Origin of the sequence: Psychrobacter sp. S4(2024) (assembly GCF_036861305.1) — a bacterium.
In the GTDB taxonomy this organism is placed as follows: Bacteria; Pseudomonadota; Gammaproteobacteria; order Pseudomonadales; family Moraxellaceae; genus Psychrobacter; species Psychrobacter cryohalolentis.
The window spans coordinates 576,716-634,386 of record NZ_JAZAQR010000003.1 but is presented as its reverse complement, the minus strand read 5'-3'; the positions used below and the strand labels follow the sequence as shown (position 1 = coordinate 634,386).

The 57,671-nt window shown below is 43.1% G+C and carries 42 protein-coding genes, 1 tRNA gene and 1 pseudogene (2 of these 44 running past the window's edge); 28 read left to right on the top strand and 16 right to left on the bottom strand.

Translation table 11 applies throughout. From position 1 onward, the window contains the following. The 3 genes from VLA57_RS10505 to VLA57_RS10495 all read right to left on the bottom strand — a co-directional run. A protein-coding gene (locus VLA57_RS10505; protein ID WP_133104341.1) for an ArsA family ATPase crosses the window boundary here: on the bottom strand, positions 1-577 show its 5' portion. The gene continues 440 nt to the left of window position 1, outside the view; the window shows 577 of its 1,017 coding nt (coding positions 1-577); it begins with the start codon at positions 575-577; its stop codon lies beyond the left edge, outside the window. Positions 578-610: 33 nt separating this feature from the next. Next, on the bottom strand, positions 611-904 hold the full coding sequence (locus VLA57_RS10500) for a cory-CC-star protein (protein WP_011513629.1): 294 nt from the start codon (positions 902-904) through the stop codon (positions 611-613). 123 nt (positions 905-1,027) lie between these two features. Beyond that, the gene (locus VLA57_RS10495; protein ID WP_133104340.1) at positions 1,028-2,707 is read right to left on the bottom strand and encodes a carbon starvation CstA family protein; all 1,680 of its coding nucleotides are present in this window, start codon (positions 2,705-2,707) and stop codon (positions 1,028-1,030) included. Between the two features lie 308 nt (positions 2,708-3,015). Between VLA57_RS10495 and VLA57_RS10490 the strand changes: the two genes are divergently transcribed. Next, positions 3,016-3,684, top strand: coding sequence for a hypothetical protein (locus tag VLA57_RS10490; RefSeq protein WP_333954883.1), 669 nt, complete (start codon positions 3,016-3,018; stop codon positions 3,682-3,684). Positions 3,685-3,786: 102 nt separating this feature from the next. Continuing rightward, positions 3,787-4,350 (top strand): hypoxanthine-guanine phosphoribosyltransferase, encoded by a 564-nt coding sequence (locus tag VLA57_RS10485; protein WP_011513626.1) that lies wholly within the window; start codon positions 3,787-3,789, stop codon positions 4,348-4,350. Positions 4,351-4,468: 118 nt separating this feature from the next. Here the strand turns inward: VLA57_RS10485 and recD are convergent, their stop codons facing one another. The 3 genes from recD to VLA57_RS10470 all read right to left on the bottom strand — a co-directional run bounded on the left by recD (position 4,469) and on the right by VLA57_RS10470 (position 15,789). Next, positions 4,469-6,682 (bottom strand): exodeoxyribonuclease V subunit alpha, encoded by a 2,214-nt coding sequence (gene recD, locus VLA57_RS10480; protein WP_333954882.1) that lies wholly within the window; start codon positions 6,680-6,682, stop codon positions 4,469-4,471. Positions 6,683-6,758: 76 nt separating this feature from the next. Further along, on the bottom strand, positions 6,759-11,201 hold the full coding sequence (locus VLA57_RS10475; RefSeq protein ID WP_133104337.1) for a UvrD-helicase domain-containing protein: 4,443 nt from the start codon (positions 11,199-11,201) through the stop codon (positions 6,759-6,761). Positions 11,202-11,277: 76 nt separating this feature from the next. Beyond that, complete coding sequence (locus VLA57_RS10470; protein ID WP_133104336.1) at positions 11,278-15,789, bottom strand: exodeoxyribonuclease V subunit gamma; 4,512 nt, start codon at positions 15,787-15,789, stop codon at positions 11,278-11,280. Positions 15,790-16,166: 377 nt separating this feature from the next. Here VLA57_RS10470 and VLA57_RS10465 point away from each other — a divergent pair, with 377 nt between their 5' ends. The 3 genes from VLA57_RS10465 (at position 16,167) to VLA57_RS10455 (ending at position 17,692) form a co-directional block, all read left to right on the top strand. Beyond that, positions 16,167-16,697, top strand: a complete 531-nt coding sequence (locus VLA57_RS10465) for a hypothetical protein (protein WP_133104335.1) — start codon at positions 16,167-16,169, stop codon at positions 16,695-16,697. 37 nt (positions 16,698-16,734) lie between these two features. After that, positions 16,735-17,544: a hypothetical protein gene (locus VLA57_RS10460; protein ID WP_133104334.1), complete on the top strand. Its 810-nt coding sequence runs from the start codon at positions 16,735-16,737 to the stop codon at positions 17,542-17,544. 72 nt (positions 17,545-17,616) lie between these two features. Then, positions 17,617-17,692: transfer RNA gene (locus VLA57_RS10455), tRNA-Arg, on the top strand. A gap of 295 nt (positions 17,693-17,987) precedes the next feature. Here the strand turns inward: VLA57_RS10455 and VLA57_RS10450 are convergent. Next, positions 17,988-18,152: pseudogene (locus VLA57_RS10450) on the bottom strand (indolepyruvate ferredoxin oxidoreductase subunit alpha); the annotation flags it as partial. Positions 18,153-18,307: 155 nt separating this feature from the next. Between VLA57_RS10450 and VLA57_RS10445 the strand changes: the two are divergent. Continuing rightward, the gene (locus VLA57_RS10445; RefSeq protein WP_133104332.1) at positions 18,308-19,924 is read left to right on the top strand and encodes an NAD(P)/FAD-dependent oxidoreductase; all 1,617 of its coding nucleotides are present in this window, start codon (positions 18,308-18,310) and stop codon (positions 19,922-19,924) included. A gap of 338 nt (positions 19,925-20,262) precedes the next feature. On the opposite strand, the gene fecE is transcribed toward VLA57_RS10445, so the two are convergent. The 5 genes from fecE to VLA57_RS10420 form a co-directional block, all read right to left on the bottom strand. Continuing rightward, the gene (fecE, locus tag VLA57_RS10440) at positions 20,263-21,030 is read right to left on the bottom strand and encodes a Fe(3+) dicitrate ABC transporter ATP-binding protein FecE (RefSeq protein WP_133104331.1); all 768 of its coding nucleotides are present in this window, start codon (positions 21,028-21,030) and stop codon (positions 20,263-20,265) included. After that, complete coding sequence (locus VLA57_RS10435; RefSeq protein ID WP_333954880.1) at positions 21,030-22,061, bottom strand: FecCD family ABC transporter permease; 1,032 nt, start codon at positions 22,059-22,061, stop codon at positions 21,030-21,032. Before VLA57_RS10435 ends, fecE begins: the two co-directional genes overlap by 1 nt. Positions 22,062-22,250: 189 nt before the next feature. Beyond that, positions 22,251-23,327 carry a FecCD family ABC transporter permease gene (locus VLA57_RS10430; protein WP_133104330.1) on the bottom strand — a complete coding sequence of 359 codons (1,077 nt, stop codon included), beginning with the start codon at positions 23,325-23,327 and terminating at the stop codon, positions 22,251-22,253. A gap of 42 nt (positions 23,328-23,369) precedes the next feature. Then, the gene (locus tag VLA57_RS10425) at positions 23,370-24,443 is read right to left on the bottom strand and encodes an ABC transporter substrate-binding protein (RefSeq protein WP_133104329.1); all 1,074 of its coding nucleotides are present in this window, start codon (positions 24,441-24,443) and stop codon (positions 23,370-23,372) included. A gap of 73 nt (positions 24,444-24,516) precedes the next feature. After that, entirely contained in the window at positions 24,517-26,604 is a 2,088-nt protein-coding gene (locus tag VLA57_RS10420) for a TonB-dependent receptor (RefSeq protein WP_333954879.1), read from the bottom strand. Positions 26,605-26,827: 223 nt separating this feature from the next. On the opposite strand from VLA57_RS10420, the gene VLA57_RS10415 reads away from it, so the two are divergent. The 6 genes from VLA57_RS10415 (at position 26,828) to VLA57_RS10390 (ending at position 37,056) form a co-directional block, all read left to right on the top strand. Further along, positions 26,828-29,023, top strand: a complete 2,196-nt coding sequence (locus VLA57_RS10415) for a TonB-dependent receptor family protein (RefSeq protein ID WP_133104327.1) — start codon at positions 26,828-26,830, stop codon at positions 29,021-29,023. A gap of 294 nt (positions 29,024-29,317) precedes the next feature. Beyond that, positions 29,318-30,553: an ATP-grasp domain-containing protein gene (locus tag VLA57_RS10410; RefSeq protein ID WP_133104326.1), complete on the top strand. Its 1,236-nt coding sequence runs from the start codon at positions 29,318-29,320 to the stop codon at positions 30,551-30,553. Between the two features lie 76 nt (positions 30,554-30,629). Beyond that, positions 30,630-32,426: an IucA/IucC family protein gene (locus VLA57_RS10405; RefSeq protein ID WP_133104325.1), complete on the top strand. Its 1,797-nt coding sequence runs from the start codon at positions 30,630-30,632 to the stop codon at positions 32,424-32,426. Further along, complete coding sequence (locus tag VLA57_RS10400) at positions 32,426-33,691, top strand: MFS transporter (protein ID WP_133104324.1); 1,266 nt, start codon at positions 32,426-32,428, stop codon at positions 33,689-33,691. Before VLA57_RS10405 ends, VLA57_RS10400 begins: the two co-directional genes overlap by 1 nt. Before the next feature lie 52 nt (positions 33,692-33,743). Further along, positions 33,744-35,789, top strand: a complete 2,046-nt coding sequence (locus VLA57_RS10395) for an IucA/IucC family protein (RefSeq protein ID WP_133104323.1) — start codon at positions 33,744-33,746, stop codon at positions 35,787-35,789. 1 nt (position 35,790) lies between these two features. Then, the gene (locus VLA57_RS10390; RefSeq protein ID WP_133104322.1) at positions 35,791-37,056 is read left to right on the top strand and encodes a type III PLP-dependent enzyme; all 1,266 of its coding nucleotides are present in this window, start codon (positions 35,791-35,793) and stop codon (positions 37,054-37,056) included. Positions 37,057-37,847: 791 nt separating this feature from the next. Here VLA57_RS10390 and VLA57_RS10385 read toward each other — a convergent pair. Both VLA57_RS10385 and VLA57_RS10380 read right to left on the bottom strand, forming a co-directional pair. After that, positions 37,848-38,666 carry a DODA-type extradiol aromatic ring-opening family dioxygenase gene (locus VLA57_RS10385; protein ID WP_133104321.1) on the bottom strand — a complete coding sequence of 273 codons (819 nt, stop codon included), beginning with the start codon at positions 38,664-38,666 and terminating at the stop codon, positions 37,848-37,850. Between the two features lie 218 nt (positions 38,667-38,884). Then, entirely contained in the window at positions 38,885-39,337 is a 453-nt protein-coding gene (locus VLA57_RS10380; protein ID WP_133104320.1) for a DoxX family protein, read from the bottom strand. Positions 39,338-39,510: 173 nt separating this feature from the next. Between VLA57_RS10380 and VLA57_RS10375 the strand changes: the two genes are divergently transcribed. After that, on the top strand, positions 39,511-40,422 hold the full coding sequence (locus VLA57_RS10375) for a LysR family transcriptional regulator (RefSeq protein ID WP_133104319.1): 912 nt from the start codon (positions 39,511-39,513) through the stop codon (positions 40,420-40,422). Between the two features lie 96 nt (positions 40,423-40,518). On the opposite strand, the gene VLA57_RS10370 is transcribed toward VLA57_RS10375, so the two are convergent. Continuing rightward, on the bottom strand, positions 40,519-41,436 hold the full coding sequence (locus VLA57_RS10370) for a LysR family transcriptional regulator (RefSeq protein WP_133104318.1): 918 nt from the start codon (positions 41,434-41,436) through the stop codon (positions 40,519-40,521). A gap of 186 nt (positions 41,437-41,622) precedes the next feature. Between VLA57_RS10370 and VLA57_RS10365 the strand changes: the two genes are divergently transcribed. The 14 genes from VLA57_RS10365 to VLA57_RS10300 all read left to right on the top strand — a co-directional run bounded on the left by VLA57_RS10365 (position 41,623) and on the right by VLA57_RS10300 (position 56,207). Then, positions 41,623-42,795: a muconate/chloromuconate family cycloisomerase gene (locus VLA57_RS10365; protein WP_133104317.1), complete on the top strand. Its 1,173-nt coding sequence runs from the start codon at positions 41,623-41,625 to the stop codon at positions 42,793-42,795. 42 nt (positions 42,796-42,837) lie between these two features. Further along, positions 42,838-43,128, top strand: coding sequence for a muconolactone Delta-isomerase (gene catC / locus VLA57_RS10360; protein ID WP_011513602.1), 291 nt, complete (start codon positions 42,838-42,840; stop codon positions 43,126-43,128). Positions 43,129-43,227: 99 nt separating this feature from the next. Next, complete coding sequence (gene catA / locus VLA57_RS10355) at positions 43,228-44,151, top strand: catechol 1,2-dioxygenase (RefSeq protein WP_133104316.1); 924 nt, start codon at positions 43,228-43,230, stop codon at positions 44,149-44,151. Between the two features lie 128 nt (positions 44,152-44,279). Then, the gene (gene benA, locus VLA57_RS10350; protein ID WP_133104315.1) at positions 44,280-45,665 is read left to right on the top strand and encodes a benzoate 1,2-dioxygenase large subunit; all 1,386 of its coding nucleotides are present in this window, start codon (positions 44,280-44,282) and stop codon (positions 45,663-45,665) included. Between the two features lie 62 nt (positions 45,666-45,727). Further along, complete coding sequence (benB, locus tag VLA57_RS10345; protein ID WP_020443471.1) at positions 45,728-46,225, top strand: benzoate 1,2-dioxygenase small subunit; 498 nt, start codon at positions 45,728-45,730, stop codon at positions 46,223-46,225. A 65-nt stretch (positions 46,226-46,290) separates the two neighbouring features. Beyond that, positions 46,291-47,307, top strand: a complete 1,017-nt coding sequence (benC, locus tag VLA57_RS10340; RefSeq protein WP_333954876.1) for a benzoate 1,2-dioxygenase electron transfer component BenC — start codon at positions 46,291-46,293, stop codon at positions 47,305-47,307. A gap of 59 nt (positions 47,308-47,366) precedes the next feature. Continuing rightward, complete coding sequence (locus tag VLA57_RS10335) at positions 47,367-48,146, top strand: 1,6-dihydroxycyclohexa-2,4-diene-1-carboxylate dehydrogenase (RefSeq protein WP_133104313.1); 780 nt, start codon at positions 47,367-47,369, stop codon at positions 48,144-48,146. A gap of 75 nt (positions 48,147-48,221) precedes the next feature. Beyond that, positions 48,222-49,451, top strand: a complete 1,230-nt coding sequence (benE, locus tag VLA57_RS10330; RefSeq protein ID WP_133104312.1) for a benzoate/H(+) symporter BenE — start codon at positions 48,222-48,224, stop codon at positions 49,449-49,451. Between the two features lie 111 nt (positions 49,452-49,562). Further along, positions 49,563-50,285 (top strand): 3-oxoacid CoA-transferase subunit A, encoded by a 723-nt coding sequence (locus tag VLA57_RS10325; RefSeq protein WP_133104311.1) that lies wholly within the window; start codon positions 49,563-49,565, stop codon positions 50,283-50,285. A 26-nt stretch (positions 50,286-50,311) separates the two neighbouring features. Continuing rightward, positions 50,312-50,977 (top strand): 3-oxoacid CoA-transferase subunit B, encoded by a 666-nt coding sequence (locus tag VLA57_RS10320; protein WP_133104310.1) that lies wholly within the window; start codon positions 50,312-50,314, stop codon positions 50,975-50,977. Between the two features lie 17 nt (positions 50,978-50,994). Then, on the top strand, positions 50,995-52,233 hold the full coding sequence (gene pcaF / locus VLA57_RS10315) for a 3-oxoadipyl-CoA thiolase (protein WP_133104309.1): 1,239 nt from the start codon (positions 50,995-50,997) through the stop codon (positions 52,231-52,233). Between the two features lie 54 nt (positions 52,234-52,287). Further along, entirely contained in the window at positions 52,288-53,070 is a 783-nt protein-coding gene (gene pcaD / locus VLA57_RS10310; RefSeq protein WP_133104308.1) for a 3-oxoadipate enol-lactonase, read from the top strand. A 59-nt stretch (positions 53,071-53,129) separates the two neighbouring features. After that, positions 53,130-54,425, top strand: coding sequence for a M20 family metallopeptidase (locus VLA57_RS10305; RefSeq protein ID WP_133104307.1), 1,296 nt, complete (start codon positions 53,130-53,132; stop codon positions 54,423-54,425). A gap of 417 nt (positions 54,426-54,842) precedes the next feature. Continuing rightward, the gene (locus VLA57_RS10300) at positions 54,843-56,207 is read left to right on the top strand and encodes an aromatic acid/H+ symport family MFS transporter (protein WP_020443463.1); all 1,365 of its coding nucleotides are present in this window, start codon (positions 54,843-54,845) and stop codon (positions 56,205-56,207) included. Between the two features lie 30 nt (positions 56,208-56,237). Here VLA57_RS10300 and VLA57_RS10295 read toward each other — a convergent pair whose 3' ends face one another. Then, the gene (locus tag VLA57_RS10295) at positions 56,238-57,029 is read right to left on the bottom strand and encodes an aspartate dehydrogenase (RefSeq protein ID WP_133104306.1); all 792 of its coding nucleotides are present in this window, start codon (positions 57,027-57,029) and stop codon (positions 56,238-56,240) included. A gap of 611 nt (positions 57,030-57,640) precedes the next feature. Here VLA57_RS10295 and VLA57_RS10290 point away from each other — a divergent pair. After that, on the top strand, positions 57,641-57,671 hold the 5' end (the start) of the coding sequence (locus tag VLA57_RS10290) for an IS630 transposase-related protein (RefSeq protein WP_133104305.1). It continues 323 nt past the right edge of the window; the window shows 31 of its 354 coding nt (coding positions 1-31); it begins with the start codon at positions 57,641-57,643; the stop codon falls past the right edge of the window.

Here is a 57,671-nt window from a genome sequence, read left to right as displayed (position 1 = left end):
CCAAATGATTTGCCACTGAACGCAGTTTTGCCTGCCTTCGCTGCTGAGCGAGCAATCCATCCGTCCATGCCCCCATCATCTCAGGCAGCACTAATAAACGCAGTGTATGTCCCGTCGGTGCGGTATCAAAAATGACGTGCTCATAGCCGGCATCTGCTGCTTCGACTAGATGGTGACACATGGATTCGAGCATCGCGGCTTCTTGTGCACCAGGTGCTGATTTTGATAGCCGTAGATGCTCGCGAATTTTTGGCATCATATCTGGATTGGCATAAGAGGTAATGGTGCGTTCAACTTGGGCAAAATGCTCATCAACGATGATGTCAGGGTTTAGTTCAATAGCGTCCAAATAAGGGGTTACGACTGTTTTTTGATTTTTTAGCGGGACGTTTAACACATCGCCCAAGCTATGTGCCGGATCAGTCGAGACAATCAGCGTCTTTTTACCTTGATTGGCATAATAGCTGGCAAGTGCAGCGGCAGTGGTGGTTTTACCCACTCCGCCTTTGCCACCGATAAATATAATCGGCTGTGTCATTAATTGCTCTACAAATGCAGGCAATGGATGTAATGCCATACTTTTATCTCGTTTTAATTAATTCAAAGGAAACTAACAACAACCAACATGATCAAAGGGACATCTATCCATGCCCATGCGTGTATGCCATTCATGGAAATTTTCTAAAAACAAAGGCTGCAATTCTAGCGTATAGAAGCTTGCCGGATTATCGATGCCTAAGCTTTCCGCAAACATGAGTAGCATAAAAAAATCTTCCTCATCACGCGCGGCGCGTGCCATCGTCTGGCGATACGGCGCATGATAAAACTCGTTTAACCCAGCCGCAAACCGTTGCCACCATGGCTCAATATTTTTTATAGGTTTTGTGATATCTGCCTTTTCCATAATGACCCTTATTTTGCGTATGCTTATTATCTATCATGCCTATATGAGACAAAAAACGCCAGCAATTGCTGCTAGCGCTTTTATCGTAATTCAGTAAGTATTTAACTAGGCATTCAACATGGCTTAGAGGTTGCTTTTGCCTCTGTGTATCGACCATTCTTTACGGAGTACTGATAAACTCTCAAACGTCACTAAGATTGTGGCTATCAAGATAATGATATCCATAATAACAAGCAGCCAATTACCGTCATTGAAAAAGGTTTTTAGCTGAATCAATAATGCAAAAACCGTCATGACCAGTAAGAACGACAATGGTCCTAAGGTATACCATACTGGTCTGCCTTTACGTAATAAGATAACGGTGACAATCATCAAGGTTAGTGCAGCCATGAGCTGATTTGTCGTGCCAAATAACGGCCAAATAATCATACCACCAGCACCATCGATGCCACCAGCACCGAATGCTAATAATAGACAGCTACCAACAGCAAGCAATGTTGCCACCACACTCTTATTCAGCACGGGCAGTTTATAAATTTCACCAAATTCTTGGAAGATATAGCGTTGCAAACGTACTCCAGTATCCATCGTGGTACCAGCAAACAAGGCTGCCATTACCGTTAGCATCGTCTGCGATAAAACCATATCAATGCCGACGCCTGCATTCAGTATGGTTGCACCGCCATCAATAAAGGCACCAATAGAGCCATCGCCAAATTTTTGATAAACGGCTTGCCAGTCGCCAAGGGTTGCAAAGCCTGCTGTTGCCGCAAGTATCGCACCAAGTGCTAGCATGCCCTCACCCATGGCACCGAAGTAACCAACGAATCGTACATCTTCTTCTTTATCAATTTGCTTAGACGTCGTACCCGTCGCTACCAAACCATGAAAGCCTGAGATTGCACCACAAGCAATGGTCACAAATAATAAAGGCAACATAGATGGTGTGCCGATTGGCAATGCTGTGTTGATCGCTGGCGCGACAATATTCGGCGTCGCAATAAAGATGGCAGCGTACAATAAAATCAGACCGACAAATAACTGCAAGCCATTGATGTAATCGCGCGGCTGCAACAGCATCCAGACTGGTAACAAAGATGCGATTGCCGCATAGACAAACAAAATAATAATCCAAACAGCATTGTCAGGTAAGCCTAAGAATGTCTCAGGTAACACAATGGGGAACATAGGACCAAGATAGATAAGCCCATATAAAGCCGTAACCCCAATGATTGATACCCAAACCAGATTCATCTTATAGCGATAAATGCATTGACCGATGATAAACGCGACTATCAAAGCGCCCCAAACAGGCAGCACAGCGGATGGGGTTTTTATCATCATATTAGCAATAGCGACGCCGAATACCGCATTTACCATGAGTAATAATAAAAAGATGACAATCATCATCAAGCTGCGTACACGTGTACCCATGACCGTACCGGCAATCGAGCCAATCGATTGACCTCGATTGCGCATACTAGCCCAAATGGCAGACATGTCGTGGACACCCGCCATAAAAATAGTACCTAATACCACCCAAATGATAGCAGGTACCCAGCCCCAAATAACCGCAATGGCAGGACCAATAATCGGTGCTGCCCCTGCGACTGAAGTAAAATGGTGTCCCCACAACACATATTTATTAGTGGGAATATAATCTACCCCATCCTTCATGGTATGTGCTGGCGTGGGGATACTATTATCCAATGCCAAAATTTTAGTGGCGATAAATTTTGAGTAAAACAGATAACCGCAAAGCATAGCGGCAACAGCAAACAATAGCACGATTGCACTATTCATCTTATCTCTCCTTAGACAAGTAATGGGTAGCCTTATAAGTTCAAGCTTTTTAATTTAGAATATAAAAAATATGTTAAATTAGTCTTCGGCGGGTGACTCAGAGCATCTGACCATACGCAATTAAGCAGTTGATAGAAATTTTGTCATATCATCATCCATTAATACGGCTGAACTTTATAGTTAGCAGACGTCATCAGTCAGTATATGATATGGTGAATCTTTGGTTGGCAACCCATTTAAATACTAACCGATTTAACGAAGAATGTAACGCTAGTTAAACCTCGAAAACAACAAATAAAGGAAGCACAATGGCGCATTATTTTGGATTTGTACCTTCAGATAAATTAAAAGCATTAATCGTTGAAGCTGAGCAAATCGTTGCATCGAATGAGGAAGTACCATACTACCCATATCGCGATGCTTTAACACATCAGACTGCGCGTGATCTTATTGATAATTTATTGGTTGGTCTGGTTGACATTATCCCAAATCCTGAACGCCAAGTGTCCATGCGTAAAGTGGTTGTCACTGTTGAACGTGCGACCGATACCTTGCTTAATATTTTACTGGGTAAAGAAAATAACGAAGAAGTATTGCCAAGCTTCCATTTTCTAAGAGATCGAGCAACCTTTATCGATAATGACGGTCTAAAACGGGTGGGTTTTAAGCTCACAGAACAACATACTGCCATCATTCAAAAAGGTTTTGCAGCCATTACTCCTGAACATGTGGATACCAAGACATTTAAAACCGCACTTGAAACCATGAACGAAGAAACTTTAACTCACTTTATTAGCCGTTTTGCTGAAACCTTAAAATTGGGTATGATTAAACGCAAATCTGTACCTGTTGCCAAAGCAGCTATCGATAAAGGCATGAATATGGCACTTAATAAGTTGTTACCTGATTTGCCAGACAGCTCATTGAATCGCTTGGCGAACTATTACCGCCCTTTTATCGTAGAAAAGCCAGAATAAGTGCCAATATTTGATTAATTTTGCCTCAAAAGCCAGTTGGCATTGGGCATATTCACTAAAATTTGCTAAAATAAGCGGCACTTTTTACCAAAGGCACGTCCGATGACCCAAATCAGCAATCAAGAAATTGAAAAAACATTACGTAACTCAGAATGCCTAATCAGCAGTATAGAAGTTGCTGCCGCTTATGAGCGTTTAGCCGCACAGCTTAATCTTCACTATGCTGGTCTAAATCCGATTGTTATGGTCGTTATGAATGGCGGGCTTATCCCAGCCGGTCAATTACTGACTCACCTTACTTTTTATCATCGTATGCATTATATCCATGCATCACGCTATCGTGATAACGAAGGAACCAATGAGCTTGATTGGAAATTTAAGCCTGATGTTAACATTGAAGGCGAGCATGTCTTATTGATCGATGATATTTTTGATGAAGGCATCACCTTAAAAGCAGTGGTTGAAGAATTGAGCAAGGAAAAACCTTTATCGATTGAATCATGTGTTCTCCTTAATAAAGAGCATGATCGTAAAGTTAAAGGTTTCGATGTTGATTTCGTTGGTATTAATGTTGCAGATCGCTATGTTTATGGCTGTGGTATGGACTTCCATGGTTACTTACGCCATCTGCCTGGTATCTACGCTATTAAAGAAGACAAGATTTAATCAGTTTTTGGTTGACTTGATAGCATAGTAAAAAAGCGCCCGATGGGTGCTTTTTTATTGCTTATTGATAAGTATATGTATTTGAATGTTTTTTGATAATATAGGCGATAAATACTAACTAAAACTGCAATGCCAAACCCGTATGGCGCTCAGTCGGTGTCTGAATGGCTTTTTCGAAAGCATGTTTTGTACTATATATAGACACCTGTTTTTTAGCGCGGGTTACCGCCGTATAAATAAGCTCTTTGCTCAAAAGCCTTGCATGACTATTATCAAAAGTAATGGCCACATGATCAAACTCAGACCCCTGCGATTTATGAATGGTCATTGCATATGCTGTGGCTATAACGTCTTCATTTAGCAGATTGACAGCAATTCCCTGTGCTTTATTCTCAAAGAACACCTCAAGTCGGCTTCTTTCATCTCCTGTATGCAAGCAAAAACCAATATCGCCATTAAATAATCCAAGTTCATAGTTGTTTTGTAAAACCATAACGGGACGACCATGAAACCATGTATTTTGACCTAGCGGTAGCTTTAGTTCAGTAAGATGCCATTGAGTGATATGGTTATTAATGTAGTGATCACCCCACTCGCCATTATGACCAGCACTCAAGACTCTAAACTGATTAAACGTTTGCATTAATGAGGTAATTGTACTTTTTACTGATTCTGGCATGGATTTTTCTATTGGATCCTTTAGTAGTGATTTAACTTTATTTAGGTATTTATAGTAATTTAGAGTGAGGTCTGAGATAATCTTATAATTACTTAGGCTATTTTGTATCTTATTATCTATAGCTATCTCTGTTTGCAACGTATTTACATATTGAAAACTCAGTGCCTTGTCCTGTCTTAACAACTGCCAAATAGCTTGAGTATCTGCCTCTGTCTTATTAATTTGATTGGCAAGCTTGCCAATCCCTGAGTCTGCGCTAAATCGGCGACTCTCTGTTAGCTTTGCATGTATAGGTTGTAGCAATGGAATGCGGCATAAGTCAGCCAATACTGCCCCAGCATCTACTGCGGCTAGCTGGTTCGCATCTCCTAACAATATAAGCCTTGCGCCTGGTTTCACCGCACTCACAAGGTAATTAGCCAGTTCCACCCCCAACATAGACGCCTCATCGACAATGATAATATCTTCGCCGAGTGGATTATTTGCATTGTAACGTGGTCTACCTGTTCGACCAATGCCTAATAAGCGATGAATGGTCTTGGCTTCTTGCAGTTGTAGCTCTACATTCGATCCATCTAGAGCCGCTTGCAAAGACTCTTGCATTCGCTGGGCAGCCTTACCAGTCGGTGCTGCTAAGGCTAGGCTGGCACTGTCTGTACTGAACCGAATTTTTCCATGCTCATCACCCCCACTCTCTGCAGCTTGTTGCAGAGCAATTACTAATTGAGCAACCGTATAGGTCTTCCCTGTACCGGGACCACCAGTAATAATGCTAAAGGCATTGTTATTAGCGACATTAATAGCCATTACCTGCTGCTCATGTAGGTTTTCCGGTATCGCTATCTCTAAAGGGTTTATCTGTTGGTTCAAAATAGTATTAATGTGCTGTGCTAAGTTGAATTCTGCTTGCCAAGCTCGATGTAACCAAAAAGTGATCTTAATATTTTGTGTATCAGCTTCTGGTTCATTAATATGCTGATACACAATAGGTTGATTATTTTTGCTTAGGCTATTTTTATTATTCACGTTAGAATTAGCGTCAGCGAACAAAGTATGCTCATGAATAGACTGAATGAAGGAATTCAGATTCGTGTTTTTCACTATCTGATAAAGTGCAGCAACCGCATCAAAGCGTTTGCTGAGTATCTCTTTTTCACGATTGGTGAGTGCCAGCTGCGCCCATAGCTGAGCTCGCTTACTAAACATGATGTCTAGCAGGATAAATAATGATAACTCAGCTGTAGAATCATCCTCTTGCTGAGTAACTGTTTGAATGTCAATCAGTACTAGAATGGGCGTTGCTAACATCTCTAATAGTTGCTGCTGCCAGGCATATAGGGTGACCAGCTCGCCGTTGATTTGACCTTGTATTGGATGTTCATGCTCAGTTTCCTCAATGGTGAGTACAGTATGTCCCTCTTCTAAATGAGTGGCCAACATAACGAATAAAGCAGTAAATAAGCCATTTTGTTCCGTCTTATCGATTTGCTTACTATCAGCATTAGCCTTTGCCTCAGTGACGTTATACGCTAAGTGCGTTTGCTGACGGCGCAGCAATATATAATTACTGATGTTACTAGCCCAGCTTTCTTGTAAGCTAACAGCCGCTCTGCTCTTATTGTTATTATTGTTATTATTGTTATTATTACTCATAGTATGCTTGTCTCTATTTTTATCCAGTTAGTCGCTATCATGGTTGTTTTTTATTTAATTCGCTATTTATGGCCCACTAATCTGGCAGGCCAAACAACGCATCTAGGGCCTTAATGAACTCAATTGGAATGTCCCACGTGACTAATCCATAGCGGTCATTGGGCATTGAGTGTCTATTATCCTCTTTAGCATCTTGCGATAGATCAGCAGCTATTTGAGAATTTGAATCATACACGCCCCGTAAAAAGACATACTCGACAGCGCCAAGATACTTATCTTCATTACCTGCATAATCACTAATTCTCATTGCAAGGAAACGATGTAGCGCGACTTGATAAATCGCTGCCTGTAACCAATATCCTGCCTTTGACATTGCTTGCTTGAGTGTGCTTTCGTCATAATCGCTTAGGCTATTTCCTAAAAAATTACTTTTGTAATCGACAACGTAATACTTGCCAGCATGCTCATACACCAAATCGATTTCACCCCGCAGATAACGATACAAATGCGCTTTGTTTTGTGGAATAAGATTGACGTGTTTGTCCGCTTCATTCGGGAGATACTGCTGAAATAGGCTATTAATATCTTGCGCCTTAAAACGCTCTGATAGCCCCATATTGAACTCTAATTCAGCAAACCGCTGACTTGCATCAATAGAGCATAACGGTTGATTGGACGCTAATAACGGCGCCTGTAGCACCTCTTCAACCCAGTTAAGTAATGCCTCATGCTTTGTAGCATCTATTGAATCTAAGTCAGGTATACGACCATCTTCTTTATTCTTTGCTTGTAATAGTCTACTTTGCTGCTCAGCACTACTATAAACCAGAGGCAACTGATAACTACTAACGGCTCTATCAATCACCTGAGACCACTGCGATTTATTGTTGAAATCAATTTTTTCAAATATCTCATGCAAAAACGTACCGGCATTGGCGCCTTTGATAAAAGTAAAACGTATATCATCCTCTGATTTGAGGCTCAACTCACTAACTGGTTTAAAAAAACCACTATTACTGGACGATACTACCGACTCTGTCATATCAATGTCTATGGCATCATCCATACGTTCATCTACCACAGCCAGCGCCTGCGTAGATTCATCTAGCTGACGGGCTAAAGCCGTAAAACTGGTCTTGGCCCAACCATAAAAATAATTGGTTTTCATAACTTCTGCAAAAGGCGCGTACTCAATAGTCTCAGTTATAGATTTAGCAGTGGCAAGCGTTGCGTTACCTGCTAAGCCCAATGCATTAGCACCATTACTGTCATTATTATAGAACTCATTGACATTATGCCCTCTGAGCATACCTACGATGCCTTTGAGCCTATCAGGCAAATCAAACTTTGCCTCTGGTGATTCCAACCAATAGAACGCTGGCTTTAGCTCAAATCCTGTTTTGTTATTAGGATCTCGCAACACCACATAAAGCTGCTCGCTGGCACGCGTAAATGCCACATAGCCAAGCCGTCGCAGCTCATCAAAGCCTTCTTTCGTCTCGATTTCGGTATAACAATCTTCTGTGGTGGCAGAGCCTCTTACGGGTGAGAAGCGGCGCTGGTTGCCTGTTGATTGATTCTCTGCCGATTGCTGCATTAAAACCGACGGAGCTTGCTGGGCGTTGTATAGATACAGCCCAAACTTTTCATTATTGCCCGCCTTCCGACTAGCATCGCCCATACCCAATACATAGACAATGGGAAACTCAAGCCCTTTGGACTTGTGGATGGTCATAAGCTGCACGCCAGACTCTGTCGGTAGCGGGTATTGCTTAGCCCAATCGCTATTGGGAGCAGCATCTATATTTTGTCTAAACCAAGCCAATAGTTCGTGCTCACCCATGCCGATACCATACTGCGCCAAGACATCCATCATATGACGCAAATCCATAATGTGACGATCGCCTTCTGGATGAGTTGCCAGAGCTTGCCAAACGCCTTGCGGCTGCACGGGGTTTTTATCTAATAAGTAATGTAATGCTGACAAAACACCAAAGTGCTGCCAGTTTTGAGCCGCTTGTTTTAGGTAAGTAATAAAATCTTGATAGCTTTTTTTATTATTAACTGCTTTCGTACTAGCGCTACTTAAGTGGCTACCCTCTGTCACTCCTGACTCATGGTCAGTCATCATGGCTTTGACTTCTTTGATACTCAGGCCATACAGATGGCTAGTCAGTACCCGATTAATCATATCATGACGGTATGGGTATAGCATGGCACTCAGCAGCGCCGCCACATCCTCTGCCATTATGGTTTCAAAGATACTGACATCACTGGTGGTCAAGGTTGGTACATTAAGCTTAACCAGCTCATCCTCAACCCGTTTTAAGTCTTTTTTGGTACGTGCCAGCACACCAATATCACTAGGCTGAATCGGTTTGCCTTTTAAGGTCTGACCACTACTGAGCAAGGTCGCAATATGACGCGCGGTGATTTCAAACTCATCATAATCAAGCTCTTTATCTTTATCATAAGGTAGATGCAACAAGCTCACTGGTTGAGCAGAAAGTATCTCTGTCACTAAAGTACTGTTTTGAGTAATTGGCTCATTAAACCAAGACAGTTGGTTTTCTGGTTTAGAAGCTTTGATATGCTGATAATAAATACTGCTACCTAGCTGTGCTAATTTATTCTCAGCAGTCGTTATCGTTGGCATGCCAAACCAGCAATTTAGTGCATCAATTACACCAGCATTTGAGCGGCGGTTAATATCGAGCGTCCAAAGGCTACTTTTCTCAAACTGGGCTTTCATATAGTTGTAGTTGGCCACATCACCGCCACGAAACCCATAAATAGCCTGCTTGGGGTCTCCAACCAATAGCAAAAACTCATGGCTGGCTTTTTTAGTAGCTGACTTTGCATCATTATCAGCAACCTTGCCCTGTTTCTTTGGCAAATAAATACTTTCAATCATAATAGCTTGCTCACCATTGATATCTTGCGACTCATCAATCAGAGCAACCGGATAATGGTGACGAATGTAACGTGCTAGCTTCTCTCCTTGCCGACCCGTTAACGCTTGATTTAAGCGCACCATTTGTAAACTAAAGGTCGTCTCACCGCGCTCTTCTAAGATGACTGGTAACCTGTCACGTACCGCAAGCACGATATGGCGATTAAGGTTGGCTAAGATAGCCGTGATATACTCATCTAGCTTTTTACTTTCTTCGATATACCGTTTAAAATCACGAACGACCTGCAATTCGTTAAATATTAAATTAATTCTTTCACCATCTTTAGGTACACGAAATTGAGAGCCTATATTATCCGTTTTCTGAAAAGCCTCAATCAACTTTCCTGTATAAGTTTTGGAGTCTGATATAGACTTATAAGCAGTTGGGCCAGAATCTTCTAATGTTTGGATGATTTTCGGCCAAGAGTCTCTGTTGTTTAATAATTGACCTTTCGGAACTTCATAATACTCGCCGTCAGGCTTAAAAAAAACATCAAGCTCATCGCTGCACTCAATGATAGTATTTATAAGCCGCTCATAGCCCTCAAAAGAAAAACTCTGTACTACAACGTCATCAATCGGTGCTGAAATAAAGTTAAGCGAACGAGTCACATATTTTTTATGATCGCTAACTGCAGTCAGCTTGCCTTGCTGATCCATTAGCGCATATAGTTTAGGCTCCTCGTGATACAGTCTGCTTTGGAACTGCCTCAGCTCATCATGAATAATACTGTCAGTCACCTGCTCAATACTGCTGTCTTCAATAATAGCCATACCTTGCTGATGACCGGTCTCGCTACTGTATTCAATCAACCACTTTTGCGCCAAACTGTCGAGTGTGCCTACAAACAGCTTATCCAACGTGGTTAGTACTAGCGCAGTGCGTCGAATGGCCTCCGCCATTGGATAGCTGTGAACATGATCAAGTAAAAACCCAGTCAAATGCAGATTAATGGGATCGTCCATAACGGCGTCTAAGCGTGCATATTTAGCCTGATTAACTAGCCAGTTTTCACGATCTTTTTTTACTTGTTTACGTTTCTCAGCCACCGCTTGCTTATCAGCAGCAAGGTCTTGATTTAAATCGTCAATACCTGTCTCAACGTTTGCGTCTACGTCTGAATCATTGCCTGCTTGTGCGTCTTTATTACCCTCAGGCATGACTTGTAGTATATTGGGATAGAGACTCTCTTTATTGCTAGTATCAGCACTTAGGCTATTGACCCATTGTAATAATTGGTAGAAATCTACTAAACGATCATGGATACGCTGACGCATTTCGGCAGCGGCGGCTCGAGTAAAAGTCGTGGCGATGATTTGCTCTGGCGCGCGTCGCGCTTCAATGAGCAGTCGTAGCATAATGCCTGTGAGTGTCCAAGTCTTGCCTGTACCAGCTGAGGCTTCAATCAGGTGTTTACCCGTTAGATCAACATCGACTGCCGGTATGACATCGGCTTTACGTTCAGGTATAGCAGACAAACAAGGCAGCTCATCTGAATATTCATCAAATAAATTCGGTTGTGTAGACAAGTCAATGATATTGGTTTGGTCAGTAAAGTCTGTCATATGGGCGCATACTTTTAATTATTATTTATTAGAGCAAGATAGCAAAAATTAATTAGAGGCTGTTCTAGATAATGGGCTAACCATCTAAGTTAGTTAACGCATTAAACATCGGCTCATACAGTGGCTGGGCTAATGTAGTCAACGCTGCTGACAAAGCCTTAAATGCATCTTGGTCACGCAGTACGTATTGCCAAATGGCATGCTGCGAGCAAGTATCGTATACCGTATCTGAATTATAGTTAGGTCTTAACCAGTCGGAGAAGTCGGCACCTTTTGGCCAATAGCTATTACCGTCACCTTCTTCAGGCTTTAGATACTTATCAAGGTAATTAAGTGCATATTCTGGTAATAACGTAATGGGCACTTGACCCGTTAACTTGCCAAAAACAGCCCATTTTATCAACTCAATGACTGCGTCTTCATACATAATCGGACTTAACTTAAATGCGATTACATCTTTATAGTTACCAACTTGTGAGCTGGCCTTATTAAAGCGCCAAATACTTACGCCATCATTTAATGCTACTTGCTCGGCAGTGGTACGTCTAGCCACTTGCCAATATAAATGTGACAACCAAAACTTAAGTAAATGCCTAGGACTGGCAGAATTGGGCAGTATATTTAACCATTGCTTGGGTGATTGCTGAGCATAAGGCACGCCCGCCTGAATAATTGATATGGGTGCTAATATAGGTACTGAGCCTTTGATCTTAATGAATTTTGGCAACAGCTTAAGCAGTGTCTCTATATTCGTCTGATTGCTTGACTCGTTATCAGTGTTATTCAGTATATTTTTTAGCTCTACCTGAACAGGATGCTCGGCGGTTGGCGTCAGTAGCTGTAATACACTGCTGCTATCTGCCGTACTCTCGTTGAGAATACTGCTTTCGTCAAAGCCATTAGCAATTAGCTGCTCTTTGAATTCCAAACACTGCTGTTGCAGTTTCTTCTGTTGATTGGGTAATGTAGTTTGGCGAGCGACACCAGCGGGCATAATTTTTTGATACATCAGGATTGGAGTGGTACTTTCAGCCGCTGCATCACTATCATTTTTCTTATTTTCATCTGTAACCAACTGTTTAATCAAATGATCTTTGATTTGATAGGTAGTTAAACTGTCTAAGAATAGCGGCTCTTGATGCGATAGTGCTTCTTCACCTTGTACCACATGCACCTTTTGAGACCGTAAGAATGCTTTGGCAGGATGGCGCACTTGGTAAGCCAATGCCCCTTCAATATCTATCTCTCCGATGTTAAATATACTGTCGGATAACACTTGGATGAGCACCTCTGTCATGTCATTGACATCGCTAGTATCGACAACCGTATCTAGCGCTAGCATATCAGCCAATATAGACAAGGTTTGATTGTCTACTTGACCTAGCTGACCCAAGCCTTGACCTAGCACCTGAGCGATTGATTCATACTGCGCTTTTGTGGGTAGGCCGACCAGTTGCCTGTGCTCACTAGACACTCGCCCTTTCAATGTATCAAACACCGCTTGCCAAAGCGGCGCAGGCGGAAATTGCTTTTTCTGAGCCAGTTTGGTTTTGCGCATGGCTGTATTTAATAAAGCATCTAGCTCATCAATCATATCGACAGGGCTGGTATCCTGAGCATTGATATTAACGTTGGCATTAGCATTGTCATCAATATCAGGAGACACTTGCTCAAAAACATCAGTGCCTTCGATTTCTGTCTCAAACAGACTCTCATGAAAAGGCAATGCAGGATGCTCAGTCACTAGCCACTGCTTAATCAATTTAGGTAAATAGCGCTTGAGACTCTCGGTAGTGGGATCAATATTCTCAGGCAATGTCTCCAGCGAGTTCACCTGCCATTGCACCTCGCCTTGCAAGAACTGCAATAGCTCGCTTACTGGGTTGGCTGGCAGATGCTCATGGGTGTCCGTCAAGCTTTGGCCGTTGTAGAACATCCAGCATGCACTGCGCGCACATAGTAGTGCATCTAAAAATGCACCGTTGTCATCATCTTCACTAACTCTGTCACCGCGGCGAGCATTGGTCGCTTTCATCAAATCATAGCGGTTATCACGATCACGCCCTGGGAACTCAGAGAGATCCATATTGAGCATCACCACCAACTCAAACGGCACATTTCTTAATGCACCGAATCGACCAAAGGTAATTACTCCCGTTGGCTCAGCACTGACCTGCTGACTTTCAAGCTCGTTTTCGATACTGTCTAGCATAAAGCTCAGCTTGAGCGGCAACTGCTCCACACCTGCCAGCCTCTGCTCTACTTCTCTGTTGTCGATATCACCACTAGCGTACTGCCTATAGTGACGATTGGCTCGTAGACTTGATTTAAAACCATTCATCGCATTGTAAATGGCGCGCATGGTACGCGTTTGATCCACATCGCCAAAGTAGCGATGGATAACTTGTGTCTCAATCTGATCGAGCCAATCTTCCGCTTTCATTTTTTGTGTATGGTCATCACGACGTGCGACCAAGCCAGTATAAATGCGGCAAAGCGCTTCAACAATCAGCGCATCATTCAGGCTCACTTGTGGTAACGGTAAGGTCATTTCTGGCAACGCAGTGCTTGGCCATTCATCCTTATCTAACGGATACAAGCAGTCGCTCAACTCAGCCTCTGGCATGACCAGACCTAAGGTCAATCTGTCTAGTGCTTGTGCAAAGCTAAAGCGATAGTCGTAATCATTACTGTCCAAAGTTTGCTTAAGATGCAGTTCGTCAAAACCGCGAATAAATCCCGCCTCTACCAACAAATCACAGCCACGGCTCATCTGCTCATGAGTCAGTCCAAAGCTTTCAAATAAAGGCGGTAACATGAGCCAGTCTAAGACTTCAGCCGCTTCAAAACGAGCGCTATGACTACCCAATAGCTTGTAAAAACCGATAATAGCTTCCCATAACTGGCGAATGTCGGCATCAACAACACCAGTCACTTTAGCAGGCAAAGTCAAACCGTCTTGACCCTTACCATTGACGAAAATAGAACCAATCAATGCATGATGACGCTCAACATCGGGTAGCAGCACAACAATGTCAGAGATATGGCGTTTCTTTTCACCCAGTTTGACAGGTTCGTTCAACCAACGGCCAATCATAATACGCAACACTTCAAGCTGGCGTTGCAAACTATGACACGAATGAATGCTTAGGCTATTATCTTGGGAAGAGATTGCCCAAAAACGGTCTTTCTCAAAACGCTTATTCTCTAATGCTTCATCGTCATACCAAGCCGTTTCTGGCTTAGCTTCATCAAAGCTTGGCTCTAGTTGCTTACTTACCGCTTGCGAGACTGTAGCGGCCGTTGCTTGCTGGGTCGATTGCTCATCAAGCATCAGCACATCGTTCTGTAAACGTCTAAGTAAGCTTGGACTGTTTTGCGCAGTTTGAGAATTGCCGCTTACATCAGGATCATAGACGCTATCATCAAAGCCGAATTCATCATACAAGTCATCATCGCCGTTTTCGCCAATACCAAAGCTATCTTGCCATTCTACAAGCGCATCTTGGTATTGCTCATTACCTGACAAGTTGGCAAGCATGGCAAAGGTATCGCGCGATTGTTTACCCAAACGAGACAGCAAACTGTGTCCATAGTCACGTAAAAACACACTTTCAGGATTAATAATCTGCTGGCGCTGTAACCAAGATTTATCAACAATATCCGCCCAAAACAGCTTCGATGGATTGTAATGCAGCAGTGTGATATCCATGTATTGCGATAAGCGCTGCAAAAAGTCCAGCTCAGTCTGTGGCAACTGCTGAATGGTAAAAATACGCAGCACTTTGGGTAACTGACTTTGCTCGCCAGCCTTATTTGACTTTAGTGCTTGCCAAAACACCTCTTCCAATACAACACGGTGCTGATGCACATCCGCAAATAAATGCGACCATAAAAAACGTTGGGCAACTTCCAACTCAACATAATGCTCGACCAACCACTCAGGCGTGCCACGCGCATATTTATCAAAGCGCAGGGATAAGGCATCTTTATCCGCTATCAACTCATTCACATTCAGCGGTTTATTATGCGACCATAATGCCAACCAATCCTCACGATGGGTCAAATAGCGATTAAACACCCTCGCCAGATCATTTGACAGCTGCCAAATACGCGCATCTTGCTGCGACTTATCTTGTCGTACATTGTCTTGCTCAACCCCTTCTTGTAGCTCATCAATCAAAGACGCCAGCAGCGGATTCACCGGATGTTTTTCATCTTTAATAATCGACTCTTGGTAGTAAGTCAAATATCCAAACAATCGCCATTGCATTACCGTTGGTGACAACACTGCCACTTCAGGTACATTCAGAGTTTGCGTTTCAGGATTTTGCGCTAGTAAAAAAGCGTTATGGCGGGTTAATAAATCTTGCATCAGCGTCCATTGATACTGGCCCCAAAATTTAGTACGCACCAAGGTACTAATACCAGCACGGCTAGCAATGGTTTTATCCAACCAATCACCCAATACCATTGAAGGCACAATGACAATAAAAGGCTCAAAAACAGGCTGATTTTTGGACTGATATTGCACAAGAAGCTGATCAACAAGATTTTCGGTACGATGGGATTGTATAATGGTAAACATAGAGGATAGTCTGATTGAAGTAGCAGGAGAATAAAGGGATTGATAAAGAATATATGATCGAGATAGCACGCAAACATTCATAGTAAAATTTTGAGTGTAATAACAACGCTGTAGGCGGCGATACTTGTCAATCCATGTTTAGCAGTCGTCAATGGATGACATTTCTGCTAGCATGACGCTGTTAAATCAAACTGCATTGGTAAACACTCATGTATATCCGCTTACAGACTCTCTTGTAAGGCGAATAGTAATCTGGCTATTAGTTTGCCATTGTTCGTCAACGTTTACTAGCATATAAACCACCGATGAAAACACACTGCGACAATAGATGTCGCTGCGTTTTACCTCAATTCTTAGTGATGAGACAATTTAATACTATGCCCTTGCGTCCCATTGATGCCATTTTCATTCATCCTAAACGACGTTTATATGTCGTATACTACCGCGGTGAGCTTTGGCAATTGCCACGTATGAAAATAGATGATCAATCTTGGCAAAACAGACAGCCATATAAGGATGACAGTCGTGGACTCTATCTGAGTATTCAGCAAGCCATAAGCGACCCTATTTTGGCACAAAAATTACGAACCCTAAATCTACCTATGGCAGTACGTGGAAGCACCTTATCACGCTTCGAGGCATGGTGGGAAACTCACGGCTTTGAATGGCTTAAAGATAAACTAAGTGTAGGACAATCACCATTGGCGGCGCATCAAGCCTCCACAAAAATGATTGACAATCAACCCTCTTCCCCTTCAAACTACCTCTCTGCTCTGGCAAGTAGCAATAATACCACTGCTCATAAAAACCCAGAACAAGAAGCCATAGCTATTACACAAGAGATAACTGATGTTTTTTCGGATATGCTGGCGGATTTAGCAGATGAAGTGCTGCATCAACCGCTCTAAACCACATTTAAACCAACAATAAGAAGATCGGTACCATATGAAAGACTACAAGCTGCTACTGGCTGGGCTCATTTTACTGTTGCTGATTATTTTTATCGCCATCTTTACTTGGTTATGGACCAGCAATCGTAAAAACATGGATCCATTGCCTATTATGTCAAATGATAGTGGATCAACTGCTTCAGCGGAAGAAGATGGAGAGACGGTTGCCAAAAGCACTTTGCACATACAAGCAGAAGAAAAGCTACAAGCGCCTTTAAATGCTGTGATTTCAAGTTTTCAATCTCGTTATCCCAATGTAGAAATCATGACAAGTTATGTCGCCTCTGTTGCACTTTTGACGCTATCGGATAATAAAGTAGCCGATAATGAGCCGTCTTTATTTATTGTTGATACCGATATCATTATTGCTGATGGCAATTTATCGGCAGCGCGCTTATCACCATTACAAGAAAAATTAAAAATAGCACAAGATAAACAAAACCAGAGCAAGGCAAAAAATGGCATGGTAGAAGATATTATCGATGCAGATAGTAATGCTGATGAAATCGCTGCTAAAGGTGAAGCTGATAATACAAACACTCGAAGTCTTGTATCGTTTAGTTATGCCTTAAAAGACAAGAAAAAAGTAGACGGTGTCATCTTAACTCAAAATCCTATTGCACTTAACTTTCGAAACTTTTTACTTTCAAGTACAGGGCAAGATATATTAAGTAAACACGATTATGAAAATATCGATGGCTATCAAAATGATATGGCAAACCTGTTTAAGTCAAATACGCAAGGCAAAAAAGCAACAGGTGAGTTGACAGTAGATGTCGCTGACGCTATCAGTATTGCTAAATAAATACAAAACCCTCTACTTACTCGGTATTAATTGATTTTATAAGTGCTTTTTTCTACAATAGCACTCTATTATGCGCCTATAGCTCAACAGGATAGAGCAGTTGCCTCCTAAGCGATCGATCCAAGTTCGAGTCTTGGTGGGCGCACCAACAAACATAGCGATATAACACGATAAACCCTTGTAAGCCACGCGCTGCAAGGGTTTTTTATTGTTTAATATGCGGTAGTCACCGATTAATAACGGTATCTACCACTTGTACACGGTGAAAATAACGGTATCATAGACGGTATTAACCGATACCGAAAAATACTCAAGATACAACAAAGTTGCACGCTATGGTGATGGCAAGAATCTATATCTTATATAACGTCTGAATGGATATTTATTTTAGCAGATGGCTTTTCGATAGGTCTTTTCTAAAATCTTGGTTTCGATACTAGTGTAATAGAATTGGCTGGGCATTCAGGCTCACACAAGCTGCAATCTATGCAATTATCAGGATCTATCGCTAAAAAGTTAGGACCTTCAAAAAATGCATCCACGGGACATACTGCAACACAGTCCGTGTATATGCATTTAATGCAGTTATCATCAACGATGAACGCCATAAAAATTATCATTTATAATTCAAGATGGCGGATCATTTTCAAACTACAATACAAATCCGTAAATTTACCCTGCGTAAGTAAAATATTTATTCGCTTATTTGTATCAGTACCAGTAAAATGCGAGACTGTTTTCTACACTAGTTTATGAGTAACCAATGATACGTTTAACTGAAATTAAATTGCCATTAAATCATGCACCTGAAGATCTAACGACTGCTATAACGACAAAACTTAAAATTTCTGCTGAGCAAATGGCATCATTTGTGATGTTTAAACGTGGTTATGATGCTCGTAATAAAAGAAATATCCAATTAATTTATACGCTAGACATTACACTTACCGACTCGGATTTGACCAATGATTTACTGGTTCAATTTGAGTCAGACAACCATGTTAAATCAACGCCAGACACTAGTTATAAATATGTAGGCGAAGCGCCAGAGGATTTAACTGAGCGTCCTGTTGTTATTGGTTTTGGACCTTGTGGTTTATTAGCAGCACTTACCCTTGCTCAAATGGGTTTTAAACCTATTATCATTGAACGTGGTAATGAAGTCAGACAACGTACCAAAGACACCTTTGGCTTTTGGCGTCAGCGTAAATTAAACACAGAATCAAATGTACAATTCGGTGAAGGCGGAGCCGGTACCTTTTCTGACGGTAAACTATATAGCCAAGTGAAAGATCCCAATCATTACGGCCGTAAAGTCATGACAGAATTTGTAAAAGCTGGCGCACCAGATGAGATTTTATTTGTAAGTAAACCGCACATAGGTACTTATAAGTTGGTCACCATGGTAGAAAAAATGCGTGCCGAGATCATAGAACTCGGTGGTGAAGTCCGTTTTGCTACTCGCGTAGACGACTTGCATATAACTGACTCAAAAGTAACTGGCGTGACACTTAATAGTGGCGAAACCTTAAAAACTAGCCATGTTATTCTTGCTGTTGGTCATAGCGCCCGTGATACCTTCCAAATGATCCATGATAAAGGCGTGTACGTTGAAGCAAAACCTTTCTCGATTGGCTTTAGGATTGAACATAAACAGTCAACCATCGACCAAGCACGCTTTGGTGACAATGCTGGAAACGAAATACTTGGCGCTGCGGATTACAAACTGGTTCATCATTGTAAAAATGGTCGTTCTGTTTATAGCTTCTGTATGTGTCCGGGCGGAACCGTTGTTGCTGCAGCATCAGAAGAAGGCCGTGTTGTCACTAACGGCATGAGCCAATATTCAAGAAACGAGCGTAACGCCAACAGTGCTATTGTTGTCGGCATCGACCCAAAGCGAGATTACCCAAACCACCCTCTTGCTGGTATCGACTTACAAAGACAACTAGAAACCTTAGCGTTTGAGTTAGGCGGCAAAAACTACAATGCACCAGCGCAAACCATTGGCGATTTCTTAAAAGGTAAACCAAATTCAGAATTAGGTGATGTCAACCCGTCTTACACACCGGGCATTACCTTAACCGACTTAAGCAAAGCACTTCCTGATTTTGCCGTGGATGCCATACGTGAAGCCATTCCAGCGTTTAATAAAAAAATCCAAGGATTTTCATCTGACGACGGTTTACTAACTGGCGTAGAAACCAGAACATCGTCACCAATAAGTATTAAACGCAATAAAGAATTCCAAAGCATTAACACCAAAGGCTTATTTCCTGCAGGCGAAGGCGCTGGCTACGCAGGTGGCATATTATCAGCAGGAATTGATGGCATTAAAGTGGCCGAAGCTGTGGCGAAATCGATGTTGGAGATAGAGTAAGAGCGGCTTTAGGCTTTAGGCTTTAAGCAATTATTAAAGCAGATTAAGTTTCAGTCAAACACTATACTAATTCTGATAAACAATATTGCTGTTCGTTTATCAGAATTTTTAATGATCAATTTGTGTATGTGAAATAAGCAAGAACTATAGTTAACTACAATCTAAACGATTTGCATGCTCATACATATAATCGTCAGGATACTATTCGACATCGATTTGTGAAGCTTCATTAGGTATTTTGGTCGGTGCTTAGTGTCTGGTTGTTTTAGGCTCTAAGTCCTGCTGCCAGCTGTAAATGTACTGGTGCTCAGCTGATAAAAGATAGCGGCGCAGGCATGCTATAAATACACACACATTGGTGAACCTGCCACAGGGTCTGTAATCACTTTGGCTTGCACGTCAAATATGTCAGCAAGCATCCCCTCCGTCATCACCTCACAAGGGGTGCCCATCATTTGCAGTTCGCCCGACTTTAGCACCACCAATAAATCACAATATCTTGCTGCTTGGTTAAGGTCATGGAGCACAACTATAATGCTTTTGCCGTTGTCTTTTAATTCCCGAATAAGATTCATCAGCTCTATCTGGTAGGAGATATCTAAATAAGTGGTAGGCTCATCTAGCATGATAAGATCCGTATCCTGCGCTAAAACCATCGCGAGCCAAGCGCGCTGCTGTTGACCGCCAGATAAGGCTTCAAGTGATGTCTCAGCTAGAGATTGAATAGACATCTCATTTATGACGCTATCTACTATCTGGTTGTCTGTCGCGCTCAACTTACCCCAATGTGAGACATAGGGCGTTCTGCCATACTCAACCAACTGTCTGACAGTCAAGCCTTCGGGGTTGGTCTGTACTTGTGGCAATACCGATATCTGACGGGCAATCTGCTGATTATTCAATTGCGCCATATCTTGTTGTCTAAGTAGGATTCTGCCCGATTGAGGTTGAATCAGCCGGCACAAGCCTTTTAATAGCGTAGATTTTCCGCAACCATTTGGACCAATGAGTCCAATGACTTTATTTTCTGGCAGCTCAAGGGACAAGTTTTTGATAACTATCTGTCCGCCATGATAGCCAAGCTGTAGTTCATTCACTGATAGCATCACCACCCCTTATAGCGCGATAGCAAAAAGATAAAATAAGGCGCACCGATCACTGAGGTTAAGACGCCAGCTGGTAACTCAATTGGCGCAAATAGACTGCGTGCCAATACATCTGCGGTGACTAAAATGATCGCGCCTATCAGCGCTGACGCTGGCAACAAGATGCGGTGCTGATGCCCAAAGAGCAATCGTGCGATATGCGGCGCGAGTAAACCAATAAAACTGACTGTCCCTGCCACCGACACCGCCAAGCTCGCAATCACTACTGCGATAACTAATGTGGTAAATTCTAATGGTTTGACTGACACACCAAGATGATATGCCGTCTCCTCGCCAAGTCCCAACACATCTAAACGCCACGCTAAATACATACTAACTGCCATCAGTACGGCAAATATTATCGTTAGCATGGGAATATGTTGCCAGCTGCGACCCCATAAACTACCGGTCAACCAAATCATCGCGGTGTTAATTTCAACTGGATAAATGACCAGTAAAAAATTAATCCCACTGGCTAAAAAGGCACTAATGGCAACGCCAATCAGTGCCAAGCGTGCTGGCGTCGGCTGAGATATCTGTGCCAATAGAATAATAAAACAAAACGCCAATATGCCGCCAAGTAAGGCTGCGACAGATAACCACCACGTGGGTGCAGCAGGAAGTATAACCAATAACAAAGTCGCACAGAACCCTGCACCAGCACTGATACCCATCAAGTCAGGTGATGCTAACGGGTTGCGAATAACCCCTTGCACCAATGAACCTGATAGACCAAGACTTGCCCCCACTAAAATTGATAATAGCGTGCGCGGCAATCGGTGCTGCCACACAATAAAGTCTTTGTCGCCGCCAAATCCTTGCTTTAAATGCTGCCAGATTTGCGCTAGCGTTAATTCACTGGCACCAAAAAAGATGCTGCTCACACTAAGGATGAATAGCATCAGAATAATCAGTACCACCGCCCTACTTGCAGACTTATGACCAAATAGTGAGTTTGAGTGCGATGAAGAAGCTTTAGTTTGTATCGTCATTCGTTGCTTACTTTTGTTGCTGGATAGGATTTTGAATCGCTTTTAGTTATAGTTAAAATATCTCAAAAACGCTAAAGTACTGCTGGTATAAATTTTTTGCAGCCTCTGTCTGCGTAGGCACAGCAAGCAAGAAAAATTAATATCAGCAGTACTTGATGTATCGATATTACTTTTCTCTGACTATATCGATCAGCTATCGAGTCGTCTTCTACATGCCAGCGCGATAAAAACAGGTGTCCCAATAAGTGCCGTTAGCAAGCCCACTGGTGTCTCTGCCGGATAAGCAACTGCTCGTGACAAGACATCCGCCCACACCATCAATATACTGCCAAGCAGCATAGACAATGGCAAGATCTGCTCATAAGCCATATTCGATACCTGCTTTAACAGGCGCTTGGCAACATGGGGGATAATCAAACCGACAAAGGCAATGGGACCGGCGACCGCCACACTGATCGCCGTCAATATCGTAATCAATGCCCCACACGACCACTGTAATGCACGCAGGTTCACCCCAAGGCTGCTCGCCACTTCATCGCCCAGCACCAAGACGTTTAATTTAGGTGATAGCCACCAGCCATAACCTAAGGTCAGAAGCGATATAGCCACTAGCATGGGAATGGACTCCCAGCGCGTATTGGCAATAGAGCCAGCTAGCCAATACAGTACCCCATACGCTTGCTCATCCGTGGTAATCAGGGCCGCTCGCGTCAGACCGACTAGCAGCGCATTGATAGCAACGCCCGATAAAATTAGACGCACGGGATGCACCGGACGCCCAGAAAAGTAACCTGCCAATCCTGCAACGAGGGCACAAGAGAGCACTGCCCCAACCATTGCTTGCAAAAAGGTAGAGGTTAAAAAGGTAAATCCTAAACCAATAGAAGATAAAGCAACCACACACGCTGCCCCTGCATTGATACCCAATACCGCAGGAGATGCCAGTGAGTTACGGGTCATCACCTGCATTAGCAGTCCAGCCACCGCCAAATTGGCACCGACTATAATCGCCACGAGCACGCGCGGCAGGCGAATCTCTATTAATAATTGTGCAGTTAGCGACGCTTGACCATTTTGCTGCGTCAATAAGGAAAGTAAATCCGTCAGCGACAGGGCAAATTTTGAATATGCCGTTAACCCTTGCCAGCAGCCAATCAGTAAAATGACTAATAACCCACACCATAATAACGCCCGTGTTATCGGGCGCTTTGCAATATGGGGTTTTAGCGATATAGCAGATGAGCAGCTCAGTTGCGGTTCAACCATAAAATCCGCCTTGCTTTAAAAAGACAGTAGTGCAATGTCTCATTAATTTGACTCTTTTAAAGAAGGACTTGAACTTTTTTTGCCTTTTTGCTTAGCAATCTCAAGCAGCTCAGCTGTCATATATTCAGCCGATTGCATACTGCGATTGAGCGCCCAATAATTGGGGTCGACTTCGATGACCTGATTGTTTTTAACCGCCGTTAGCTGATTAAATAGTGGCGAGGACCTCCATTCATCATAAATGGTGTGATCGTTATAACGTCCAATTAATAGCCAATCAGGATTAGCCGCTAATAATTGCTCCAAACTGGTTGCGATATACGCCTCACCAGTTTGCTCAGGAATCGGACTTTTGATATTTAGATGATTGAGTAAACTACCGGCGTACGAGCTTGGACCATGCAGCCACATGCCTTTATCACTGATAATAGCAAACTGCACGCTGTGGTTAGCAAGTGGAGTTGTTGCCAATTGCGACTTTAAATCTGCCATCTTTTTTAGATGAGTATTGATAACCTGCGACATTTTTTGATCTTGATGTACGATATGCCCGACCAATTGCGCCGTCTGTATATTCTCTACATAACTTTCACCGCGACTTTTAAGCACGACTGACGGTGCAATGCGATTAAGCTCATCGGCGATGACCGTATGACGCTCGTCATCGGCAATGATAAGGTCGGGTTTCAAATCAGCAATGGCCTCAAGGCTTGGCTGATAGCGCGAACCGACCGAGGTATAGCCAGATAGCTGCTGATTAAATTCAAGAATAATACTGTCAGGTTTATTATCATCGGCGATACCAACCGGATTGAGTCCTAGCGCTAAAGCATCCCCTAAAAATGAGTACTCCAAAACTACGATACGCTTTGGATCCTGCGGATAGTCGCTCAAATTGGGCAAACGCGCTTTAATCTCTTTATCAGTTAGCAGAAGAACGTTATTTTTGTCATTTGACTTAGTAACTGCTGCTGCCGACATGCCGTTATCAGCATTCAATGATGGCGTTGCTGTAGTATTATTTTTTTGATTCATAATAAAAACAATACCGCCAACCACAATCAATACGATGACCAGTAAGGGTAAAATAAGCATGAGCTTTGTACGTTGATTCATAAATAGCTTTTCTTAATATCATTAAATGGGTTGGGCGCTAGGGACATGACATTTTGGCATTAAGACGCACTCGTTAAAATTCGTAGTTATAGGTTAATAGCCACGTTCTAGGCGCACCAAGACCAATTTGGTTTTTGCCCGAGGTGCCATTGGTAGCCCCAAGCGCATATTCTTTATCCAGAGCGTTATTTAGATTCAATTGCAGATTATGTTTGCCCATGCTGTAGGCAGTCATTAAATCTACGGTCGTATAGCCAGCGAGTTCGACTGCCTCTGCGTCTCCAGCGTAGCGGTCACTGATATAATTCACCCCGCCACCAATTCGCCATTGATCAGCAGGTTGATAAGCGGTCCATAACGAGAACGTTTGTTTCGGTACGTCGTTTGGCGTCAGACCCGTTTTTTTATCTTCAGCATCAAGATAACTATAGCCTGCCGACACATCCCAATTATCACTTAGCTTACCTCGAGCTTCTAACTCTAGACCTTGATGACGAAACTCATCTTTATCCGTCACTTCGCGATTGTCATTGGTTTTTGGGTCTTCTTTATCAATGCGATAGAGAGAAGCATTCAGCATAATATCGTCATTATTTAAATACGTTTTCACCCCAATCTCTTTTAGGTCGGTCTGATAAAGTGCACCCAATTTTGGATTGATAAACGTTCCTGAATAAGGCAGCTGCCATGAACGCGCTACGGTGGCATAAGCGGAGGTGGCGTCATTAAACTTATAGACGACGCCTGTTCGGTAGCTGAATTTGTCGTCGTTAAGCTCACTGTCCTTACCATTAGCGTTTTGACTCAGGCGCATATTGTCATAGCGAACGTTGCCGACAAGTGACCAGTCGCCAATATGATAGACATCTTGGGCAAAGACACCGATGCTTTGGGTGCTATTTTTACGAAATGCGGGGAAACCTGGGTTAGGCGTTGGACCAGCGCTCGGGTTGGTTGCAGATGTGGGTGGTACATTTTTGTCAGTCGCAAGAGTTAAGTCAATGTCAATGTCATTATAATCGGCACCAAATAGCAGCTCATGACTGCCCTTATTCCAAGCAAGCTCAGACTGTAAGGTTTTGCTGGTGCGTGGATCATAACCAAAATTATTGACAGTACGTTCAACCTTATCATTGACCACATCAGCAGATGATTGACGGGTGCCTTTTTGCTCTAAAGTAATATTGCTGTATGAAGCTCGATTGGTCCATTTAAGACCATCATTGATATCAAACTCATGATTGACATTGGCATGCCAAGTGTCTGAATCTTGGTAATCATTGGTGCCGCCATAAAAAGTATTAGGAGGTACATCAACAGGCTTGCCATCTTTGGACGGAACACCGCGATAAGGTACAAGGTGCTGGCGCATAAAATCGAGGGAGAAATCTAGCGTTTGCTGGTCAGTCGGCTGCCAGCGAACTGTCGGTGCGATAAAGACATCATTTGAATCGATATGATCGACATAGGAGTCACTGCGGCGATATTCGGCATTGATACGGGCATTGACGGTATCTGATAATTTATGCGAGCTATCGACGCGCGCCACGGCTAAGCCATCGCTACCCACTTGCGCTTGCACCTTATCGAAGTCATCGCCTTCTGCTTTTTTACTGACGAGGTTGATAATACCACCTGCACTACCACGCCCATACAGCGCGCCCGCTGGACCTTTTACCACCTCTACGCGCTCTACATTGGCGAGGCTGCGATAGGACTGCAATTTGCCATCATCACGCATACCATCGCTATAGACATCGTTTAAACCATTGAATCCACGCAGCACAAACTCGTCTCGGCTACCTTCGCCAAGCGTGTTATTCAAACCGGCGACGCCTTTCATAGCATCCATCACGCGCACCGCGCCCCTATCCTCTAGCTCCGTTTTAGTCACTACCGATACTGACTGCGGCACATCTAACCACTCGGTCTGCGTTTTGGTCCCTGATGTTGGGGCATAAGCAGCATAGCCTTCATAGGTTTTAGCCATGACCACAATCGGCGCTAGCGTCGTTGATGGTAGTGTTGTTAATGGCTGTATAGCTGTCTCTTGAGCAGCAACCTGTTGACTCACCACCATGGTTAGACCAGTCATCATCATGGTTAGGAATAATTGAGCACGGACCGCAGTCACTAAGGGTTTAGGTTGATGGTGAGACATAATTAGATCCATAGATATGTTAAGGAATGAGCGAGGTTGTCAGTGGCTTAGTATCAATAATTATTGAGCAGGATTTATTGATACTTAATTATATGAATGATAATAATTTTGCAAATGATAATAATTTTGCAAATGATAACTATTACTGTTTATAATTGCAACGTTTTAGTAACACTATTCACCTTTAACTGACATAAACACTTGCTAAATAATTGGAATGGTTATGGTTATTATTTTTAAACGTTCTGCGCTTTGTCTTGCTATGTTTTGCATTCATCAACAAAGTAGCGCTGAGATGACGCCCATTAGTAAGAAAACGAGTGTTGAGGCTCGCTCAGACACTTCCATTACAACTAGCTCCATTAATAATAAAGCAGAAACAAAAGTACTTTCTTTTACTGCCGCGCCAATCATTGTCACTGCAGAGACGTTAGGTGATTCTAGTGCTAATCAGGTAAAAGCATTTGCCGGTAATCGTACGGTGATTGACAACGATTTCATTAAGAAAACCGTGAGTAACTCAATTGACAGTGCATTACAGTTTATTCCAGGCATCAAAATTGACGATGAAACAGGGACTGGTGTATTACCTAACATCTCTATCCGCGGTCTACATGCCAGCCGTAGTGGACAAGCGCAGTTTTTGATGGATGGTATTCCTTTAACCTTGGCACCTTATGGTCATACCGGTCAGTCTATCTTTCCAGCAACCCTCGATAATCTTGAGCGCATCGATGTCGTACGCGGCGGGGCTGCGACCCAATATGGTCCAAATAATGTTGGTGGCGTGATTAACCTCATTACCAAACCTATCGCGAAAGAAACTCAAACTGAGATTGGTACCAATTTAACGATCTTTGAACAGAACGGTAAGCCATTAACCAGTTTATATGCCCGTCACAGCCGCTGGTTAAATGATGATTTCGGAGTACAGCTAGAAGCCAACGGTATTAAGGGCGACAGCTTTAGAGATCACTCAGACACTGAAGTCACTAACCTACAAGCAAAAGCCCTTTGGTATATTGATGACAATCAGGAACTAGAAGGGTTCCTACAATACTATGATGCCGATACAGAAATGCCGGGTGCGCTCTCGCCTGCTGCCTATGAGCAAGATGTTGGACAGAGTCAACGCCCACTTGAAGCTTATCAAGGTAAATCAACGCGCTGGCATGCTAAGTACAAAAACTACTTGGATATCGGTGATGAAGCAGTATTAGACGTCACTACTTTTGGTCATCATGCCACACGTAATTTTGAGTGGGGATTTAACTCACAAGCGAACAAACAAGGCGTACATTGGGCAGACCCTACTATTGCAGCAGACAGCCTGCGTACCTCCCCTCGTGAGTTTACTGTTTATGGCGTAGAGCCGAAGTTTTCTATGAAGATTGGTGATAGCAAAAATATCAAGCACCACCTCATCAGTGGCGTGCGCTACGTCAATGAAGACATCGATTATAAACTGACGCAAACCAAACTTGCTGATGGTACGACGACCATGCCCCGTGATTGGAACCTACAAACGGATGCATGGGCCGCTTATGTGAGCGATGAGATGAGCTTTCTGGATGAGCGTCTAAAAGTTAACCCCGGTATTCGTTATGAAAATGCAAAAATGACGTTTAATGATGCTGGTAATAACACGCAAGCAGACAATACCATCACAGAGTGGCTACCTGGATTAACCACATCTTATGCATTAACCAAGTCTGATGACAAGCTTTGGCTGATTTATGCCAATGCGCAGAAATCCCTAAGAACGCCGCAAATTGCCAATATTCGCGGTAACGGTGAAGAAGGCAGTGAGCTTGCATGGAATTATGAAATAGGTACACGCTATACCACCGATAATCTGCAAGCTAATTTGGGATTGTATCGCATAGATTTTAAAGATCAGCTGCAATGGAACAGCGCAGAGCAAAGCTTTGATAATGTGGGTCGTACCTTGCATCAAGGTTTAGAAACTGCGATTACCTATACACCAAAAACATTCAAAAACCTAGATGTAGGTCTTAGTTACAACTATCTTGATGCCACGCTAAAAGAAGGGGCAGATGAAGGCAATCAACTGCCGTACAGCTCGCCACATCAGTTGGGCTGGCACGCCAGTTATAAGCATCAAGATTACAACGCCACTTTATCTGGCGTTTACTATGACAAAGCTTATGCTGATAATGCCAACACGGTAGCAGAAAGCAAAGACGGCGGCATTGGTGAGACACCTGCCTATCAAGTATGGAACTTGAGTCTACAAAAAACATTGCAAGACACGAAAAACGAAAAGCTGTCTGTGCAGTTCGGTATTAACAATTTATTTGATGAGCAGTATTATTTCCGCGGTGTCGATACCAGTCCTGTTGGTCGCTATCCTGCACCCGGACGTTCATACAAATTGGGGCTTAACTATCAATTTTAAGGGTTAACAAATCCTAATCCTTGAATACTTCGCAACGATAAAAGCAAATCTGAAATGGATTTGCCTTTATTCTAAGACGCCAAAACATAGCCGTTTTCTCTGTTAGAGATAAAAAAACGACTCAGCCGCCCGTCATCACACCTCTCTTCATAAGAACTTGCTAGATTCTTGCCATTAATAGCACAATATTTTCATAACTTACTTGTAAATGATTATCATTATCATTATTATTGCGTTCAATAAAAGATTGTGCTGCTTGTTTTTATTTATAGCTAATTATGAAAGGAAAACTCTATGACTTATTCTACGGTTCTCATCACTCATGTGGTCAACGATGCAGTTATTGAAGGTTTTATCCCCGCCTTATTGAAATCGAGGCACGTACCTGACAGTCAATTGATTATCATAACCGATGATAAAGAAGCACACATGGATGCGTTAATAGCGACACCTTTAGGGGCGCAAATCAGCATCCTTGAATGCGATGTATTTAACCCTCTAGCGATCATTGATACCTTAAATAATTATCATATCCTGCCCAATCTGGTCTTTAGTAATAGCGACCATCTACAAACCGCAACCGCCATCGTCGCTGAATTTTTCCATTTGCCTAGCAAAGACTGGCATCACTGCTTGGTCTTTAAAGACAAGTACTTAATGAGAACACAGCTGCAATCTGCTCACTTATACCAAGCCGGCTATCAGCTGCTAACCGCCAAAGATTTACACCTTGAGAATCTCAGCATCAGCTTCCCTTTAGTCGCTAAACCCAAGCAAGGCGTCGCTAGCATGGACGTGCAGCTTTGTATGAATAAAAATGAGCTGCTAAGCTATTGCCAAAGTTTTTGGCAGTCAAAAACCCTGCCTATTTTGGTTGAGTCCTATGTGGCTGGGCGCTTAATTACGTTAGAGACACTCGGAGATGGTGAGCGTTTGGTGGCGGTAGGCGGCTTTGAGGTGACATTGACCGAACCGCCACATTTTGTAGAGCTTGATGCAGTTTGGAATACGCCTTTATGTGTACAGTACCGTGAGCGTTGTTTGGCGATTCTACAAGATATCGGTGTTGGGCTTGGCGTCTGTCACAGTGAGTTTATTATTACCCCAACGGGCGAGGTGCATTTGGTTGAAATCAACTATCGCAGCATCGGCGATGGTAGAGAGTTTCTATTACATGATATGGCGCACTACCCTTGGTTTGATACCATTGTTAGATTGCATCAAGGGGTCAGCATTGCTGAGTTAGAGGCCGAGTTCGGGTCACTTGCCATCAGTACGCATGCACGCATTCATTACATTGTTGCACCTCAATCTGGCACCATTTGCATAGCACCTAGCCCCTTTAATAAGCAAATGCAGCAGACGACCATTATCCATCAGCCCCTAAAAAAACAACATCAAACCATTCATATTACCCACTCTAATAAAGACTATTTAAGCCGACTACTGGCTTATTCCGATTGCGCAAACACCATGAATGACGTACTAAGCGATGCCATAGCAAGTTTGCAATGGCAGTTTGAATCATAAAAATTTTTAGACACACCTTTTACCGATTTAACTTTTAGTTTTTAGTTTTTAACTTGTTATATTTTGAGAGCTTATAATGGACAAACAATATATTACCGAACGCTTTATCAACACCTGTATCCGCGAAGATGTCTATGGCTTGCTATCAGATCATGCGATTATCGAAACAGAATTTGATATTCCTCATCTGCCAGAGGTGTTAAAACAGCAAAAATTGTGGCTAGAGATAACCTCGTCCAATCAAACCAACTGGTTGCCGATTATAGCCAGTGATCATATGCAATATTGGCAACTTGCCAGCCCAATGTGGCTTCAAAAAAACTCAGACGGTTACCTCATCAAGCATGACTATCAGGATTTTGTCGCCATTCTCAAACAGTTGCCAGATGCCTGTGAGACTGCGCTTGATAGCTATCTGCTTGAGCTTAATTGTGCTACCGAACACCGAGCGTTAGCGCGCCAAGGGTTTGAGTCTCAACGCTGCCATCTTGAGCGCAATATTAATGGATACCCAAGCTGGTCTGAGCGTTTGCTATACGCCGATCAAGTCGCCTCGTATTTGGATCACCCTTATTATCCGACTGCCCGAGCCAAGCTTGGTCTGGACGCGTCTGATATCGCAGCCTATAGTCCAGAGTTTGCGCCAACCTTTAGTCTACATTGGGTTGCTATCTCTAAAGCAATAAGCACTGTCAGCGCTAAGCTGCCTGATATTTGGCCAAGCTTTGCAGACGTCGGTCTCAGTTCGGACCTCCAACAGACGCACCATCTGTTTCCCATACATCCGTTAACCTTGCCGCTGCTGCACCAGCATGTTCTCAAGGAGACTTCGCTGCAAATTATATTGGCACCCAAGTCTGCGCTAAGCGTACAACCGACCTTATCTGTGCGCACGGTAGTGTGCTGTGCTGAGCCAAATATTCATATCAAAGTGCCGCTCATCGTCCGCACCTTGGGCAATAAAAACGTACGCTTAATTAAGCCTTCAACCATTTATGATGGTTACTGGTTTCAACGCACCTTGCAGTTGATTGAAAAAAATGATGCTGCGCTGCAAGGGTGTTACGCCCATTGCGATGAAAGCCTAGGTGGTCATATGGGCGATGATAAAACTCTTGCCTTTATAGTCAGGCGCTATGACGATATCAATTTAACGGATAAAACCCCTGTCCCAGTGGCAGCATTTGGCAGCGTCATGCCTGATGGTCGCCCCTTTATCAGCCACTTAATTGCACAGTTTTATGACGGTGATAGTCAGCGTTGGTTAAAAGAGTGCATCCATCTGTTGTGCCATGTTCATTTAAATTTATGGATCAAATATGGCATTGCGCTAGAAGCCAATCAGCAAAATGCCGTCATTGTATTTGATCACCATAGCCGCACGATGACCTTGCTCATGAAAGACAATGATTCTGCACGCCTTTATCCACCACGATTTAACGCTGGCATGGCACAATTTGGTTTAGGCAATGTGATAAATAGCAGTGCTATTAATGATATTAAAGACCAACGTATCGTCGTTGAAGATGAGTTGGCATTAGCGCAGATGTTTTTGACCATCACGCTCCAGCTAGACATCGTTGCCATTATTGAGATGATGAGCGCCCATAACATCATCGACCGTCATCAAGCCTATCAAACCCTCATAAGCGGTATTGATACGACCTTACACAGCCTCTCCAAGCAAGGTTACGACATCCATCTTGCCAAGCAAGTCTTAATAGAGAGCCAGCACTGGTATATCAAATACTTATTGTCTGCTGGTAGCTTATTGTCAAAAGAGCAGTCTGGCGCGACTGATATCAATAAGTTCTATGGCAAATCAGCACCCAATACCTTAAAACTTATGCAGCGACACAAACAGGATTCCTAATGAGCTATCGAATTATGGTGGCAATCGTCCTATGTTGTCACTACCTGTCCGCGTTTTCTGCTTTAGGTATGCCTTTGTTTTTACCAATCATGCTCCAAGAGCTAAATGCGCCATTGCAATCAGGCTGGGTTGGTTTGCTGTTTATATTACCGACCCTCATGACTGCCATCGCTGCCAGATACTGGGGACGTTTTGCCGATACATATGGTCGCAAAACATCCTTGTTGCGGGCGGAGTTGGGTTTGGCGGTGGGGTTTTTGATATGCGGATTTTCTCAGTCTTTATGGCAGCTCGTCATAGGGCTGAGCGTTCAGGGGCTGTTTGGTGGGACAATGGCTGCCTCAAACGCCTATTTAGCCACCAGTATCACTGATAAAAACGCCTTAAAACAGGTGTTGAATTTCACTCAATTCTCAGCACGACTTGCCCTGATTACGGCCCCGATTGGGCTGGGTTTTTTGGTACAACATTACGAGGTGTTAAGTTTGTATCGCGTGCTTGCCATCCTGCCGCTCTTAGCATTACTACTCAGCTTTTTGTTAAAAAAAGACGTTATCGCAGCAGGCAATATCGGCACAACCGCAAATACTACCGAATTGCCAAAAGCGTCTACAAGAACCAAAACCAACAACAGTAACAGTAACAGCAACAAAGCTAAAAGCGATAAAAAGAAGACGCATCACTCAGTGCAAGCAATCACGGGCACAGATTTTTTCGCCAATCCTTATCTGTTTATATCGTTGCTGCAGTTTTTCTTAGCCTTTTGTATGGTAGCGACTTTCCCCTATTTTTTGCCATTTGCCAAAACTTTTGGGCTTAGCACCTCTCAAATAGGACAATTATATGCCATGCCTCATGTCATGTATTTGATCTGTCAGCTGCTCTATGGGCGCATCAGCCAACGCCTGCCAGCAATGCCCTTAAGCCTTGGTTTTACGGTATTAGCGAGTGCGGTTTTACTGCATTTGACGAATTATCTTCCCTTGATTTGGTTGGCTAGGATGCTATTTGGCGTTGGTATGTTTATGTGTTACCAAAGCCTGCATGCGCAAATGGCGGATACCAATCAGTCTAAGCATAGCGGCAAAATATTCTCTCGCTATGATGCGCTAGCAAAATGGGGCGGCGTGCTAGCAGGATTGTCAGTCACTTTATTTGTACCGATGTTCGGTTTGCTCTCTCCTTTTGTTCTCTCAGCAATGATGGCAGTTATCGCGATAATAACCATAAAAATATATCAAGAAAAATATAGCAATATTGTGTAGAGGTCACTACAGACAAAAATTACTCTAAAAACATCTAAAAAAGACTTCACTTATGAAACCAAACTATTCACTATCAAACAACACGATACCAAATTTTCTACTACCTAGTAAAACAGTTGAAAATACCCCAGTGCCAAGCCTGCTTTCGCAGTACCATCAGTATAAGTCTGAGCAGCACGCACTGACGAATATCATCAATTGTTATCTTCGTGAGTTTGCCATCCCCAATCAAGACCTAAGCATTGATGAGTCTGATGACGACTTACCACTGTGTCTACGTGATAACCGCGTCTGCCTAATCACGCGCCTATTAACGATTCGATTTCCTGTCGCTAATGAGGCTGCTTCTGCAAAAATCGTATTGCCAGTGGCGTATTTTAGTCATCTAGGCAAGTGCCAGCCAAGCGGAGCGCCTTGGCTAAAAGCTCGCGGTCAATCATGGGCATGCCTCAACATTCATCAATTGGTCGATTATCTGCACAGTTATATTGCTACGCGTTATCAAATCGATATCAACCAAGAGCTAAAATATCAGATTGATAATAGCATCAGGGTGACAACCGCTTTTTTGCAGACTTCTGCCAACCACGCTACTGACTACCATCACGATTTACAGCAAGATAAATCCACCGTTAATGGCTATATAGATAGCGAGCAAGCATTGCTGTGGGGTCATGCGTATCATCCGTCGCCAAAAAGCCGGCAAGGGGTCGACATGACGTCTTTATTGGCGCACTCGCCCGAAACCCAAAGCCAGTTTGCTCTGTTTTGGTTTAAGGTTGATTCCTCCCTCGTCAGCTATATTGGCAAAGACACTAAAACCATACTGCGCAATATCGCTCACACCTTACTTGCTGACGCTGACGACTTACCAGAGTCTATTAATTCAGATACTGATAGTTTACATCCTGATAGCGACACCGATTGGGTTTACTACCCTTGTCATCCGTGGGAAGCCGATGACATCTTGGCAAATCCGACCATCAAGCGAGCAGTCACATCAGGATATATGATACCGCTTGGTCTGACAGGTAAGGCGGTATCCCCAACCTCATCGGTGCGCACCTTATATCATCACCAGCTATCACATTTTATCAAATGCTCTATCCATGTTCGTCTGACCAATTGCATTCGCAAAAACGCTTGGTATGAGCTCCACAGTGCCGTGTATTTGAATGCTATTTTAGAAAAAATTGATCACAGCAAGCGTCTGACTGCGCCAGCTTTTAAGCTGATGTTAGAGCCGGGGGCTGCCACCCTTGATATGAGCGCAAAATTCCCCGATGACGATCCCAGCTCGACTCAGTTTATTACCGAGTCCTTTGGCATGTTATTTCGAGAGTCATTTACGACGGATGAAATTAAATATCTTAAGCCACAAGTTGCTGCGGCCTTATTTACAGAGGATAGATTCGGAGACAGCGTCATCGAGCGCCAGCTACAAAAACATTGCGTACACACTGGTCAACGTGATAACGAGCATTCATCTTATGACACTCTAGCCTGCTTATGGTTCAGCCGTTATGCAAATACTTTAATTGACGGCACGTTTGATTACTTTTTTAATCATGGCGTTGTTTTCGAGCCGCATTTACAAAATACGGTGATTGGCTTTCATCAAGGTCTGCCGACATGCGTCTGGATTCGAGATTTGGAAGGCACCAAGCTGGTTGATAGCCTGTGGTCACTTGCTGAAGCGACTGGTTTATCTGAGCGCTGTAAACAATCTATCCGCTACTCTAAAGCGGCAGGATGGTCACGTATTGCTTATTGCGTTTTTGTGAACAATCTTAGTGAAGCCATCTTTTATTTATGCCGAGGTGCGCAATCAGCAGAGATTTTAGAGGCGCGACTTTGGCAGCATGTCAAAGAGATATTGATGAATTGGCAGCTGGTATATGGCATTCAGCCTGAAATTCAGGATTTGTTAGCCGGTGGCAGCTTACCCAGCAAGACCAATTATAAAACTCGATTACTTACGCTTGCTGATAAACATTCTGCCTACGTGATGCTTCCTTGCCCGTGGCAGTCCTCTATGCTCAACGCCAATAAAGACAATATAAAAACTCATAAATCATCTGAATCAAAGGTTGCCTAAAATGATGACAAACGCGACAACAACACACTTAATCGAAACCTCAGATAAGCATTCGCTTCCTCAAAAAATAATTGACTGTATCCATAATTATGGTGCGAAGCCGTCACCGCTCTGTGCTTACATTTATGACTTGAAAGCTCTAGAAGAGCGTATAACAGCTATGAAGCGCTGCCTGCCTGATAACACGCAGCTGTTTTATGCCATAAAGGCCAATGCTGAGCCTCAAATACTATCAACCTTAGCAGAGCATGTAGATGGGTTTGAGGCCGCTTCTGCAGGCGAGCTAAATTGGCTACAAACCCACCAGCCAAACCACCCTATTATTTTTGGTGGACCGGGCAAGCTGACCTCAGACTTACAGCAAGCCATACAACAGCAAATCGATACCATTCATGTGGAGAGTCTGGTCGAGCTGACTCGAATCCAGATCTTAAGCCAATCCTTGCAGCTTCCCGTCCGTATATTTTTGCGGATGAATATTGATATTGGTGATATCGGCAGCAGTAAGCTGGTCATGGGCGGCAAGCCTACCCCCTTTGGGCTAGATGAAACCCATCTCAAGCAAGCGCTAGCTATCATCGACTCAAGCCCATTTATTGAATTCTGTGGGTTTCATTTTCATTTGATGTCGCATCAATTATCAGTAGAGCGCCATCTGCTATTAATGCAGCGCTATATGGAGATGGTCAAGAAATGGCAACAGAATTATCCGTCGTTGCCCTCAAAACTGACCATCAATGTGGGCGGCGGTATTGGTATTCACTATGATCAGCAGCCGCAGCATTTTGAGTGGGAAGTATTCTGTCAACAGCTTGCCAGCATGTTAACGGCAAATCTGCAGTTTACGGTCAGGTTTGAGATTGGACGTTTTATCACTGCACCCTGTGGTTATTACGTCATGGAGGTACTGGATATCAAAAAAAATCTTGGCGAGACATTTGTGATTGGTCATGGCGGCACGCATCACTTTAGAACGCCCGCCGCGCAGCAGCACAACCATCCTTTTTTCATCGTGCCGCGCCGCATGAGCCACGCAATGGAAAACCAGTTGCTAGAAAATCTGATAGAGCAAGCCGCCATCACTGGCACCAAGGCAACCCTTGTCGGTCAGCTTTGTACGCCCAAAGACATACTGGCAAAAGATCAATGGATTGACGCGCTGCATATCGGCGATTACCTTGTTTTTACCTTAGCAGGGGCTTACGCTTGGAATATCTCTCACCAAAACTTCTTAATGCATCAGCCACCGAAAATGATTTTTTTATAAAAGGATAAGGCTAATTTAATATATAAAGAAAAATGTGCGTATTTGCTAGGCACCGTTAATAATTAGGAAAGAATGAAGCTGATTTCAGGTTGACAGGTTGACAGGTTGACAGGTTGACAGGTTGACAGGTTGACAGGTTGACAGGTTGACAGGTTGACAGGTTGACAGGTTGACAGGTTGACAGGTTGACAGGTTGACAGGTTGACAGGTAATGTTGTGGCAAAAATAGAACCTTAAAGTCGTTGAATAGAAACTTATAAATACAAGAAAGCTGATGGTGCGCATAAGACCTATTAAACCTTAACTTTAACCCATCTGCGCTTAAACAATTCTAGACAGTTGATATCACCTATATTCGTATCAAAGGCGGCTAGTGTTATCTAGCCGTGTTTAGGTTTGTATGCCCGTCGTGTGATGGGATTTTTCGTGTCAGACTCGCCTGATAGTATGCTGACCACTATAGACTGACTGTTGATTTTCGTGTGCTTAGAACCTCCTAACCATAACACTCATTTGCATTGATTTATGATCGATGCGCTATACAGGTATAGAACTATTCATTTTAGATATGGATTGCATGATTACGAAATCGATAGCATAGGTTATGATTAAGCAGTATGCCTAAAATCTCCCAATCTAGTTCCTACCTGACTTACAGCGTAGACCACATAGCTGCGTTATATATAAAAAACCCACTAAGCATCTACTAAGGAATTTTAGCGGGTTCTTATTAATTTTAGAAATATTAAGGTAGCTTGATTGATATTTAGGTTTGATAGAAGAATCTGAGCTTAGCCAAACTGAAAGGCTGATATCTGAGTCTTCATTACTTGCTGAGAATAGACCTTTTGCCCTTGATCTGTTCCTGCTGCGCCCGCGATAACCATCAGCGGTATCAAATGCTCTTCGCTTCCTAATAGATGAGACTCGATAGCATGGGGCGCTTTAGACCAATCACTAAGGGCTGCAAATCGCGCATCTTCATCGGCTGCAACCGTCTTAGTTAACCAATCATCAAATGCCACTGATGGAGCCGTGAATTTTTTATCGCCATAACCGCGCATATTATGAAAACTCATACCGCTGCCCACAATCAACACCCCTTCATCACGTAATGCCGCAATTGCTTTACCTGCCATTAAATGGGCTTCAGGATCGAGATCCTGACGTAGCGATAACTGCACTACTGGGACATCCGCATTAGGGAACATGAGTTTTAACGGGATGAATACTCCATGATCAAAGCCTCTTGTAGCATCTTGTGTATTGTTTAAACCTGCATCAGTGAGCATATTACCTATCCGTTCAGCCAATACTGGCGCGCCCGCTGCTGGATAAGTCAGCTGATAAGTATGCTCAGGGAACCCATAATAATCATAAATTAGATCAGGTTGTGTGCTAGCGGTAATACTAAACTCGGAGGTTTGCCAATGTGCGCTGATGATCAAAACAGCTTTGGGACACTGTGGCAAGCGACTTGAGATATCTTTTAAAAATTCAGCCATTTGAACCCAAGTATCAGCTGGCTGCCACTCCATAAAAAAACAAGGACCTGCACCGTGAGGTATAAATAATACTGGCTGCGTGGCTGAAATAGACTCATTATTCATTAGCTTCACTCCATTATCTTTACTAAATACTGCTAGGATGAACAGGCACAATTCCATTAGGATTCAATGCTTTTAGAGAATGATCAGCTGCATCGAAGTATACTAAAGTCACAAGCCAGCGAACATTGCCTTCTTTATCTTATATATGTTGCCAGTTTTTAGTCCAATTGCCATTATTTAAGATGGACACTTACTATTAGCGAGTAAATGTGGATTTATTAAACATTATCTAGTTTTTCTGATAAAGCATTATCCATACTGAGATAACCGCCACCTTGTATTGCCAAAGCAATCGAAGCGACCATCAAGGTCAAGGCATATTCGTAGCCACCATCAGCGACAAACAGCCCATTATTTATATGAACAGAAAAAATAGCAACGAGCATAGTGAATGCAGCGACTAATGCAGCGGGTCGTGTCAATAATCCTAATACTAAGGCAAGACCACCAAAGAACTCAGCACCCCCTGCCAATATTGCCATTAGAAAACCAGGTTCCATACCCATACTGCTTAACCACCCAGCCGTGCCAGCCAGCCCATTGCCACCAAACCAGCCAAATAACTTTTGAGCACCATGCGCTGCCAAAATCAAACCTACGGGTACACGAAGGATTAAAGCGGCAGCGCCCGCTTTAGATAGCAAAATTCTATTCATTACTGACATTTTCATTGTTATTACTCCATTAGGTTTATTTTAGGAAGGGTATTTAATTCCTGGAATAACCATACTTTACTATCAACACAGTAAAAGAGTAAGATAGATAATATTGAATAATTAACAACATATCATTGATAATTGTTTTGGCGTTGAATTTTGATGATTAAATAGAAATAGGGCAAAATATGGATAGAATCGATGCAATGCGCGCCTTTGTGGCAGTGGTGACCGAAGGCAGCTTTAGTAATGCGGCAAATACCTTGCAGCTGTCACCGCAGTTGGTGAGCAAATATGTCTCTAAGTTGGAGGAGCAGCTAAATAGTCGCCTGCTTAATCGCACCACTCGTAAAGTCAGCCTTACCGAAGCTGGCAGTCATTACTTCGGACATGCACAACAGATTTTACTTAGCATTGATGATATGGAATCAAAATTAGGTGGTTTACAACAGAATCCCAAAGGCGTCTTAAGAATCAGTGCACCAGTATCGTTCGCCTTAAAACATATGGCTAAGTTAATCACTGACTTTCAGATCCATTATCCATTGGTCAAAGTCGACCTACAATTGACTGATCGCAAAGTCGATATTGTCGAGGAGGGTTTCGATGTGGCCTTGCGTATCGGGCAGCTAAAAAGCTCGTCATTGATTGCTAAGAAGGTCGCACCCATTCGCGTGGTTTTATGCGCTGCGCCTGAGTACCTAAAAAAGTATGGCACGCCTACTCAACCTGAAGACTTAGAGCGTCATCGATATTTGCATTACAGCTATATGAATATGGATGGTAAGGACGATATCTACCAATTATTAAAAGCAAAATACCTCAAGCAAGGTAGCGAGCTTCGTAGTAATAATGGCGATGTATTGGTGGACGCGGCTATTGCAGGCGCAGGAATAGTATTACAGCCGACTTTTATTATCAGCGAAGCGCTTAGTAGTAGCAAACTAGTCGTAGTGTTACCAGAACTTGAGCCTGAGGCTTTAGGCTTATATGCAGTGTATGCCCATAGAAAATTGCTACCACATAAAGTGAGATGTTTCATTGATTTTATGGAAGGATATTATGGCACGCCACCGTACTGGGACGAGTCCATACCTTAGCTTTTATTGAGCTTAACGGTAATGACTCGTTTATTGAACTAGCACTCGTAAATTCTCACGCATAGGTTTATATTCTATATTAACACTATGATGTATTCATATTTTCTCACGCTTATAATCAAACCCTTCTTCATCATAAATCTGATAAGTCACGTCTAACAATGTTTTTAACAATTCTGATTTGTCAAAATGTCTGACACTCATCACAATCGGTGAGGTTAAATGACCATCCTCAAATGGAATATAAGTCACTTCTTGACTACGCAGATGCTCAAGCGTCTTTGGCACAATAGTCAGGCCTTCACCTGCTGCTACTAACCCTAACGCAACATGTAACTCACGTACTTCAGTCAGATAATTGGCTTTTAAGTTACGAGCTTCAAACAATTCCAACACATAATCAATAAAGCTGGGACGCGGCGCTGTTGGATATAACAATAGATTTTCATTGGTTAAATCCATTAGATTGATGCTAGTACGATTCTCCTTTACGAGCACATGACTGACAGGAACTGCAACAACCAAACTCTCCTCTCTAAGGACCATTCTTCTGATAGAGGCATCTTCAAATAGTAGCCTGCCAAATCCTACGTCTATTTTACCATCTACCAATCCTTGCGTTTGCTGCCAAGAGTTTAACTCATATAACTTAATTTCTATATTTGGATAGACCTCTCTGAAGCGCGCAATCACTTTTGGCAATATGCCATATAATATCGACGATACAAAACCTATAGAGAGTGAGTTGTCAAAATTACCCTTACGAAAAGTCATAGCACGAAGATCATCTGATTTTTTTATTATCTGAAGAGCATGATCATAAAAGAATTCGCCAGCTTCAGTAAGCTTTAGAGGGCGATTGTCTCTATCAATCAGCGTGACGCCTATCTCTTCCTCCAATTGTTTTATCTGACGACTCAGTGGTGGTTGCGAAATAAACAAACGCTCTGCTGCCTTATTAAAACTTTTTTCCTCTGCCACTGCTACAAAGTAGCGTAAATGTCTCAATTCCATTGAATGTTTTCCTTGAGTGATCTATAAGCTTATCGATACCTAAAGAACATAACATGGTGCGGGTTAGTTATCAAAATACCTAAAAGGTATTAATAACAGACTAAATAGGTCTTAGACATGTCGTTATCTAGCAATTATAGTTCTTATTAAGCATAAGGAAGTAAGACTGATAAATTAAGGACAGATATGATTCGCTCAATTAACACCTTGCTAGTACCGATACCGACTATTCGAGAGCACAAGCTCGCTTGCACGGTCATGAGAGAGCAAGTACTAGTCTTAGTGCATATTCAAACAGAAGATGGCTATGAAGGTTGGGGCGAAGCGACCACCATTGGCGGTCTAAGCTACGCAGAAGAAAGCCCCCATAGCATCAAGACTAATATCGATACCTACTTTACGCCTCTTTTATTAAAAGAACAGCCTACTAGCACAGCAAAAGCCATGCAGCTGCTAAGTCTTCATATCAATGGCAACCGCTTTGCAAAGTGCGCGATCGAAACCGCCCTACTCGATATTGAAGGCAAACGCTTAAACCTACCAGTAAGTGAGCTGATTGGTGGTCGTGTTCGTGACCGTATCGAAGTGGCATGGACGCTTGCTAGCGGCAATACAGCGACCGATATCGCAGAAGCTAAGCGCATGATTGAGCAAAAGCGCCATCGCATTTTTAAATTAAAAATCGGTAGCAATCCGATTATTGATGATGTTGCCCACGTATTGGCTATCAAAAAAGCGCTGCCTGATTGCCGCATTACGGTTGATGTCAACCAAGCATGGACAGAGCTTGAGGCAATGCAAGGTATTAGCCTATTGCAAGCTGGCGGCGTTGAGTTAATAGAACAACCTGTCTCAATGCGCAATAAAGCCGCACTAAAACGCTTAACAGAACATTTTGATGTGGCCATTATGGCGGATGAAATTGTCCAAGATCCTCAGAATGCTTTTACCTTAGCAGCAGATCATTGTGCTGACGTCTTTGCCGTAAAAATAAATCAAGCAGGCGGATTAAAAGCAGCATGCTTAATCGGACAAATGGCACATCTAGCAGGTATCGAGCTCTATGGTGGCACTATGCTTGAAGGTCCTATCGGTACGGCCGCATCCGCCCATGTATTCTCAACCTATCCCAATTTAAATTTCGATACAGAACTTTTTGGTCCTTTACTATTAACCGAAGACGTTTTAGTACAGCCTCTTGATTATCAAAATTTTGGCTTAAATGTACCTACAGGTGCAGGTCTTGGTATCGAAGTAGATAGCGATAAGGTCTATCACTATGCCAGACAAGCAATCAATAATTCACTTAAATCATCGAAGCCGCAATTTGCCACTAATGCTCAAACTGAAATGCTGTAACAGCTAACAAAGTTACCTATCATTAAATATAAGGAAATAATTATGTTATATCACGTCAGAATGGATGTCTTAATCCCAACAGATATGGACGCCGATAAGGTCAACGAGCTTAAAGCCACCGAAAAAGCATTATCACAAAAGCTCCAAGAGCAAGGTAAATGGCGTCATATTTGGCGCATAGCCGGTCAGTACTCTAACTTCAGTATCTTTGATGTTGAGAGTAATGAAGAGCTACACGACATTATGATGTCATTACCGCTCTATCCGTACATGAAGGTTGAAGTGACACCATTGTTACGTCATCCATCATCTGTTCGTAGTGATGACAGCTAAAGCAAGCCAGTACAGCTGATATCAGAATCTATAAAAACTGAGTAAGAATACTCACTGTAATTACCCCTTAATAAAACAGTCCTCAACAAGGAGAGAGACATGGAACGCAGCCAAATTGAAGCATTAGCCACTCAGTTCATCAAAGGCAAAATCGACTTCCCTGAGCAAGTCAATCCACGCGTACAAGAGATTGTCTTGCGTATCGTGACCGACGTTATGCAAACCATTAACGACTTAAAAATCACTGCAGATGAATATTGGTCTGGCGTTGAGTTTATCGGTGATTTGGGCAAAGAAGCTGGTTTATTATCACCAGGCTTGGGTTTCGATCACTTCATGGATTTAATGATTGAAGAGGATTTAAAAGCAGCCGGTCTTGACGGTGGTACTGTACGTACTATCGAGGGGCCACTCTATGTCGCTGGTGCGCCAGAAGCAAAAGGCTTTGCGCGTCTAGACGATGGTACAGACCTTGATAATGGTACCGTGCTGTTTATGCAAGGCACTGTTTATGATAACGATGGCAAGCCACTACCAAATGCTAAAGTTGAAGTCTGGCATGCCAACAGCTTAGGCAACTACTCTTTCTTTGATGAGTCACAGTCAGAATTTAACCTACGTCGCAGCATCATTACCGATGAAAACGGAAATTATGCATTCCGCAGCATCGTGCCGCTAGGTTACTCAGTACCACCAGAAGGAATGACGCAAAAAGTATTGGGCGCGCTAGGACGTCACGGTCATCGCCCAGCTCACATTCATTTCTTTGCCAGTGCTGACGGTCATCGCAAACTGACCACGCAGATTAACATCGATGGTGATGAGTACCTATGGGATGACTTTGCTTTTGCAAGCCGCGAAGGTTTGGTACCAGAGGTAACGATGGTCGAAGACGCGGACAAGCTAAAAGAAAAAGCGCTTGATAAGCCTTACGCCAGTATCGACTTTGACTTTCATTTAGTAAAAGACATTGACCCAGCGGTGCAAGGCAGTGAAGTAGAACGCCGCCGTGCCCAAGGTTAATTTACATTTATATGAAATAGCACTCATTAATCATTACTAGCGACTTGCGTTTGATACGTCATCAACTGACGTATCAAACCATAATGACTACTCTTATTTATCTCCGTTATTATCCAAGGAAGGCAGCCATGAGCGAACGTATTAATCTAGTACCTGAAAAATCAGACATCTCTATCGATGGTTTTTTAGAGGAAAACAGTGAAAAGGGGATTTATCGCCTGCATCGTAGCGCCTTCACCAACGAAGAGTTGTTCGAGCTTGAGATGAAGTACATCTTTGAAAACAATTGGGTGTATTTGGCTCATGAGTCTCAAGTTCCTGATAACAACGACTACTACACCTCATACATTGGTCGTCAGCCTGTTATTCTTGCCCGCAATAAAGAAGGCGAGCTGCATTGCATGATTAACTCATGCTCACATCGTGGTGCACAGCTCTGCCGACATAAAAAAGGCAATAAAGCCACTTACACCTGCCCATTTCATGGTTGGACCTTTAACAACTCAGGTAAGCTGCTTAAAGTTAAAGACCCAAGACATGCAGGCTATCCAGAATGCTTCAATAAAGAAGGCTCACACGACCTAAAACAAGTGAAGATGGCAAATTATAAAGGCTTTATCTTTGCCAGCTTAAATGATGATGTTCAGTCACTCGAAGACTGGCTTGGCGGCTCTACCAAAATTCTTGACATGATTGTCAATCAGTCGCCAGAAGGTCTAGAAGTGCTACGCGGCACCTCAACCTATACCTTTGATGGTAACTGGAAACTGCAAGCTGAAAACGGTGCCGACGGCTATCACGTATCAGCCGTCCATTGGAACTACGCTGCGACAACTGCGCGCCGTAAAGAAGCTGAAGCTGTCAAAGAAGACAATATCAAAGCCATGAACGCTGGCAAATGGGGTCGACAAGGCGGTGGGTTTTATTCTTTTGAAAACGGTCACATGCTGTTATGGACACAGTGGGAAAACCCACAAGACCGTCCAAACTACGCTTATCGCGATGAGTATGTCGCCAGCTACGGTGAAGCCATGGCGGACTGGATGATTGAACGCTCACGTAACTTATGCCTATATCCAAACGTCTACATCATGGATCAGTTCAGCTCACAAATTCGCATGCTCCGCCCTATCGCGGTTGACAAAACTGAAGTCAGTATCTGGTGTATCGCACCAAAAGGCGAAAGCGATGAGGCACGTGCACGCCGTATTCGTCAGTATGAAGATTTCTTTAACGTTACTGGTATGGCAACACCTGATGACTTAGAAGAGTTCCGCTCGTGTCAAGAAGGTTATAACGGTATTAAGCTTGAATGGAATGATATGTGCCGAGGCTCTGAGCATTGGATTCAAGGTGCAGATGAAGGCGCGGCCGCTATTGACCTCAAACCTTTAATGAGTGGTGTTAAGACTGAAGATGAAGGGCTATATACCGTCCAACATCGCTACTGGCATGAAGAAATGAAAAAAGCTCTAGAGCAAGAGCAGCAGCTACACGGTGCTAATAGTGACTAATACATTTTTATTATTACTCTGCTATTTATTGTAGAACTGACAAAAAAATAAGGATATCAATCATGAAAAATGCAACTGTTAACATTGAAGACATTAGACAGTTTCTATACCGTGAAGCGCGTTTATTAGACGAGAAAAAATGGGAAGAATGGCTCACTTATTACGATGAAGACTGCCCTTTCTGGATGCCAAGTTGGGATGATGATGGTCAGCTCATCAGCGACCCACAACGAGAAATCTCGCTGATTTATTATCCGGACCGCCGTGGTCTTGAAGATCGCATCTTCCGCATCGAGACTGAGCGCTCATCAGCGACCATTCCTGATACGCGTACCACGCACAATTTATCGAATATTGAACTACTCGAAGACAATGACGGTATTGTGACGGTGCGTTTCAACTGGATCAACAAGTCCTTTCGTTATCACGAGACCAACACCTATTGGGGTTACTCTCAGTACAAAATAGACATGACTCAAGACCAACCAAAAATTTTGGATAAGTATGTGGTCTTAAAAGATGACTATGTGCATCAAATCATGGACGTCTATCACGTCTAATCATTATTCACTTATTATTTAGCCACTAGCTTTTAATTAATACGTGTTGAAAAGGGATATTTCTCATGGAATATAATATTGCTCTACAGTTCGAAGACGGCGTCACAGGCTTCATCAAATGTGAAGCCGACGAAACGGTCGCTGAAGCCGCTTATCGTCAAAAATTTAATATCCCTGTGGATTGCCTTGATGGTGCTTGCGGTACTTGCCGTTGCCATTGTGAATCTGGCAGCTACGACATGCACCCTGATATGTATATCGAAGATGCCCTTACTGAAGCTGAAGCTGCTGAAGGGTATGTACTCACCTGTCAGATGATTCCAGAAAGCGACTGCGTGATCAAAGTACCAACCTCCTCTGAAGCCTGCAAAGTCGGCAAGTCTGTATTCAAAGGCAAACTACAACAGTTGAATGTACTGTCAGAATCTACCATTCACTTTGGCGTCGAAGTCGACAATCCAGATGCGCTAGTATTTTTGCCAGGCCAGTATGTTAATGTCAGTATTCCTGATTCTAACGAGACACGCTCCTATTCATTTAGCTCTATACCTAGTGCCAATCAGGCCGAATTTGTCGTCCGCAATATTCCTAACGGCAAAATGAGCACCTTTTTATCTGATACTGCGACTATAGGTCAAGAGATTAATTTTGAGGGTCCATTTGGTAGCTTTTACCTGCGCCCTCTAATCCGCCCGACCCTATTTCTAGCAGGTGGTACTGGTATCGCACCTTTTTTATCGATGCTAAAAAGCTTAGAAGTGTCTGGTGCTCATCATCCTGTCAGGATGGTCTACGGCGTCACCAACGACTTTGATCTGATAGAAGTTGAGAAACTAGAAGAAGTCAAACAAAACCACCCTTGGTTTGACTACCGCACCTGTGTCGCCGCTGAAGACAGTAGTCATGAGCGTAAAGGCTATGTTACCAGTCATGTTGATAATGAGTGGCTGAACGATGGTGGCGTCGATGTCTACTTGTGTGGTCCGTTAGGGATGGTGGATGCGGTGAGTAATTGGTTAGACAGCAGTAATCTAAAACCGAGTAATTTTTACTATGAAAAATTCACGCCCAGTGAACAATAACGTAGCCTAGCCGTATTACTCTACTAGCAAAGCATGAGCAAGATTTTTAGGAGACCGTCATGAGTAAAAGATTTGATAATAAAGTATGTATCGTTACTGGTGCCGCCCAAGGCATCGGACGCGGAGTCGCTTTACGTTTGGCAAGTGAAGGCGGAAAAATCGTCATGGCAGACTTTTCTCCATTAGTAGAAGAGGTGCTGGCGGAAATCATCGCTAATGGTGGAGAGGCAATTACCATTCAAGCTGACCTTGAAACCCATCAAGGTGCTAAAGAGGCTATTGATAAGGCACTTGATAGCTATGGGCGCATCGACATATTGATCAACAATGTCGGCGGCGCAATATGGATGAAACCTTTTACCAGCTTCTCTGAAGCAGAAATCCAAAAGGAAATCAGCCGCTCATTATTTCCAACATTATGGTGTTGTCATGCTGTTTTACCAACCATGGTCAAACAGCAATCAGGCACTATTGTTAATGTGTCCTCTATCGCTACTCGCGGTATCAACCGCATACCCTATTCGACAGCGAAAGGCGGCGTGAACGCCATGACCGCATCGCTCGCTTTTGAGTATGCAAACGATGGCATCCGTGTGAATGCAGTAGCAACTGGCGGTACTGAAGCGCCGCCCAGAAAGATTCCACGTAACGCCAAACCGTTAACTGATGATGAAAAATCATGGATGAATGCGGTGGTTGATCAGACCATTGATCGCACCTTTATGAAACGCTACGGCACGATTGATGAGCAAGTCAATGCCATCTTGTTTTTAGCATCCGATGAGTCTTCTTATATTACTGGAAGTACCATTCCTGTGGGCGGTGGCGACGAAGGCTAATAATAAATCTGCCAATCAGTAGCATGCATCTTAATTTGCAACCCCGTAACGAATGCTAATTTGCAAGGAAGCAATATGGCCTCTGTAATCCAAACCTTAAAAAGCGACTGGTCGCTCTCCGCATCGGTTGCAGGGTTCTTAGCGGTTCTTATTTCTTATGCGGGGCCTTTAATTATTTTTTTTCAGGCCGCACAAGCCGCACAAGTATCAGATGCCATGATGGCGTCTTGGATTTGGGGTATCTCCATCGGTGCTGCCATTCCTGGTATATATTTATCCATTAAATATAAAACACCGGTTATTACAGCATGGTCCGCGCCTGGTACCGCTCTACTGGTTACCCTATTTCCACAGATGAGTATTAATGAAGCCGTTGCTGGTTATATCATCTCGGCGATTGTCATATTTATTGTTGGAGCGACAGGTTACTTCGACAAAATATTAAAATGGATTCCTAATGGTATCGCCGCTGGTATGATGGCAGGCATCCTATTTCAGTTCGGCTTAGAATTATTTGTCGCAACTGATACCATGCCATTTATCGTCTTTAGTATGCTCGGTTGCTATTTATTAGCCAAACGCTTTTCGCCGCGCTATACGATGATCTGGGTACTACTGTGCGGTGTTATCTTAAGCGTCTTACTTGGCAAAATGAACCCTGTCCATTTCGATTTAGCCATTACCATACCCACTTTTATTGCACCTGAATGGTCGTGGAACTCAACGTTTAACCTTGCTATACCACTCATCCTTGTGAGCTTAACAGGTCAATTCTTACCCGGTATGGCTATATTAAATCTAAGTGGATATGACACGCCAGCCAAGCCTATTGTGAGTGTCGCAAGCCTTGCTTCATTAGCCGTCGCCTGTGTTGGCGGCATCACTATTGTGCTTGCAGCGATCACTGCCGCCCTATGTACTGGCAAAGATGCGCATGAACTTAAGGAAAAGCGCTATATCGCAGGCGTCGCCAATGGCATTTTCTATTTATTTGGCGGTTTATTTGCTGGCAGTATCGTGATGGTATTTAGCTTGCTTCCAAAAGAGCTTGTCGCGGCACTGGCCGGCCTTGCATTAATCGGTGCCATTTCTGCCAATATCACCATTGCTATGAAAAATGATGAGCAAAGAGATGCGGCGTTAATTACCTTTTTAGCGACAGCATCGGGTATGAGCTTTTTGGGATTAAGCTCTGTGTTTTGGGGCATTCTTATCGGCATGATTGCTCACTATATTCTGATCAAAAAACCTCTACTACCAACATCATCTATCTCATTGACGACCTCTAATAATGAAGCCAATTAAGAGTAACTCTCTTACAAAAAATTTAAGTAGTGTCAGAGTAATGACTCAATCTATATACCGCTTATTAATTTTAAAAACACTACCTCATATGGATTTTTATAGGATATTAATATGATTAACAAAGCAGATAAAAATATCACTGACGTACTTAGTCAAATCAAAGATGGCGCTACCATTATGATTGGCGGCTTTGGCACAGCGGGTCAGCCTGCTGAACTGATTGATGGCCTGATTAACTTGGGCATAAAGGATTTGGTCATCATTAATAACAATGCAGGAAATGGCGATTATGGTCTTGCCAAGCTCTTAAAAACAGGTGCTGTGCGTAAGATAATTTGCTCTTTCCCGCGTCAATCGGATTCTTGGGTATTTGATGAGCTTTATCATGCTGGCAAGATTGAGCTGGAGCTAGTACCACAGGGTAATCTGGCTTGCCGCATTCAAGCAGCTGGTATGGGGCTCGGTGCGGTATATACACCCACAGGCTTTGGTACTTTACTCGCAGAAGGCAAAGAGACTCGAGAAATCGATGGTAAAGACTATGTTCTTGAATATCCGATCAAGGCTGATTTTGCTTTAATCAAAGCGGATAAAGGCGACCGCTGGGGCAATTTAGTGTACCGCAAGTCAGCTCGTAACTTTGGTCCTATCATGGCAATGGCAGCTGACGTGACTATCGCCCAAGTCTCCGAAACGGTGGAGCTTGGCGCGCTTGATCCTGAACACATTATTACACCGGGTATTTTTGTGCAGCATGTGGTGCAAATCCAGCCTGCTAGCACTGAATCTGCTAGCGCTGAACTTTCTAGCACAGCTACTACAGCCACCGCTTAATACTGCCAATTATAAGGAGCGTCATCATGAACCATACTTCCTACACCGTTTTGACCCGCGATCAAATCGCCGAGCGTGCTGCACAAGATATTCCAGATGGTGCCTATGTCAATTTAGGCATCGGACTACCAACTAAAATTGCGCAGTACCTACCGGATGATAAAGATGTATTTTTGCATTCAGAAAACGGCTTACTAGCTTTTGGACCACCACCTGCTAAAGGCGAAGAGGATCCCGAGCTGATTAATGCCGGAAAAGAGTACGTCACCATGCTCGATGGCGGTAGCTTCTTTCATCATGGCGACTCCTTTGCCATGATGCGTGGTGGTCATATCGATATTTGCGTATTGGGTGCGTTTCAAGTGGCTGCCAATGGCGACTTAGCCAACTGGAGCACGGGTGCGCCAGATGCAATACCTGCGGTTGGCGGCGCTATGGACTTAGCCGTCGGTGCCAAAAAAGTCTTTGTGATGACCAATCACACCACCAAGACGGGCGACCCTAAAATCGTTAGCAAGCTTACCTACCCCGTGACTGGCAAAAACTGTGTTGATCGCATTTATACTGACTTATGTGTCATTGATGTCACTGATAAAGGTTTAGCCGTCACTGAAATAGTCGATGGCTTAAGCTTTGCGGACTTACAAGCATTGACGGGTGCGACGCTAATTGATGCTACAAATTCAAAATAATAAAAAGGACAAGGATGATGACTGATTCAATCACTGGTTTAAATAATGCTTATATTATCGATGCCATTCGCACCCCTTTTGGACGCTACGGCGGCGGTCTAGCACCAGTACGTGCCGATGACTTAGGTGCTATACCTATCAAGGCGCTAATCGAACGTAATGCCAATGTCGATTGGGTACAAGTAGATGACGTCATCTACGGCTGTGCTAATCAGAGCGGTGAAGACAACCGCAACGTCGGCCGTATGTCGTCGCTACTCGCAGGTGTGCCTTATCAAGTGCCTGCCACTACGGTGAATCGCTTATGCGGCTCGTCAATGGATGCGTTAGCGATAGCGGCACGTGCGATTAAAGCGGGTGAAGCGCATCTAATTATTGCAGGTGGCGTTGAGAGTATGAGCCGTGCGCCCTTGGTAATGGGCAAGTCAGATCAGGCGTTTGGTCGCAGTCAAAAGCTCGAAGATACCACGATGGGCTGGCGTTTTATCAATCCAAAGCTTGATGAGCTATATGGTACGGAGACCATGCCGCAAACTGCTGAAAACGTCGCAGAGCAGTTCAATGTCAATCGCGCTGACCAAGATGCATTTGCATTACGTAGTCAACAACGTACCGCAGCGGCGCAAGAGGCAGGGTTTTTCAAAGATGAGATTACTCCTGTCAGCATCCCGCAGCGTAAAGGTGATCCTGTTATAGTCGATAGTGATGAGCATCCTCGTGCTGATACCACGCTTGAGAAGTTGACCAAGCTGCGCCCTATCGTCACCGCAGATGGTACCGTGACGGCTGGCAACGCGTCAGGTATCAATGATGGCGCAGCGGCTTTTTTAGTCGCGTCAGAGCAAGCCGTTAAAGAGTTTAATCTAAAGCCGCGTGCGCGTATTGTGGCCTCAACTACGGTAGGCGTTGAACCACGTATTATGGGCTTTGCCCCAGCACCGGCGATGAAAAAGCTAGTGGCGCAAACTGGACTGTCACTTGATGAGATGGATGTCATTGAATTAAACGAGGCCTTTGCCGCTCAAGCTCTCGCCTGTACACGTGACTTAGGATTAGCTGACGATAGCGCGCGCGTCAATCCGAATGGCGGTGCGATTGCTCTTGGTCACCCACTTGGCGCCTCAGGAGCACGTTTGGTTTTAACAGCACTCAATCAACTTGAGAAAACTGATAAGCGTTATGCCATATGCTCGATGTGTATTGGTGTTGGACAAGGTATTGCGATGATTATTGAGCGGGTTAATGACCAAGCGTAATACTCATCCCTACATATGCCTTCAACATTTTAGTCCTAAAAAAGGATGCTTAGTATGCCCATATTTGACAACCAAGAAATTGCCCTAAACTATGCCACTTTTGGTGATAGCAGCAATCCTGCTCTGATATTTTCTAACTCTTTAGGTACCAGCTATCATATGTGGCAGCCGCAAATCGATGCCTTGCAGAATGCTTATTTTATTATCTGCTACGACACCCGTGGCCATGGTAAATCTTCTGCACCAACTGGTCGTTATAATTTGGATCAGCTTGGGCAAGACGTCATTAATTTGCTTGATTATCTGAATATTGATAAAGCATTTTTTTGTGGCATCTCTATGGGCGGTATGACTGGTCAATGGTTGGCTATTAATCATCCTGAGCGCTTCCATCACTTAATGCTATGCAATACCGCCGCGAAGATTGGTAATGAGGCGGTATGGGCAGATCGTGCACAATTGGTACGTGAGCAAGGTTTAGACCCTATCGCCACTACAGCTGCCTCGCGTTGGTTCACAGCAAGTTTTATCGATAACCATCCTGATGTAGTTAAAGCATTATCTGAAGCTCTCGCAGCTGGCAGTAGTGAGGGTTATGCCAGCTGCTGTGAGGCATTATCTGTCGCTGATACTCGCGAGCAGTTAAAAACTATCCGTGTCCCAGTCACAGTGCTTGCAGGATCTGAAGACTCAGTGACGACGGTTGCCGATGGTCAATATATGGTCGATCATATACCTAACGCTAAGCTGGCTACTATCGATGCCTCGCATATCTCGAATATTGAACAGCCTGAAGCATTCAATAAACTCGTGCGACAATATTTAAATGTTCAATAGCTCTATTGGTCACTAAAATTATCACATGAGCATATCAAAGCAATAACAAGGAAGACAGTATGAAACGATCATTATTATCATTGGTTATCGGTATTTTTGCTTTTAGCACATTTAGTGCTTATGCCAACATCAATATCGATAAAGAAGTTAAAAGTGTTGAAAAAAAGGTGATTGAATGGCGTCGGGATATTCACAAACATCCCGAATTGAGCAATAGAGAAACTCGTACTGCCGCTCTTGTTGCCAAGCATCTAAAATCACTAGGTATGCAGGTCGAAACTGATATAGCGCATACAGGTGTTGTTGGTTTTTTGAAGGGAGCTAAACCTGGCCCTACAGTGATGCTACGTGCAGACATGGACGCATTACCCGTTACCGAAAAAGCAGATGTGCCTTTTAAATCAACCATTGTGACTAAGTATATGGGTGAAGACGTTGGGGTCATGCATGCCTGCGGACACGATACTCATGTTGCTATGCTAATGGGAACGGCTGAAGTACTAGCTGCGGTTAAAAATGAATTGCACGGCAATATCATGTTTGTATTTCAGCCTGCCGAAGAAGGTGCCCCTGAAGGTGAAGAAGGCGGCGCTGAGCTCATGCTGAAGCAAGGCATATTCAAAAAACATAAACCCGAGGTCGCTTTTGGACTACATATTATGTCGAGCTTAAATAGTGGTCAAATTGGTTACCGAAGCGGCCCTATTATGGCAAGCGCTGATACCTTTGACATAACAGTAAATGGTAAGCAAACTCATGGCTCAGCGCCCTGGAATGGGGTCGATCCTATTTCAACTGCGGCGCAAATCGTTACCGGTGTCAATCATATAGTGAGCCGTCAGATTGATATTACTAAAGAGCCGGCTATTGTCTCATTCGGTAAAATAGGTGGCGGTGTACGCGATAATATTATTCCAGATAGTGTCAATATGATTGGTACTATTCGTAACTTTGATATGGATAATCGCGACCAAATTTTTGATAAGATGAAAACCACGGCCACTCATATAGCAATGGCATCAGGCGCTAAAGCTGACGTCAAAATCAATAAAGGTTATCCAGTTACGATTAATGACCCAGCCCTTACCGCGCAAATGTTACCGACGCTCAAAAACGTAGCAGGTAAAGACAATGTACTTGAGGTGCCTAAACTAACGGCATCTGAAGATTTCTCATTTTATGCCCAAGAAATACCTAGTTTATTTTTCTTTTTAGGCGGCACTCCAGTAGGACAAGACGTTAGCAAAGCGCCGTATAATCATTCCCCATACTTTTATGTAGATGAATCATCATTCAAAGTTGGTACTAAAGCGCTTAGCCAATTAGCAATAGATTATTTGGCTATGAAAAAATAACTTTCTAAAAGAGTGATATCTATTGGTATGAGCACTTGCTTAACTTAATAATTAAAGTCGTTATTTTATCTCTTACAACCGATATAATTTAATAAAAATCAAAACAGCTCATATATTTAAAAGATATATGAGCTGTTTTTTCATCTACCTCTTAAGAAGTATTCTCTCTTAGCAACAAGCGCATAAAATTCAGAAAAACAGATATCTAAAGGTTTATTAGTTGTTTAGACATTATTTTAGTAAAAATACACTTTTTTATTGAAGCTATCTACTCGTACTTGTATTTTCTAATCTGCCATAAGATCAAAAACCATACCTTATAGGTATATATTTATACTTAGATGGTTTTTGACTTGCCCAACAGAAAACAATAACTTGTTAGATAATTATAAGGATATTACCCATGGAGAAATACGAATGGAATCACCAACCTTAAACATCAATAAAGTTATTGATGAAGCCAAATTTGCTCCCTTTCATTGGAAGGTGCTATTTTGGTGTCTATTGATCATTATCTTTGATGGTTATGATCTCATCATTTATGGAGTGGCCCTACCGTTACTTATGGAAGAATGGTCATTGACCGCGGTACAAGCAGGTTTTCTTGCTAGCGCAGCACTCTTTGGCATGATGTTTGGTGCCATGATTTTTGGTACTTTGTCTGATAAAATCGGTCGAAAAAAGACCATCATGATCTGCGTCGGTCTATTCAGTAGCTTTACCTTTTTCGGTGCTTTTGCTAATGGTCCGATGCAGTTTGCAGCTTTACGATTCATTGCTGGTCTTGGTATCGGCGGCGTGATGCCGATTTGTGTGGCGCTGACCTCTGAATACGCCCCAAAGCGTATTCGTAGTACTCTAGTCGCTATTATGTTTAGTGGTTACGCGATCGGCGGTATGGCATCAGCATTATTGGGATCGTTTTTGGTGGTAGATTACGGTTGGGAGATTATGTTTTATATTGCAGGCATCCCTACCTTACTCTTACCAATCATTTGGAAAATGCTGCCTGAATCTTTGATGTATTTGGTCAAAGAAAAAAGACATGATGAAGCCAAAAAAATCGTCCGCAAACTTGCACCACAAGAGACTATCACAGCCTCTACTGACTTAATCTTAGATGAGCCAACCAAAGGCGATGACGCTCCTATCAAAGCGTTATTCCTAAAAAATAGAGGTTTTACCACCATCATGTTTTGGGTAGCTTTCTTTATGTGCTTGTTGATGGTATATGCTCTCGCCAGCTGGTTACCAAAGCTTATGATTCAAGCAGGTTACTCTCTAGGCGCTAGTATGCTGTTCTTATTTGCGCTCAATATTGGCGGTATGGTCGGTGCTATTGGTGGCGGTGTGCTAGCCGATAGATTCCATCTAAAGCCTGTCTTAACCGTTATGTTTGTCGCTGGTGCAGCCGCGTTGATATTACTTGGCTACAATAGCCCTCAAGTGGTGCTATATACCCTAATCGCGATTGCAGGTGCTACTACTATCGGCTCACAGATTCTGCTCTATACCTTTGTTGCTCAGTATTATCCGACTGCTGTACGTACGACAGCTATGGGCTGGGCATCGGGTATCGGTCGCATTGGTGCTATCGTAGGTCCTATCTTAACTGGGGCGCTACTTACACTTGAGCTAAGCCACCAAACGAACTTCTTATTTATCGCCATACCAGGAATAATTGCAGCCGTTGCTATTTTCTTCGTAAACCTTAATGCAGCCGTAGATAGTAAAAAAATTCAAGAAAAACCAGTCACTTTAGACACACCTATAGCGACCTAAATTTGATTTCGACTCTATTTTAATTATACTTTATATTTGTATAACCTGATCGATCTGGCAGCATAAACGCAAGGCACTAAATGCTGCTAGACTTGAGGTTTTAGGGTTTTCGACCAATGGCAGTCCGGCCATGCTAATCTCAAGCTTACCGAATACCCCTTTCGCCATTATATGATGAATATTGTACTCAAGCGTTGGATCAGCGATTAACTCTACGGTTGTATCATCAAGGCCAACGCCTGCAATCGCAATCGTAGCGGCAACGTTTGAATTATCGGGGAATAAAGCAGCCGCTTCTCTAGCGGTACCCGTAAAAAACACAGTAGGTTCCACTAAATTATCGTAGTCAATAAGCCGATCTGCATGGCTTCCTTTCCAGCTCGATGGGTGCTTCCTACCTTGATAAATCACATCACTGAGTCCTGCGAAACTTGCAGCGTGTATGCCATCAATTCCAGCCACTGCACCCGCTAAGATATGAATTTTCACACCATTCGCTTCTGCAGTATCAGCAAGCGATATAGCTAACTTCTCATCAGTAAAAGCGCCGACAGATACAATCCCAAGTGGGATACTCTTTTTCAATATTTTAATAGCATGTTCTTTGAGCCCATTCTGACCCGACATCTCAACCGCTAAATCAGGAGTTTCTATCAAATCGTCTACCGAAGTAATCACATTTATAGACTCGCCTAGTTCAGTTTTTATAATCTCTGCGCTTCTGTTGCTGACCAATACTGTTGAGAGGATAATGTTTTTAGGCAACATCTCATGTACTTTTCTTGCCATAGATCCATAGCCTATAAACATCACGTTTTTCATACTTACTCCTATTTATTACTTTTTATATTTCTTCGCTTAGGCTATATAGTTTTGCGCTATTTTCATTCAGCTGCCCAAATATAGGTTAAATATATTTTTTAAAGCAATGATATTAATTGATGACATACCCTAAGACAATAACAAAACACTTTTATGCTGTTATTAGCTTTATATTCAATAGTAGCCATCATTCTGACTATGTGTTGTAAACTGGGCTGCAAGTGGTACAGTAAAGAGGTGTAGGCAATAGCTTTAAGGTAATTTTTAGGATAGAAATTTTAATTCTATTCAAAGGGATTTTATTCAAAGGAGCTGAACACCAATGAGTATAACTAAACAGCCATCCATTCATATTCGTTGTGATTACGATTTAGCAAACGAATTTAAGCAAGTAGTCGAACAAAACGGATATATCAAATCAATTGTGATATATGAATTGATGCAAGATTATATTAACAACTTTAAAAAACCACAGTCTGCGATCCGAAAAGGCGGTAATGGGTGAAGTCCTAAAAAAGGGAACTGGTGAATCTACCACATTACCTTCTATAGCCAGTCTTTTATAAATAAGATACAGTACTTTTAAAATAAATGAAGTGGCAGAAGAATACATGACCTATTCAGCAGACTTCCGAGCGCAAG

Excerpts from the sequence above, each read along its gene's own strand:
- catA (WP_133104316.1), top strand. The coding sequence starts at position 43,228 with ATGGAACGCAGCCAAATTGAAGCATTAGCCACTCAGTTCATCAAAGGC.
- recD (WP_333954882.1), bottom strand. The coding sequence starts at position 6,682 with ATGAGTAATAATAACAATAATAACAATAATAACAATAAGAGCAGAGCG.
- VLA57_RS10390 (WP_133104322.1), top strand. The coding sequence starts at position 35,791 with ATGATGACAAACGCGACAACAACACACTTAATCGAAACCTCAGATAAG.
- VLA57_RS10420 (WP_333954879.1), bottom strand. The coding sequence starts at position 26,604 with ATGTCTCACCATCAACCTAAACCCTTAGTGACTGCGGTCCGTGCTCAA.
- catC (WP_011513602.1), top strand. The coding sequence starts at position 42,838 with ATGTTATATCACGTCAGAATGGATGTCTTAATCCCAACAGATATGGAC.
- VLA57_RS10305 (WP_133104307.1), top strand. The coding sequence starts at position 53,130 with ATGAAACGATCATTATTATCATTGGTTATCGGTATTTTTGCTTTTAGC.
- VLA57_RS10365 (WP_133104317.1), top strand. The coding sequence starts at position 41,623 with ATGATTCGCTCAATTAACACCTTGCTAGTACCGATACCGACTATTCGA.
- pcaD (WP_133104308.1), top strand. The coding sequence starts at position 52,288 with ATGCCCATATTTGACAACCAAGAAATTGCCCTAAACTATGCCACTTTT.
- VLA57_RS10380 (WP_133104320.1), bottom strand. The coding sequence starts at position 39,337 with ATGAAAATGTCAGTAATGAATAGAATTTTGCTATCTAAAGCGGGCGCT.
- VLA57_RS10500 (WP_011513629.1), bottom strand. The coding sequence starts at position 904 with ATGGAAAAGGCAGATATCACAAAACCTATAAAAAATATTGAGCCATGG.
- benB (WP_020443471.1), top strand. The coding sequence starts at position 45,728 with ATGAAAAATGCAACTGTTAACATTGAAGACATTAGACAGTTTCTATAC.
- VLA57_RS10370 (WP_133104318.1), bottom strand. The coding sequence starts at position 41,436 with ATGGAATTGAGACATTTACGCTACTTTGTAGCAGTGGCAGAGGAAAAA.
- benC (WP_333954876.1), top strand. The coding sequence starts at position 46,291 with ATGGAATATAATATTGCTCTACAGTTCGAAGACGGCGTCACAGGCTTC.
- benA (WP_133104315.1), top strand. The coding sequence starts at position 44,280 with ATGAGCGAACGTATTAATCTAGTACCTGAAAAATCAGACATCTCTATC.
- VLA57_RS10495 (WP_133104340.1), bottom strand. The coding sequence starts at position 2,707 with ATGAATAGTGCAATCGTGCTATTGTTTGCTGTTGCCGCTATGCTTTGC.
- VLA57_RS10300 (WP_020443463.1), top strand. The coding sequence starts at position 54,843 with ATGGAATCACCAACCTTAAACATCAATAAAGTTATTGATGAAGCCAAA.
- VLA57_RS10325 (WP_133104311.1), top strand. The coding sequence starts at position 49,563 with ATGATTAACAAAGCAGATAAAAATATCACTGACGTACTTAGTCAAATC.
- VLA57_RS10425 (WP_133104329.1), bottom strand. The coding sequence starts at position 24,443 with ATGAATCAACGTACAAAGCTCATGCTTATTTTACCCTTACTGGTCATC.
- VLA57_RS10470 (WP_133104336.1), bottom strand. The coding sequence starts at position 15,789 with ATGTTTACCATTATACAATCCCATCGTACCGAAAATCTTGTTGATCAG.
- VLA57_RS10400 (WP_133104324.1), top strand. The coding sequence starts at position 32,426 with ATGAGCTATCGAATTATGGTGGCAATCGTCCTATGTTGTCACTACCTG.
- VLA57_RS10415 (WP_133104327.1), top strand. The coding sequence starts at position 26,828 with ATGGTTATTATTTTTAAACGTTCTGCGCTTTGTCTTGCTATGTTTTGC.
- fecE (WP_133104331.1), bottom strand. The coding sequence starts at position 21,030 with ATGCTATCAGTGAATGAACTACAGCTTGGCTATCATGGCGGACAGATA.
- VLA57_RS10490 (WP_333954883.1), top strand. The coding sequence starts at position 3,016 with ATGGCGCATTATTTTGGATTTGTACCTTCAGATAAATTAAAAGCATTA.
- VLA57_RS10395 (WP_133104323.1), top strand. The coding sequence starts at position 33,744 with ATGAAACCAAACTATTCACTATCAAACAACACGATACCAAATTTTCTA.
- VLA57_RS10385 (WP_133104321.1), bottom strand. The coding sequence starts at position 38,666 with ATGAATAATGAGTCTATTTCAGCCACGCAGCCAGTATTATTTATACCT.
- benE (WP_133104312.1), top strand. The coding sequence starts at position 48,222 with ATGGCCTCTGTAATCCAAACCTTAAAAAGCGACTGGTCGCTCTCCGCA.
- VLA57_RS10335 (WP_133104313.1), top strand. The coding sequence starts at position 47,367 with ATGAGTAAAAGATTTGATAATAAAGTATGTATCGTTACTGGTGCCGCC.
- VLA57_RS10460 (WP_133104334.1), top strand. The coding sequence starts at position 16,735 with ATGAAAGACTACAAGCTGCTACTGGCTGGGCTCATTTTACTGTTGCTG.
- VLA57_RS10375 (WP_133104319.1), top strand. The coding sequence starts at position 39,511 with ATGGATAGAATCGATGCAATGCGCGCCTTTGTGGCAGTGGTGACCGAA.
- VLA57_RS10445 (WP_133104332.1), top strand. The coding sequence starts at position 18,308 with ATGATACGTTTAACTGAAATTAAATTGCCATTAAATCATGCACCTGAA.
- VLA57_RS10485 (WP_011513626.1), top strand. The coding sequence starts at position 3,787 with ATGACCCAAATCAGCAATCAAGAAATTGAAAAAACATTACGTAACTCA.
- VLA57_RS10475 (WP_133104337.1), bottom strand. The coding sequence starts at position 11,201 with ATGACAGACTTTACTGACCAAACCAATATCATTGACTTGTCTACACAA.
- VLA57_RS10435 (WP_333954880.1), bottom strand. The coding sequence starts at position 22,061 with ATGACGATACAAACTAAAGCTTCTTCATCGCACTCAAACTCACTATTT.
- VLA57_RS10430 (WP_133104330.1), bottom strand. The coding sequence starts at position 23,327 with ATGGTTGAACCGCAACTGAGCTGCTCATCTGCTATATCGCTAAAACCC.
- VLA57_RS10320 (WP_133104310.1), top strand. The coding sequence starts at position 50,312 with ATGAACCATACTTCCTACACCGTTTTGACCCGCGATCAAATCGCCGAG.
- VLA57_RS10405 (WP_133104325.1), top strand. The coding sequence starts at position 30,630 with ATGGACAAACAATATATTACCGAACGCTTTATCAACACCTGTATCCGC.
- VLA57_RS10465 (WP_133104335.1), top strand. The coding sequence starts at position 16,167 with ATGCCCTTGCGTCCCATTGATGCCATTTTCATTCATCCTAAACGACGT.
- pcaF (WP_133104309.1), top strand. The coding sequence starts at position 50,995 with ATGACTGATTCAATCACTGGTTTAAATAATGCTTATATTATCGATGCC.
- VLA57_RS10410 (WP_133104326.1), top strand. The coding sequence starts at position 29,318 with ATGACTTATTCTACGGTTCTCATCACTCATGTGGTCAACGATGCAGTT.
- VLA57_RS10295 (WP_133104306.1), bottom strand. The coding sequence starts at position 57,029 with ATGAAAAACGTGATGTTTATAGGCTATGGATCTATGGCAAGAAAAGTA.